This window comes from Spirosoma radiotolerans, assembly GCF_000974425.1.
In the GTDB taxonomy this organism is placed as follows: Bacteria; Bacteroidota; Bacteroidia; order Cytophagales; family Spirosomataceae; genus Spirosoma; species Spirosoma radiotolerans.
This window is the reverse complement of the sequence record NZ_CP010429.1, coordinates 4,618,185-4,675,855: the sequence shown is the minus strand read 5'-3', so window position 1 is coordinate 4,675,855 and position 57,671 is coordinate 4,618,185. Positions and strand designations below refer to the sequence as shown.

The window sequence follows — 57,671 nt, the reverse complement described above, 5'->3', positions numbered from 1 at the left end:
CAGCAGATCGACCCGCCCCCGGCGGCCACGGTTTCAATGGCCAGGGAAGGCAATTGTAAATCAAAGTGGCCGATTTTCGTCGAGAACCGATAATCTAAACCGCCCTGAATTCGGGCCACATCCGTGCTGGTCCCACCCATGTCCAGCGTTAATGTACCCGATAGCCTCTGGCTGTCGGTGTTATTGCCCTCCGACTGCCAGAGGCTATCGGATACCACAGAGGCTCCAATGACACCGCCTGCCGGTCCGCTGAGTAAGCTGTCTTTAGGCTGAAACAAATCGGCTCGTACAAGACCTCCCGAACTAGTCATAATCCGGACTTCCTGGCCGCCAAGCTGGCGTTGCACATTGTCTAAATACGAACGCATAACGGGTGTCAGGTAAGCATCCACGACTGCCGTTTGCGTGCGGGCCACATACTGCGGAGCCGTTGATACGGCAGTCGACAGGGTAATGTAAGAGAATCCCGCTGCGGTTAGTGCCTGATTAAGTTGCTGTTCATGGACTGGATTTCGGTAGGCGTTCAGGAGCGAAATGGCGATGGCATCGGGCTTGCTCTGGCGCAAATGTTCGATCAGGTCGGCAATGGTTTGGTCGGATAAAGGCGTCAACACCTGACCGTTGGCGGCTATGCGCTCCGTCACTTCCCATACCGAATCATACAGCACGTCGGCGGGTGGAATGGCCAGTTGAAAGAGATTGGGCCGTTGCTGCGTCCCGATTTTGAGCACATCGGTAAACCCCTTCGTCACGAGCAGCGCTACCCGTCCTCCTTTTCGTTCGAGTAAAGCGTTCGTCCCTTTCGTCGTACCTAGCCGCATGGTTAAGGGCGGAAAGGGTTGATTAACGGGTGTCTTTGTGAGTAAGCGAGCCGCCAAAACGGGAGCTTCTTCATTTGTGAATAGCTCGACGGTGGCGTGGTATTCCGGCATCTTGTCTGCAGTACACACCACTGTTCCATCCACACCCAGCGATTCAATCGTGTACAGTTCGTCCGTGTCGACAACACGAAGATAATAACCATCAAAAATCGGAGCGGTGAGCCAGGGCGCTACCAGTTTGCCATCAATGAGCTGTCCCCGTAGGCGGCTGCTGCTCAGTACTTTGGCGCGGTGTAGGATTCCGTTGGGGTCTTGGGCGAGGCCATCGGTGAAGGTGCCGCCGGTATCAATCCAGATTTGGTACATGGGTTAGTTAATCAGCCTGATACCGGCCTTTCGGTAAGCCGCTACAACGTCCGGCTTGGCCTCAGTATCGGTAATGAGCACGTCGAATAGGCTTAAAGGCGCAAAATAGAGGTATTTGTCGGTTTCTAATTTCGAGGAGTCACAGAGTAGGTAAACTTTTTCCGTTTGCCGGGCCATAGCTGTGGCTGTGCTGGCCTCTTTCTCGCTGTTGGCACTTAGTCCGTGCTGGAGTGAAATGCCATCGACGCCAATAAATGCCCGGTTGGCCCGGTAACGGGCTATGTGCTCTTCAGCCATGAGTCCATGAACCGCCTGCCGTTCTTTGTCTACCTCACCACCGACCAGATTAACCGTTACGTCGGAAGACATTAACTCGGCCACCACTGGTAGTGAGTTGGTTATTACCGTGATGCGTTTGTTGCGAATGAACGGGCACAGGCGAAATACGGTACTGCCGCAATCCATAAAAAGGATATCGCCTTCCTGAACGTCCTGTGCGGCTAGCTGGCAGATGTAATCTTTACGGTCGGCGTTCACGGCCGTTTTATTGGCGAACCGGAATTGATCGGTAGCGAGGCTCACTTTCATGGCCCCACCGCGTGTCCGGTAAAGCAGGCCGGAAGCCGCCAGTTGAACCAAATCGCGCCGGACGGTCATCTCCGATGTTTGTAAAAGTTCGGCCAACTCCCGCACATCAACGGACCCTCGCTCATCGACCGTTTGTACAATTAGTTGCTTCCTGTTTTGGAAATTCATAGCAAATCAAGTTCTTTTGTTCAAAAATAAACAAAATTGAACAAATTTAAACATATGGCTACTGAACGCGTCCAAATAACCGAAGAGAAGTTACTGTCCGATAACTGGTATATTCTAAAACGATTCACGTTTAATTACCTTGGTAAAAATGGACAGTGGACAACCCAGCAACGGGAAGCCTATGATCGGGGAAACGGCGCTACGATTCTGCTTCACAACCCGCAAACCGACACGGTTATTCTGACCCGCCAATTTCGATTGCCAACTTTCGTAAACGGTAATCCCACGGGTATGCTCATTGAAACCTGCGCGGGACTGCTCGACGATGAAGGCCCCGACGATGCCATCCGGCGGGAAACGGAGGAGGAAACCGGTTATCGGATTGAATCAGTACAGAAAGTGATGGAAGCCTACATGAGTCCCGGTTCGGTAACGGAGAAACTGTTCTTTTACCTGGCGGAGTACACCGCTGACACCGAACGCAATGCCGGGGGCGGCATCGACGAGGAGGAGATTGATATTTTAGAGCTCCCCGTTAGCCAGGCATACGACATGGTAACGCGTGGTGAGATCATGGATGGCAAAACGATCATGCTGTTACAACACCTGCGGCTAAAACAGTTGAGTCAGAATTGAAGGAAGGTTCGTGTAGTGACGTTCAGCAATGTCCGTTATTGTCAGTGGTGTTAGTTTCTTGTCAGTGATGTCAGTTTCTTGTCAGTGGTGTCAGTTTCTTGTTAGCAATGTCCATTATTGTGAGTAATGTCAGTTTCTTAAAACTGACATGAGCGGTTTCTCAAAACCGCGTGTTGCTGATTGGTTAATTAAGGAGGTTTCTCAAAACCTCCCTGTGTCGGTTTTGAGAAACCGACACCACAGTCCATAGCTATTACATGACTTCAAAACACCTCTAGATAATGCATTAATTGCGATTTCTCCCGCTTGCCTTCATAAAATGCAGCGCTAGAATAAGGATAGTCGGCCGGATTGCTGACTAATCCAGCGCGCACTGGGTTGTTGTGGATATAGTCGATTTTTATCTCGCAGACGCTGCGTGAGTGAAGGTACACATCATCGTATCGATCTTCCCAGATCTTAAAGTGTTGGGTACGCTTTTTATATTCGATATACCAAACTTGATCTGGATAATTTGTTTCAATATATTCTCGTAGTTTCAGCGATGTAAACTTCTTGAAGTCTCGAATATAATCCATCAGCCGCGTTTCTTCCGGAAAATAAATGATGAAATGAATATGGTTATTCAGGAGTACATAGGCCAGCAGCTTTGCTTTGTACTTTTTGTTATAGAACAGAAAGCTATCGAACAGAATACCAAAACAGGTCGGATCGGCTAGTAGAGGTAAGTGCCGGTAGCAAGTAGTTGTGATGAAAAAGCAACGTTCCTCAGTTAACAGACTTCGATTGCGCAATCCCATAAAAAAACTCGTCTTTTAGGTATACCCTGTAAGACGAGTTTATGATAATGACGCCACGTTGAAATGGGAATTAGTTGATTTATCAGTGGTTCTGTGATGTCAGTTTCTTAAAACTGACATGAGCGGTTTCTCAAAACCGCGTGCTGCTGGTTGATTAATTAAGGAAGTTTTGAGAAACCTCCCTGTGTCGGGTTTGAGAACCCGACACCACAGCCTATAAACACAACCGACACTCACCAATCCATTACTTCCCGGCTGAAATCAGGTTGGCGAACAGACGATAGGCACCGGGAATACCAGCTGGTAGCTCACGGAAGAATACCAGACCTGTATACATGTAATGCCCCTTGCCATATTTAGCGTAGATCAGGCTGCCTTCTTTGGGGGCTTCGTTCTGGTCGTGGGATGAGAAGATCGGCTCATAGGCTTTGTCCCAGTCGCGGGCGAAATAGATACCACGCTCCTGTATCCAGCCTGCGAAATCCGCTTCGGTAATTTTGTTCGGGTAGTTCAGTAACGGATGCTTTGGATTAATGAACGTCATGGGTGCATCTTCTTCCGTTACGCGTTCATTTACGACCGTAAAGGGGTAGGGGCCTAATGGCGGCAGTTGAGCTTCATTACGCAAAAACGAATTATTGGGTGTCACATATTGAACAACCATCGTTCCGCCATTTTTGACATATTCCATCAATTTCGGCTGGTAGCGGGCCATGGCGCTGTTGGTGTTGTACGCCCGAACGCCCACCACGATGGCATCGTAAGCCGACAGGTTTCCGTTCAGTTCGGTTGGGCCGAGAATGTTTACCCGACAGCCCATCTGTTGTAAGGCTGCCGGCACTTCATCCCCCGCACCAACAATGTAGCCTATATTTTTGGCGGTTACTTTCACGTCCAGCTTAACCAGTTTGGCCTCCGCCTGTGGAAACAGCGTTTGAGTTGGAATATGCTTATAGGCAATCACCCGCAGGCCCGTTGTAAAGGTGCCATCTGCCGTTGTCATCACGGCTTGTAGCTTCCCATTCTGAGCTTTATCGCTCGGGGTCAACCGGAACGATAGCCGTTGTTCATCCCCTTTGTTTTTTAACTCGAAGGGCTGCGATGCCGGGTCGATCCGCCAGCCCGTTGGCACATCGATCCGTAAAGTGCCGGTTACATTCGCACGCCCTGCTTTCAGGACAACCTCGGTTGTTTTTGGCGTGTTGTCGGCAAAGGTGTAAACGCGTTCGGCCAGGTTTGCCGTCACAGCGGGTTGAATAATAAACGGCCGGTAAATTTCGCCATCGACGGGATCGGTCGATTTGTAGACAACCGGACGGCTGAACGTAAAGCGCTGGCCACTAATATCAAACGTATAGCTGGTCGTTAAGGCAGGCGGATTTTCGGGCAGGCCAATAAGCTGCTGATTGTCAACCTGAAATAACCCTTTGTCAATCGGTTTTTCGAGCCAGTAAGGTTGGGAAATTTTCGCGGTTTTCGGAATCATCACGCTCGTTGGGAGCAGCACCACGTCATTGGGCTTGAGGGTCAGGTTGAGCGTGCTGTCTTTTCCGGTCGAGTAGTGGATGTGGACTAACGTAACAGGGGAGTCCGTACGGTTAACGATGTTGGTGGTTAGCTTAATGGTTTCGCCGGGCGTGGCTGCATAATCGGTTGGGTTGGTTTCAAACCATAGGCCGAGGCACTGCCGGATAAGCATTTCGACTTCCTGCCGCTTCGCTTTTACGTAAATATTGGTCGTATCCAGTTTACCAATCGCTCCATACAGTTGGATCAGGGCGGGTACCGATGCAGCTGGTTGGTCGGGCTTAAACTGACTGATGGTCTGGTTCACCTGCGTCTGAACGGCATCGCTGTTGGGTACCCGTTTCCAGGTCATGTCGACGCCTTCCATCGGGTCCTTCTGAACAGGATCACCGCCTTTCAGCAACAGATAATCAATTTTGGCACCCCGGTTAGGGGCTACGCCGAAGCCCTGACTTTTGTGCTGACTGCGACTTTCGGAGGCAATTTCGCCGTATGATCGGCCCAGTAGCGGATTGAATAAGCCGGTCTCAATGCCAATCAGGTTACCGGCTTCTTCGGGTTTTTTATTGCTCAAAAATGCCCCCGGAATAAACATATTCCACATGATGCGTTTGGCCTGCCAGGGTTTCACATAGGCCAGTTGCTCGGGAAATTTAGTAGGATCGTTCGAAATTTTGAAGGCTTCTTCAGCCAGAAATCCCGATGCGCTATGGTGCCCGTGACCCGCGCGGGCATCGGGTGGAAAGCGCGTCATGATTACGTCGGGCTGGTATTTGCGGATCATCCAGACCACATCGGCCAGCACTTTATCCTGCCCCCAGGTGCGGACCGCTTCGGTCGTTTGTTTAGAGAAACCGAAATCATACGCCCGGCTGAAAAACTGATCCGGCCCATCGACGCGCCGGGCCGCCAGCAACTCCTGCGTTCTGATCACACCAATGTTTTCGCCCTGTTCGGGGCCGATAAGATTCTGGCCGCCATCGCCCCGGGTCAGGGATAAATAGCCGGTTCGGACCAGTCGTTCTTTGGCCAGATAAGAAAGTAATAGGGTGTTTTCATCGTCGGGGTGCGCGGCTACGTACAGCACGGAACCCAGCACATTCAGCTTCTTGAGGTTTGACAGAATCTCGCCTGGTGGGGCTGGCTTGATGGGGCCATAGGGAACTTGAGCGAAAGAGGAGTGCGTGAGCAGACTGCCAAGCAGCAGGATGAGTAGTGATTTCTTGAGAGACACAGGCAGGAGACAGATTATGGGGGTATTGGGCAAATTTACGATTAAAGTTCAAGGTAAAAATAAGAAAAGGCTACCTAAAAAAGGTAGCCTTTTGACCCATGTTACCTAACAACTAAACGAATTATTGGAAGATTGGAATTTTCTGAAACTGGTCTGGAAGTGGCTTGGGTACATTTGGATTGGTATTGACTTCGCCCTGTGGGTAAATGAACCGCTCGGGTTTCTTACTGCCGCTATACAGTGGAATGGGCAATTGAACAAGAGGTGTCGCTTTCTCCAGCCGACGAACGTCATTAAACGCTTCATACTGCATCAGGAAGAAAATATATCGTTGCGCGATAATCTCATACAGGAGAGCGGTTTGGACCGTGGCTGCTTTGGTTGGATTGGCCAGGCCAGTCGGGCTAAAATCGGCCAGTACGTAAGGGTCATATTGACGGCCCGTGGCAGATAAGGTTTTTCCGTTGATGTAGCCAGTGGCCAACCCACTTCGGACCGAATTAAGCGCTGCCAGTGCTTTGGCGGTATCGCCCAGTCGGGCCTGGGCTTCGGCGATGATCAATTGATTTTCGTAATACGTAATGATAGGGTGGGGCGCTGTTGATGTAAAAGCGCCATCGGTTGTGTTTGGGTCAAGGCTGCCCGTTGCCGTAATCCCTAGCTTAAAATAATGATTATAGAGCGCTGTTTCGTTGGTCTTGGTGTTGGCCGAACCAATGCGCGACTGCATCAGGGCGGGTAAGTAAGCTCCGTCGAAGCCTGTATCGCCCGCCCGGTTAACCCGGAAGAAATCGTAGTTCTGATTATAATCGACCCCTTGGCTCGTGCCGTGTGGAATTAAGGCATCTCCGGCGGTACTGCTTATACCCGATGCAGCACTGCTGACGGCTTTCGCATACTCGCCGGTATGTAAATAAAGCCGCGCTTTGAGGGTGTTGGCCGCTGCTTTCCACTTGGCAACGCTACCGCCGTAAATAAAGTCCTGGCTGGCAAACGCCAGGCCTGCCGGTGCCGATAAGTTCTGAATGGCGTTGTCCAACGTCGTTTGAATGGCCGTATATACATCGGCCTGTTTATCGAAAACGGGCGTTGGGTATTTAACATCGTCAAAAGCCTGACTGTAGGGAACATCGCCGTATAAATCGGTTGCTTTGGCAATCAGCAGAGCTTCCAGCACCTGACCAACGCCTTTTGTCCACTTATCGCCAACGGCGTCGGCTTTGATTTGAATCAGCCGGGCCTGGCTTGCCGCCGGATAGAGTGGATTCCAGGTAAAGTTCTGCGAGGAAACAATGTAATCGGCATACCCCTGATGCTGGCGGGCCAATCCATTTAACTGGCCTGCCCAGATGGCACCGATCCGTACGTCGGTATCTTCATGAAGCATCGACACACCCAGCAAGGTTCCAGACAGCAGCGTGGCTACATCGACGTCCGTAACAGCATTTGGGTTGCTCTGAATCGTTGGTTCATTAAACAAATCCTTACAACTGCTCAGCAGGGTGATACCCAGCAGCGCCACGGTGATTTTATGGGAAAATGATTTTTTCATGGTTCTAAAGGAGTTTACGGTTTACGGTTTTTTGTTTTCGGTGAGCCGCCCTGGTGATGAGCTGCCGTAAGCTGAAAACCGTAAACGGTAGTTAGTACGTAATTTTCATCGAAAACAGGAGTGACTTCGTATTCGGGTTTGTAAACCAGTCCTGCCCTCTCGAGAGGCCCGCGCCCGTAATGTTCACCTCGGGGTCGGTGCCGGTATACTTGGTCCATAAAAGGAGGTTACGGCCCGTTAAGCTGAAGTCGACATTCGATAGGTGAGTTGCCCGGCGAAACTTCTCGCTCCGCAGGCTGTAGCTCAGCGTTATTTCGCGCAGGCGGGTCGCGCTTCCATCCTCGATAAACTGTTTATAGGAGGCTGAGTTAAAGGCCGTTCCCCGTCCCTGATACCAGGCCTGGTTCAGCGCCACAGGCCCGGCACCAAAGTCTTTGATCTCACCCTGGAAAGAGGTGCCGGCGGCAATGGTTTTGCCATTCACATCTTTGATGCCGCCCGCTGGTGCAACGGCCGTGTGGCCCTGGTCGCCGTGGGTGCCGATGTTATAAAGTGCGCCCCGCGTTCCATTATAAAAATCATTGCCGGCAACACGATCAAACAGAACATATAGAGAAAGGCCCTTGTAGGAGAATGTACTGCCTAGGCCGCCCCGCCATTTGGGGTTTGGGTTACCAATGATTTCGTTATCGGTGCCGCCCTGTGGAAAGCCATTGGCATCGAGTTTGTATTTGCCCGATTCGTCTTTCAGGAAATCGGTCGAGTAGAAAACGCCGAATGGCTGACCCGGAATCAGGGATGCATTTTCCTGATAGCTGTCGGGTAAAATCTGGACGGAAGCACCGGCCAGCGATATTACTTTGTTCCGGTTCAGGGAGAAGTTGGCCGCCAGATTCCATTTGAAATCACCCGCCGTAAACATATCGGCCCCGGCTTCCAGCTCAATTCCTTTGTTGGAGAGCTCGGCCGCATTGATGTTGCGAACGGTATAGCCTGTTTCATAAGGCACATTCAGCGACAGAATGACGTCTTTGGTGCTGTTGGTGTAGGCGGTAGCGGAGAAATTGATCCGGTTGTTGAGGAAGCGTAAATCAACACCAACTTCGGTTTCTGTTTTCCGCTCGGGTCGCAGGAAGTCATTGCCGGCTGTTGTGCTACGTACATACCCCCCGCCATAAAGCGAACTGGCCGACGATAAACCACCCGCAAACGAATCGCCATACAGGGCCGGTGAGAATGTGGTGAAGTTCTGGTAAGGCTGTGGCTGAATACCCACCTGCCCCCAGGTCAGTCGTAATTTGCCGAAGCTAAGAACCGGGCTCGTTTCCAGCCCTTTCAGCTTACTGAACTGCCAGGCCAGTGCCGCCGATGGAAAGAAGAAACTGTTTTTGGTTTTAGAGCCAAATGTCGAGGCACTTTCGCTCCGGCCAGTCAGGGTCAAAAACAGCATATTATACGCTTGCAATTCGGCCTGCCCATAATAGGCGTAGGTGCGGATGAGCGAGTTGTAATTGCTGGCGCTGAGATTTGAGTTCAGCGCATTTGTCAGAATATCAGGAGCTGTCGGCACGATTAGATTCGTAATGGCATCCGTTAAAATAGCTTTCCGACGGCTGTTGTAATTGACCCCCACCAGCAGCGAACCACTGAAATCATTACTGAAGGTTTTACTGGCATTGGCAAATATATCCGTGTTGAACTGCTTTTCGGTAATCCAGTTTTTGGATAGATAACCGCCGAGGTATGTAGACGAGTTACGGGCAAATCGCTCCAAACGGGCATCGGTGAAGTTATCAACGCCCGTGCGTCCTGTAATGCTTAACCAGGATACAGGCGTAATGCCTAACTCTACATTTCCCGTAATGCGGTCAACATCCGTTGTATTTTTGTTATTGTTGATGTTCCATACCGGATTCGAATAAATGGAATTCTGATCTTTACCCAGCGGGTTCCGATACGACACGTGTTCATTGGCGTAAACCTGTCCGCTGGCATCCGTGTACGTGCCAGTGTAGTAGGAATTGTCGAAGTCGGGGGCAGTACGCGTACCGCCCAGCAGAATACCATCCAGGTTATCGCCCTGCTGGTTTCGGGATGAGAATACCTTCGAATAAGCCACGTTGGCAGAAGCCCGGAACCACTCGGTAAATTGGCTGGCTACGTTTACCCTGGCCGTATTTCGCTGATAGTTACTGAAGGCTTTTACAATGCCGTCCTGATTCAAGTTAGAATAACTGATCATAAAGTTGGATCGGTTATTCCCCCCGCTGATGTTGATGCTATTATCGGTGTAATGGCCTGTTTGATACACGTCGTTCACATGGTCAAAAACATCCTTTGAGTTTTTACCACCATGTGGATTGGCGGCCGTACCCGGCGCGATGGCATACCGTTTAGTGCCATCTGGAAAGGTCACATAGCCCTGATAACGCGGATCGGTAGGGTCCGTAATGTAGGTATCCGGCCCGCCTTTCCGGTCAGAAATCAGATCGCCGAAACTAACCTTATTTCCCTGGCTGTAGAGCCCGTTGGTTCCCTGTCCATAAGTGGTTTGCAGGGGGTGCATTTTATTGACTTTATCGAAAGAGACGGTCGACTTAAACGTGATATTGACTTTCCCTTTACTATCTTTTCCTTTTTTTGTCGTAATCACAACGACCCCATTGGCAGCCCGTGTGCCCCATAAGGCCGCTGCCGAAGCGCCTTTCAGGACTTCCATGCTCTCGATATCCTCCGGGTTGATGTCGTTAATACGCGACTGCTGAACAATTGAGTTACCGGCCGCAGAGCCATTGTTGTCGCTGGAGTTACTGACCGGGATACCATCTACAATAAAGAGGGGCTGTGCATTGCCATTGATGGTATTCTGACCCCGGATCTGGATGTAAGCCCCGGCACCCGGATCGCCCCCGTTTCGGGTAATGATTACACCGGACGCTTTTCCGCTCAATCCTGTCAGTAGACTGGTTTCCCCTGATTTGGCTATATTTTTACCCGTTACTGTTGATACGGACGACGCAAATTTGTCGCGCTCTTCTTTCAGGCCAAGCGCCGTAATGATTACCTCATTTAATTGCTTGGTGTCTGTTTTAAGGAGAACATTAAGCGAGGTTTTTCCCCCTATAACTTCTTCAACCGTTTGCATCCCGACCGCCGAGATAACCAGGGTCGTTGCTGAAGCTGGTACATTTAAACTGAATTCTCCTTTCACATCCGTTACTGTACCGATGGTTGTGCCTTTGACAACGACGGTAGCACCCGCAAACCCACCAATTCCTTCATCGGCAGTAACTATGCCGCTTACTTTTCGGCCCTGTGCCAGTGCGCCAGAGCAACTCAAGCCCACCAGAAGCAGGCTCATGAGTAATGATTTCATCATAAGTTTTAAGGAAGTTAAGAAACGCATTACATTTCCCTATAATGATATAGGTTGTCTAAATTTGTAAAATATTATTCTAACTATAATATATAATGCAGAATATTATTTTATATATGCAAATTTTCTAAGAATTATTTATATTTAAGTAAAAGTCTGTGCTAGGCGGTGGGTATTTTTACGCTATTTATAGGAAAGTATTAGTGGATATATGGTGACAAAGCGCTGTTAATCAGTTGGGCGGAGGCAAGGTAGTATGAGTGGTATTTACCGTAATAATCGCTATAAAAACGGGCGTCTTGCTTTATAGCTGCTTTTGCGAAAGCCAGTCTACGAAGCAAGACGCCCGGTTGAAAAGTAAGTAAGTAAAAACGGTGCCGTTAGGGCCGCGTTAACAATCGGTCTATTGGAAATACCTCACCATTACGGATAACTTGTTCGACATTCAACACGTCGCGGATATTGGTGAGCGGGTCGCCGTTTACGATAACCAGATCGGCCAGTTTGCCCGGCTCTACTGAGCCTAAATCATTACTGACGCCAACTGTTTCGGCGGCCCAGAGTGTGGCGGAGCGCAACGCCTGATAAGGAGTAAGACCCGCGTCAACGAAAACCTGCAACTCGGTATGCAGGCTCATGCCGTAGGGCACAAAGGGGCTGTCGGTGCCGGTTGTAACGTGGGCACCCGCGTCGACAAGGGCTTTGACGCCTTTTTCCAGATTCCCGAAATTGCTCAGGTAACCAGGGCTTAACTTCGCGTACTGAGCCGATCCTGCCAGAAGGGCATTGGTGTACTCTTCCGAGTAAAATGCCTTATACTGCCGGTTCTCCAGCAACCCTGGGTCTTTGGTGGTCAGTACCGAAAAGCCGCCCTGCAGTGAAGCCGTTGGCGTAATGTTCATGCCCGACTTGGCCAGCAACTGAATTACGTCTTGGTAACTGCGGTTCATGGCCGTTATTTTGGGCGAGTATCCCCGTCGGCTTGTGCCGCCAATGTGCTCAACGGCATCGACATCGTATCGCATGGCCGGGAAAATCTCGTGGGATGAAACGGGTAGCCCATGCGCGTGTGCAAAAGCCGTAATCCGCTGTTGCATGGCATCCGGCATTCGGACATAGGTCTTGATAAGGTCGTATCCCAGACGGACCGAGCGGTTGAGTTCGCGGTCCAGTTGCTCATCGGAGTTGATGCTGGTAGCAGCTCCGTAGTAAATGCGGGTTCCGTCCGTTAGTCCACCCGTAAAAAACTGGCGTGGGCCGGGCCGGATACCACTCGCCCAGGCTTCTTTGCGTTCAAGCGCGTCATATGGATCGGCACCGGGCTCGCGAATGGAGGTGATACCAAAGGATAACCACAACCGCCCAATCTTCTCGCCAACCATCGAGTGCTGGTGCGTGTGCATCTCAAATAAACCGGGTATAACCGTTTTGGCCGATGCATCGACGAGCGTGCCGGAGCGACCTGCCTGATGTGGCAAAATGGCCTTGATCCGGTGGCCATCGATCAGAATGTCAACATTGGTGCGGTAGGTGTTGGCCTTGCCATCGAAGAGCCGCCCGGCATGAACTACCACGGTTCCGGTTGGCTGGCTGATTTTCCAGGACAGATCCATCGGATGGGTTTCAACGTGTCCATCGATTAGGTAAACTTGCTTGAAAACGTCGGTAGCCAGGAATAGCAGGCTTTTTGAATCATTGGTCCAGGAGGGGGTTTCGGCCTGTTCGGTAGTAAGCTGTCGGGGTGTTCCGCTAATGCTGCCATCGGATTTTACGTCCGTTACATAGAGCAGACCATCGAGAACATACGCCATTTTTGTCCCGTCGGGCGACCAGACAGGCCCATTCTGGCCCCTGGTCGCCAGGCTGTGTGCAGGGGCTGGCGATACGTATCGGTCATTTTTACCGTCGACCGAAATAAGCAATACTTCGCTGACACCTTCCCGGTAACGCGACGAGTAGGGGTGAAGCGCTGAGACGGCAATGGTCTTACCATCGGGCGACCAACTTGCCTGACTGGGTACAAAAATTGACTCGTGGGCGATACGAGTTTTCGGAGCGGTGACATCAGCCGTATAGGTAACGTCGGCTACATAGAGGGTGCTGCGTCCCCAGGCGTTGCGGGGATCACTTTGGTAAAAAGCTATTTTACTGCCATCCGGCGACCATGTCGGGTAGTGAAGGTCGTCGGTCATATCGACCAGAAGGCGGTCCTGCCCGGTTTTTAAATCCCGAATCCAGACGTCCATCGTACCATTTCGATCCGATACATAAGCCAGCTTGGTCCCATCGGGTGACCAGTTTGGCTCCAGTTCCATCGTTGCTCCCTGCGTCAGTCGTTCCGGGGTTTTTGTTCCCCTTGCTAGTAACCACAGATCGCCCAGCGCTGCGAACGCAATTTGTTTCCCATCGGGTGAGATGGCGGCCCCTTTGATGCCCCGAACGGGTTGTGGTTTCTGGCTATCAAAATCGTATACTTTCCGTTTGTAGGTGTTTCGGGGTAGCGCAATCAGGGCTTGAAAGGGAATGGTCTGGCTGGTTTTACTCCCGATTTTACGCCGTTTCAATAGTCCGCTGGCCGTGTACAGGTATTCATCGGCCGAAAGCCAGCTAACTCGAAAGGGAAACACATCGTCACTGATTTCTGTCAGTATCTGCCCTTTATTACCCGCCAGAGACACCGTTGCCAGGCCACTCTGCGTATTGTTGAGGATGTTGTAAAACAGATGTGAGCCATCGGGCTGCCAGGCCACTCCGGCCAGTTTGCCAGCAGCGGGCGTACTAAGTTTCTCGGGAGCGCCCGGTGTCAGGATATACAGGCCGGGAGCATCGGTGCGGTCGGAAATGAATGCAATTTGTTTGCCATCGGGCGAAAATGCCGGGTTGAAGTCATTAGCCGAATCGTGGGTTAATTGCGTTAGTTTTCCATCGGCCAGATTGAGTTGCCAGATGTCGTAATTGCCGCTTCGATCCGACGAGAATACTAACTGCTTCCCATCGGGCGACCAATGCGGTTCGCGGTCATCGTAGATGCCTGTGGTTAGCTGTTTAGGCTTGCCCCCCGTTGCCGATACGCTCCATAGGTGATACCGCCCATCCCAGAACGAATGAAAAGCGATCTGTTTGCCATCGGGCGACCAGCTTGGCTGACGGCAGTCGCCCAATTGATCGGTGATGGGTTTTGCTACGCCACCTGCGGTCGGAACGAGCCAAAGGGTGCCCTGCAAGTCCATGACAATCTGACTTTTATCGGGCGATAAGTCGGCTGCCATATTAGTGCCTTCTGTAATCGATACCCGAATTGAGTCGGCTCCATTAGCCATCATTCGTATTGGTAAGAGAAGGAGTAACCAAGTAGCAATTAATTTTGTATAAGAGTATACCGGACAAATCATATTTAGGTAATAGGAATAATGTTCGTTTGCTATAGCTGTTATAAGTCGTTATGCCAAAACTTTCTTCTGAACTTACGTTGCTGAAGAGCTACTTCCAAACTTTGGTGCCATTTGGCATTATGTAATTAAGAATCTCCTTGAATAACCGAAAAAAACCTCAAAAAAAGTCAACAAACGAGTTTTTTAGGTTGGGTTATGGGCGGTCAAATTCTATCTTTGCGAGCAATCAAAACTCTAACCTTTAGCTATTTCTATGAATTACAGTGTTTATCTGGTCCCCATATTAGGCATTGTTGGCCTGCTGGTGATGTTTACCAAATTCATGTGGGTTTCGAAACAGGACGCTGGCGATGCTCGGATGCAGGAAATTGCAGGCTACATTGCCGACGGGGCCATCGCTTTTCTTAAAGCAGAATGGCGTGTCCTGACCTATTTCGGTATTATTGTAGCCCTTTTATTAGCCTACATGGGTAGCCTGGTACCCAACTCCAGTCCAATCATAGGTATTTCATTTGTCCTTGGGGCCTTTTTATCGGCATTGGCAGGATACATTGGTATGAACATCGCTACCAAAGCAAACGTCCGTACCGCCCATGCCGCCCGTACCAGCCTGACTAAAGCCCTCGAAGTGTCCTTTACCGGTGGTTCGGTGATGGGAATCGGTGTGGCCGGTATTGCAGTACTGGGTTTGGGAAGTCTGTTCATTATTCTCTATAAATTATACGTCGAACCATCGGGTGATGTCAACGGCCTGCCGATGGAGAAGGCTCTTGAAGTGCTGGCGGGTTTCTCGCTCGGTGCCGAGTCGATTGCGTTGTTCGCTCGTGTGGGCGGTGGTATTTATACGAAAGCGGCCGACGTTGGCGCTGACCTTGTGGGTAAAGTAGAAGCCGGTATTCCCGAGGATGATCCGCGTAACCCAGCCACCATTGCCGATAACGTGGGCGATAACGTGGGCGACGTAGCCGGTATGGGTGCCGATTTATTTGGCTCTTATGTAGCTACCATTCTGGCTACCATGGTGTTGGGTCGCGAAATCGTTATTCCTGGTGATCCCATTATCGGTCATGCGCCTATTGTGCTACCGATGGTTATTGCAGGGTTGGGCCTTATTTTTTCCATCATCGCTACCTATTTCGTACGTGTTAAAGATGACAACGGTAACGTTCAGGGAGCACTGAATCTGGGTAACTGGGCTTCAATTGTTATCACACTCATTGCGTCTTACTTTCTGGTCAATGCGATGCTACCGACTGGTACGATGGAGATCCGGGGTGTTGAGTTTACCCGGATGGATGTGTTTTTTGCTATCGTAACGGGTCTGGTTGTGGGGGCGCTGATGAGTATCATCACGGAATACTACACCGCTATGGGTCGTCGTCCAGTATTGTCCATTATTCGTCAGTCGGCAACGGGAGCGGCTACCAACATCATCGGCGGTTTGTCGGTCGGTATGGAATCGACGGTATTGCCAATTCTGGTCCTGGCCGCTGGTATTTATACCTCGTATCACTTTGCTGGCTTGTATGGAGTCGCTATCTCAGCCGCAGGTATGATGGCTACAACGGCTATGCAGTTGGCCATTGATGCTTTTGGGCCTATTGCCGACAACGCTGGTGGTATTGCCGAAATGAGTTACCTGCCCGAAGAAGTGCGCGGCCGTACCGACATTCTCGATGCCGTAGGTAACACGACCGCTGCCAGTGGTAAAGGATTCGCTATTGCCTCGGCTGCGTTGACGGCGCTGGCACTGTTTGCCGCGTTTGTGGGTTTGTCTGGAATTTCAGCGATTGACATTTATAAAGCCGATGTATTGGCTGGCCTGTTTGTGGGTGGCATGATTCCTTATATTTTCTCGTCGCTGGCCATTGCGGCTGTAGGGCGGGCGGCTATGGCCATGGTAGAAGAAGTTCGTCGCCAGTTTCGGGAGATCCCAGGAATTATGGAAGGCACAGGCAAGCCGGAATACGAAAAATGCGTAGCCATTTCCACCCAGGCGTCTATCCGCGAGATGGTCTTGCCGGGAGCCATTGCGCTGACCGTACCCGTTATTGTTGGGTTCATTTTTGGCCCTGAAGTGCTTGGAGGCTTGTTAGCGGGTGTTACCGTATCAGGTGTTTTAATGGGTATTTTCATGAATAACGCCGGTGGTGCCTGGGATAACGCCAAGAAGTCGTTTGAGAAAGGCGTTTTGATCAATGGCGAAATGTTCTACAAAAAGTCTGAACCGCACAAAGCGTCAGTAACAGGCGATACGGTTGGCGATCCATTTAAAGATACCTCTGGTCCGTCGATGAACATTCTGATCAAACTGATGTCTATCGTGTCGCTGGTTATCGCACCTTACATCGCCGTTCCCTCGTCGGAGACGCCGGGTTATAATCGTGAAGGCAAGGAAGCGGCCGGTACCGAAGTTCCTTTAGAAGAATCGACGGCGGCTGATAATGACATCGTTAGTACACCAAACGAGCGCCTGGGAGCTTTCAGCCTTCAGAAACTGACAAGCGGTGTCGAGCTGAATATTCCTGAACTAGGTATCGAAAATAAACTGCTGACGTTTATAAAGGGCGATAAGGCGGTTGATAAAACCACCTGGTTCGACTTCGACCGGCTAACGTTCGAAACGGGTAAAGCTACTCTTAAGTCCGAGTCGCAGGAGCAGTTGAAGAATATTGCCGAAATTTTGAAAGCATACCCAGCAGTAAATGTCAAATTAGGTGGTTATACCGACAATACGGGCAATGCTGCCAGTAACCTGAAGCTTTCTCAGGACCGGGCGAATTCGGTACGCGCTGAACTTGAAAAAATGGGTATTGATAAAGATCGTCTGGAGGCAGAAGGGTATGGGCAGGAGCACCCTGTTGCCTCGAACGATACCAAGGAGGGCCGGGCGCAGAACCGCCGGATTTCCATTCGGGTCACGAAAAAGTAAGTTATCTGATTGGTTATTGAAGTTGTTCAACCAGAAAAGCCAGTCCTTAGTTGGGCTGGCTTTTCTAATATAGGCTAGTACTTGTTAACGTGATTGCTTAACTACCCAATGCATTATAAATCAGTAATTGGTTTGTCGTCACAATCCGGTCGCCGGGAGCGACACCGCTCGCGAGATACGTTTTCTGACCAATCGTTTTGTAGATTTCTACTTCACGTACGATGGGCTGATTGGCTTTGTTGACCATCACGACAAAGTTGCGATTCTTGTCGAAAACAACGGCCCCAGCCGGAATTGCAATGCGCTGATCATGACCAGCATAGGTTACGCTGACATTCGCAAACATTTCGGGTTTGAGCCGGTAGTCTGCATTATTGAGCGTGACGCGTACCCGTAGCGTTTTGCTATCGGGATCGAGTACGTTGAAAATTTTATCGATCTTTCCCCGAAAGATCTTGTCCGGGTAGGAGATCGTCGTAATCGTCGCAGCGTCACCTTCGTGCACATTGGCTAAGTCAGACTCATACACATTAGCCAGCACCCAGACACGCTCCAGGTTCGAAACAGTAAACAGATTCTCTGGATCGTCGGAGCGGAGTTCCATGCCGGGGGAGGCTGTCTTTTCCACAACAAACCCACTCATTGGTGCTTTAACCAGATAAACAGAGCCTGTTCCGCCTACAATCCGACGTCGCTCACCAACGCGGGCCAATTCGCCTTTGGCAGCCTGTAACTGCTCCTGGCTGGCTACTAACTCGCGTTGCGAGCTCAAGCCCGCTTTGGTCATGTCTTCCGTAACCTGTTGATTTTTTTGGGCAACGGCTAACTGACCTTTTGCGGCAACCGTCTGTTGCTCAAGGTCAGCCAAATCGCCAGAGCGAATTACGGCCATAATTTGACCTTTTCGTACATAATCCCCCAAATCGGCTTTTAGGGTTTCGATATGGCCACCAACCAAAGGAAACACCTTCACAACCTGATCCTGATTGAAAGTGACTTTGCCGGTTAAGTTAAGTTCATTCCGGACGTTTTCAAGTTTCGCTGTATCGTAAGTGGCTGTGGCAAGCAGATTATTTTTACGATGCGTACCCTCCGACGAAGATTCCTCTGTTTTGGCCGAACTACCGCCACAATTGCTTAAAAGGGACGTTATCAACAGGGCTGACAGAACATGCAAATAGTGTCTCCAGACCTTATTGGATAGCCTGGAAGGGGATAGAGGTGACACAACTACCAGCAACTGAGCCGGGGGTTGATGCAATAACCGGGTGACAGTGAACCTCATCTGATCGAGCAATTGAGGATACGAAAAAAACGAGTATTTTTTCATGACTATGTTTTCCGTCACAAAGGTCTACCCTGCTAATTAAAGGCCTCTTAAACCAGCATTAAAAGGTTATTAAACCCCTAAACATGCGTAACCCCCACTGTTTTTCAGTGGGGGTTACTTTATAATAACGTTGAGTAAATCGAGTATTTGTACTTAATGGGGAATCTAGGACTAGTAATCGCCTGTTCGACAGGATCGATCGCATCAGACCTAGGTTTTCTTAGCTTACTTTAATCGTTGACTGAGCATTGTCGACACCCGCTTTAGCGTCGTCGGCTAGTTGATCAACCTTATCGTTGTACTGGTCTTTTACCTTGTCTTTGTTAAGAGCAGACTGAGCTTGATCTTTGTATTGGTTGAACTGCTCTTTGGCTTTATCGGTGTACTGGTTCACCTGCGTTTTTGCCTGTTCCAAGCCTTCTTTCACCTGCGATACACCTTTTTCCCACTGGTCTTTCAAGTCACCGGTGTGCTTATTAGCTTCTTCTGTTAGCTTGTCGCGTGTTTCTTTTCCGCTCCGGGGAGCTGTTAAAATTCCGATAACAACACCAGTAATAATACCAGTTAGAAAATCTCTTGTGCTTCTCATTGTTCTATTGTTTTAGGTAAGTGTTTGCTTGATGGCAGCCTAATCTACTACTGCTTTGCTTTGCGTTTTGCCTGGCTAACTAAGTCCTGCGTTTTTTCAGAAGCCGAATCAACGTAATCGTTGTACTGGCTTTTAATGCTTTCCAACCCTTCTTGTAACTGGTCCTGAAGATCTTTGAAAAACGAGTCCGACTCCGACGAAATGCGTTTGCGCGTCTTCTGACCACTCTCAGGAGCAAGCAGAATTCCAACAATAGCGCCAACCGCTAAACCTACTATTATTCCTGGCAATGCTTTCATAGTTTCTAGAACTTTTGTGAATGATTAATTCTATTCTCGATGCCAACCGCATAGAAAATTTTATACCAGTAATGATAATCAACTACTAAGTTATTGACAGTAAGCCATTTGTGTTGCTTCGATGTGGGCTTACCAATCTGAGCAGGTGAGGACTTTTTTCTACAAGGACGTCCACGTTTTACGCAATGCTGCCCCGAGTTTTAGAATCAGTATGAACAAGTTCCCTACAAGTTTAACGGTTATTTGCTGAAATAGCAGTATAAATTTTCTGCAAAAGTGTGTATAAATAAAAATCCCCGCGCTCAACTTGGCGCAGGGATTCCGTACCCACCGTAACTTGTACTTAACCTAAAATGAGATCACCTATTGACTAGGAATGTTTTTGTAATAGACATTATTCGTTAAAACAATATCGTAAGAGGTACTTCTCTTCTCATACCCCGCGTCCCTGAATCAGGCGCAGAATAATTGCAATCACTGCAATCACCAATAGTATATGAATCAAACCACTACTTGCAATGCCAGTTCCCAGAACGCCCAGGAAGCCGAGGAGCCAGATAATGATGAGTATCACAGCTATTGTATAAAGAAGGTTTCCCATTATGTTCGTGAGTAAATCAGAAAAAGCTATCTCGCTGTTGTTATCTAGATTAGAAAAATCTGTGCCAAAGAGTTGGAATGTCAATTTCTAAAGAAGGCATAGTGCCTGGAAATGCCTTATAGGCTTGTAAATGAGCTAATAATAAACATATTTATGTCATATGATTAGTTCTTGTGTAGTTAGACGAAATTCTGTAGGTTGTGGAAAAATTTCCACATGTGTAGAATAACCGTAGAAAAACAGCCCGTTCGCAACGACGTTTACAAACTATACGTTTGAGATAGCAACCGTCAAATTAGGAGCAAAAAAATCGCAATCAGTTAGTTTATTGGCTTTTATTAAGTCAAGTGGTACATATTAGGGCATTAGTATCAATTCCGGCATCATATTTTATATAAATAACTATAAATAAGAAATACAAGAAAACGAATATTACCGTGGTAAGACCGATCGTAGGAGCTAATGCGGGCCATCAATTCAGACCAACCGTAATGAATACAACATTTCTTGCTAAGCGAGTGTTGATTGTAGATGATGAAGCAGATATATGCTTGTTGTTATCAGGTTTGTTGCGTCGACTGGGCTACCAGCCGACATGTGCTCATTTTATAGAAGAGGGCCGTCAGTGGCTGGATTCTCAGCAGTTTGACGCTATTTTTCTTGACTTGAACTTGCCGGATGGCTTAGGCTTTGATTTATTGCCCTTCATAAAAGAAGGCCAGAATGTGGCTAAAATCATTATGATAAGTGCTTTCGATGGACAGGCGGAACGCCGTCGGGCCACTGAACAGGGAGCTGATTATTTTATTGGAAAACCATTCACGCGTCGATCTGTGGAGACGGCTTTGCAAACCATTCAGGTTTGAGTAACTTTGTTTATATAGCCAACGAAGGCTTGTGAATAATGCACTTGGTCGTATACTAGGTGTAGCTCAACTGAACAAGCTACTTCCTCTTCATGGAAAAAATACTGATTATTGACGATAACAATGATATATGCCTGTTATTAGAGCGCTTTCTGACAAAGCAGGGATATAAAACGGCGTCGGTGCAGCGGGGCGATGATGGTCTTGTGTTGTTACGGAAAGAGTCGTTTGAATTAGTTATCTGTGATTTTAAACTTCCCGATGTTGATGGGTTGGAAATGCTGCGCCGGATCAAGGTCATGCACCCAACTACAGCCGTTATTATTATTACCGGATATTCAGATGTGCGGGTAGCCGTGCAGACGGTCAAACACGGAGCTTACGATTATGTAACGAAGCCGCTCTATCCCGACGAAATTTTATATACCATCAAAGGCGCGCTCGAACGGCGCAGCCAATCACTGAGTCAGCCCAAAAGCGTTGCACCTGCCACGGCCCAGCCGACAAAGCCAAGCTCTACAAAAGCAGCATCTGCTAAAACACCGCTTGCCCCTGATGGCAAACGATTCATATTTGGCAAAAGCCGGGCGGCTGAACAACTCCAGAAACATATTGACCTGATTGCCCCAACGGATATGTCGGTCATCATTACCGGCGAAACGGGTACGGGAAAGGAATTTGTGGCCAATGCCATTCACCTCAAAAGCAAGCGGGCCGATAAACCTTTTGTGGCCATCGACTGTGGTGCATTGGGGAAAGAGCTGGCCGGTAGTGAATTGTTTGGCCACGTTAAAGGGTCATTCACGGGGGCCATGGCTGATAAAGCCGGTAGTTTTGAGTTTGCCAATGGCGGTACCATTTTCCTGGATGAAATTGGAAACCTGTCGTATGATAACCAAATCAAACTGCTCCGGGTATTGCAGGAACGTAAAATTCGCAGAATCGGTAGTAACCAGGATATACCCGTCGATGTTCGGATTATTGTGGCTACCAATGAAGATTTGCGGGAAGCCGTCCGGCAAGGTAAGTTTCGGGAAGATATTTACCACCGTATTGCCGAGTTTGAAATGCACCTGTCGCCCCTTCGTGAGCGTAAGGCGGACATCATGATTTTTGCCGAACACTTTTTAGAGTCGGCCAATATCCAACTAGAAAAAGAAATTCTAGGTTTCGAAGAAGAAGCCAAAGAGAAGCTCAAGGAATACTATTGGCATGGTAACCTGCGTGAGTTGCAAAACGTCGTAAAACGTTCGGTGCTTCTTACTCAGGGTGATTATATAGAAGCGGATGTCTTGCCGCAGGAGATCGTTTCACCTCAATACCTGACAGCCGAAGATACCGGTAATTCAGGCATTCAAATCAGCTACGATCCGGCCCGGCCCGGCGTACCTGTGTTCAGCCAGTCGGCAGCCAACCTGAAATCGGTTTCAGAAAACGCCGAACGGGCTGCGATCCTGAAAGTCCTTGAAAAAACAGGCTACAATAAAACAAAAGCGGCCGAAGTGCTCAACATCGACCGCAAAACGCTTTACAATAAGTTGAAAGCGTACGATATTCACTTATAAAAGAGCGAAAGAGTTAAAAGTGAAAGGGCGAATGACCTGGTGCATCCAGTTTTCGCCCTTTCACTTTTAACTCTTTCGCTCTTTTTTAATTCAGGCTGAAACCAACCGAGAGTAAGCCAACTCCATTTTTGGCGCTTCCCAGAAGCGTTTTAGCTGCGCCACTGTTTGCAATCTGCTGTAACCCTTGTTCGTACCGGGCACCAATAAAGGCCTTCCCAAAGTAGATATTAAGGCCACCCGCAACACCGTAATCGACTTTATTGAAATTGTCCCGATTGATGGCGCCAGCGCCTACGCCAAAGTCTCCGTTTGAATTGACATTGGAATTAAGCAGATATGATACATAAGGGCCCGCCTGTAGTTCAACGGCCTGGCCTAATTTAAACGTAGCCAATACGGGTAGTTCGGCATAATTGAGTTTAAACGTATTTTTTCCGTTAAATCCGAGGATGTTATAATCAGCTGATGCTCCTTTTGTCATGTAAAGCAACTCCGGCTGAATAGCAAAAAACTCACCAATGGGTGCCTGAGCGAATACGCCTACATGGAAGCCGATGCGTTCATTTTTATTGGTAGCTCCCTGACTGTCATAAAACAGTGAGCTAGCATTTAAACCTCCTTTAACACCTATTCGTGTGCGTCCCTGCGCTAACGCATCAGATGAGTTGAAGATCATGATTCCGGCTACCAGAGTAGCTGTTGCAAACAAAGTGTTGAATGACTTTTTCATATCGGTTAGTGAATTAACGACAGCTACTACGTGCAGCTGTCATGACACACCAATATGTTAAAATCGTGCCAAGTCCGTTAAAATAGGCTGTATTGGCGCTATAGTGTTGTATTATACTCATTTGCAATAAAGTAAGGTAGTGCTTATTTGACGGTTACTGGCCCGTTGGTGCGGAAGAAGTTCCCCAAATTGTGGAAGACATCATTCAAATTTCTATAAGAATACTATTGGGGAAATAGGATAGAGCTGAATAAAATAATTGAGGGAGGGAAAGGTAGATTTAGGCACTTTCCGCCCTATAGTCCTTAGGCTGGCTTACTTGGTATAAACTACATTTTTGTACGATTAATTAAGATTATTTTCAGCCCGTTTCTTTTATCATCCTCAATAAGTATCTGCATAGCGAAAAGGTAAACTAACTGCTCTAAAATCAAGTGGATGGGCGGCTTATTTAGCTATTGGAAAAAGTTAAAATTAATGTTTTTTAGTATCTTTGAATGGTAAGAATAGCTTTATGGGTAAACGAGTAAAGGCCACTTAGGCTGGTCTGTAGCTGTTAGCTTTTTTTACTATATCAAATAGAAAGTTAGAATTAGCATCATTACTGTAGCCGTAACTACTTTGTCCAACTTTAATGACATGCCTCGTAAACCAGCTCTCATGACCATTCTTATAGCCGATGACGATTCCGATGATCGATTGTTCATGGAACGCGCGCTTCGCCAGAGTGGGTACACCCAGACAATACAGTTTGTTGAAGATGGGGAAGAATTGATGGAGTACTTAAACCAAAGCGGACGATATGCCGATCAGAATGTACCCTGGCCCGATTTGTTGATTTTAGACCTGAACATGCCCCGTAAAAATGGCTTCCAGGCACTTCGCGAGATTAAGGATGACGCCAAGTTGCGTCGACTTCCGGTGGTGGTCATGACTACCTCTTCTGCGGATGAAGATATCTTAAAAACCTATACCCTTGGCGTTAATTCATTCGTTACAAAGCCATTCAACTTTAACCGTCTGGTGGAGATGGTTGGGGCTTTAAAAACCTACTGGATGGACACCGTTAAATTACCTTAAATAGTGCCTCCGTTATACTTTTGTGCAAGATTATTAAGTTACTGAATTGCTTCTTATTTAGTGACTGTGAACGGGTGAAAAAATGTACAATTAATGACAAGCCCAGCAGCTAAATCATTGAGCGTCTACTTAGAAGCCGACTAATTACGAATACCAACTAACTGCACTTTATTTTATGACTCCTGCTGCGGTATTACTTGACGTTGCTGATGAAAAAGAGACAATTCGTGTCTTGTTGATTGAAGACGACGAAGATGATTACTTACTGACAAAAGCACTTGTATCAGCGAAAGAGAATGCGACAATCAAACTCGATTGGGTTGATAGTTATGACCTCGCTTTAGAAACCATTGATACGCACAAGCATGACGTTTACCTGGTTGATTACCGATTAGGGCATCATACAGGTATTGATCTTATTCAAGAGGCTTTCCGGAGAGGTTGCCGAGCGCCTATGATCCTGCTTACAGGGCAGGATGACTTAACCGTCGATCAATCGGCCCTCGAACTTGGAGCTGCCGATTATCTGGTAAAAGGCCGGATTGATGCGCAGCTTCTGGGTCGTAGTATTCGGTATGCGCTCCGGCAAGCCAGTGTGCTGGCTGAAGTCGCTCAGAAGGAAAACAAGTACCGCTCCCTCTTTGAGCGCTCGATAGATGCCATTTTTGTGGCCAACAACGAAATGCGCTTTCAGGACGCCAATTCATCAGTGGAACGCTTGTTGGGCTACAGCCGGGATGAACTCCGCATCCTGAATCCTGCCCGTTTGTTTGCTGACCTCGATCAGCTACGAAAACTTCGTTTTAATGTCCGGGAACATGGCCAGATAAAAGACTTCGAAACAAACCTTATCCACCGAAGTGGTCGCAAACGAATTTGCCTGATTTCCGTTTGGGCCGTCGATGACCCGGCTGGCCGTCCGGAATGGTATCAGGGAATTGTGCGGGATATCACCGAACAGAAAAAGGCACAGCAAGACTTAATTCTGGCCGAAAAGCTGACTATGACGGGTAAAATTGCCCGTAGTATTGCCCATGAAGTCCGTAATCCGCTCACTAATCTTAGCCTGGCTTTGGAACAGCTAAAAGATGAGCTAGATACGGACAATGAGTACATTACAATGTTCACCGACATCATTGGCCGGAATGTAGACCGTATTGGTCAGCTTATTACGGAGATGCTTAACTCATCGAAGCCACGCGATCTGGACCGCAAAAAGCAGGATTTTAACCTGGTTGTTAAGGAAACGCTGCAACTGGTCAGTGATCGTATTAAACTGAAGCGGATGCGCCTTGAAACAAGCTTCGTTACTGACGACTGCAACGCGCTGATTGACCGTGATCAGGTGAAGACAGCGCTGCTGAATATACTGGTCAATGCTGTAGAAGCCATGCAGGAAGGTAAAGGAATATTAGTGGTTAAAACCAACTGCACGGATGACAAACGAGTTTTTGTGGAAGTAACCGACAATGGTGGAGGTATTAATGAAACGGACAGACAACGACTATTTGACCCATTTTTTACAGGAAAATCGGGTGGCATGGGCTTAGGGCTAACAGCCACCCAGAACATCATTAATAGCCATAAAGGATCTATCGAAGTGGAGAGTCAATTAGGGCTAGGCACCACATTTCGACTATACTTTCCTAAATAAAGACGCCTTTAGTCAGGTGATACCCTGATTAGCGAAGAAAGCCAGTTTCCTAACGGAGCTGGCTTTTTTTGTGGACCCCACTGGGTATAAAAATACCCACCTCTCTAACTTTTTTCCCCAAGCTAGTAAACAATCTGTTCACTTTGTCCTGGTTAAATACTTAATCATAAATTATAAATTATTGAGAATCAGAAGCCTAATAGGATTTATAGGAAACGGCCGCACCTGGCGCTGATACTGGCATAATATAAGCTATTATACAAATGAACCTACACGTCAACGCTATGTGGTCTACTTCACACTTTCCGGCGGCTATGCGGTCGCTAAACCCTACGACTCGGGCGAAAGCAATCGAGATTGCCAATAACTTGCTCGAACAGGGCCAGTTTGATAACCATCGAGTAGTGGCTATGAGTATTGACGAAGCTCGTCGCTGGGCGCGCTTAAGCCGCACCGAATCTGGCTGGGCTGGCGCTAACGTAGGAACCTTTGCCTGATTAATTTGAAACCTGAAGATAGTATTCGTCATGATTTGGAAGAAGACCATTTACGACACGTTAACCAGTTGTTCTACTCTTTGTAATGAATTCGCAACAGAGTGCTCAAACTCGGATGACATTGAAAACTGTTATCGCAGTATTTTTTTGAACCTCGACTGCGCTGATATGTGTCGTAATCTGGCTATGCTGTATGTGCGCGGTTCGGAGAACGCTCGTTTACTGGCAACTGCCTGTATCGAGGTATGCGAAAAATGCGCGCAGGAGGTATTACAGTTCAACTCTGAACGGAGCAACCAAGTGTACGCTATGTGTCAGCAAACGATTTGCAGTTGCGTAAACATTATCGACATGGGGAACCAGACGGAAATGGAAGCGAAAAACCCAGTCGTAACGCCAGCATCGCTGTTTTATGGAATAGATTTGCGCGAAACACTATTTAACTAAGCAATAAACGGTCGAGCGGCCTTTTTGAGTAGATTCAGTAGTATTACTCGTTGGCCTATCGTTTATAAGTTGCTTATCGATTAATCTCAACGTTATGGAAACGAAACAACAAACAAATAAGCAGTTGGAAAAAGTTAGCGATCTAATCGAAGACATTCGCATCGCTATGCTGACAACTGTAGATGAACAGGGAAATCTGGTAAGTCGTCCAATGGCTGCCCTCCAGGTAGATGAAGACGGGACAATTTGGTTCTTCACCAAACGGACATCGCCCAAAGTCGACCAGATCGAGAACAACCAGCATAAAGTCAACGTATCGTTTGCCGACGTGAGCGATGCTAGTTATGTATCCGTGTCGGGTACGGCACAGGAGTTGGATGATCGCGCTAAAGTAGATGAGCTATGGAATCCTCAGGCTAAAGCCTGGTTCCCAAAAGGGAAGGATGATCCTGAACTGATCCTGCTGAAAGTACATATCGATATGGCTGAATACTGGAATTCGAGCGATAGCACAATGGTTCGGTTATTCCAGCAAGCTACAGCCGCCATTACCGGGAATCCGCCTAAAATGGGGGAGAATGAAAAGGTTTACAACTAATGAACGAATAAATGCATAGAGAGCGGCCTGAAAGCATAGAAAACTTTCAGGCCGCTTTTTTGTAAAATGAATTTAAGTGAAGGCAGATTCTTAAATCTGGCTCGCGAGGTTTCTTCCGATCTATGTGGCTCGTTCGATCTTGAGGAACCACACAAGTCGGTTATTTATTTATAACCGACTTCACCGCTACATCTTATTACGCCGTTAATTTTTTATGATTGTTACCCAAACAGATACCGGCTGGCAAATTATTAATCAGCAGGCGCACGGTCTGCTGGCTGTGCAGGTCGCCTTACATTGGCGTCCTGACAGCCGCCCCGTCAATTGGATAGAAACCCTGATTGCGCTAACGGAACATGATGATGGACAGGATGCCTGGGAAGGGCGAAATCACTTGACCACGGCCGGGGCTCCTCTGCATTTTCAATTACTGCAATATTCGGTAGAACAATGCCGTAAGCTCATTCAGATTGGTTTGCAAAAAAGCCGCTGGAACGCGCTGCTGATGTCGATGCATACCTCTTTCCTGTATGAACCCAAACGGGGGACGGATAAAGAGTTGGATGAGTTTCTGGATCAGCAGGTTACGAATCAAACTAAATGGCGCAAAGAGATCAAAGCGACGAAAAAAGAAGCCGATTATGCCTATGCGTTTCTTCAGTGGTGTGATGCCCTGTCGCTGGTCTTGTGCATGGATCAGGTGCCGCCCGAAAGTCGTCGTCTGGAAGTAAGCCTGGGGCCAGATGGCATCCCGTATTACATCCATCAACGAACAGATGCATCGCTTTCCATGGAGCCGTGGCCTTTCGACACGCCAGCGTTTGCCGTACATGTTGAGACGTTTTTGCTGGATAAATTGGTTTTTAAAAATGATAAACAGCTGTATACCGCGCTCCAGAATGCGCCGGTTGGAGTTAAAGAGTGGACGTTTCGTGAGAAATAATCAATTCATTAACGACTAACAAAATAGGTCCCTTAAACCTGAATAGCAAGGCTTCTTAAAACCTCATGCAATTCTACCAACCAAAAGGGGTCAGAACATTGCGTTCTGACCCCTTTTGGTTGATAAACCTGACCTTATTTGAGTCGTAACAACAGCGACGACCGGCCAGGAACACTAATTTCATGGCCGCCCTTAATGGGGGAGCCATTTGGATGAATCTCGCCAGTATCGGTGTTGACAACGATTTCCCACTGAGAACTTTTACGGCCAATTTTAGGCAGCATAAAGTCAATAGGTTCCCAATAGGCGTTTAGGATCCAGATCAGCTGTTCGTCACCAATATCCTGCCCGTCTTCGGTTTGTTCCGAAACACGCAAGCCATCGATGAAGAGTGCCAGGCAGTGTGTATGCGGATTTTCCAGATCATCGCTTGTCATCTCGCCACCGTTAGGGAGCAGATAAGCCACCTGCTCCCGGTCAAAGAAACGACGTCGGCTCAGGAGCGGAATGGTACGGCGAAGGTCGGTAAGCTGGCTCGTAAACTCGAATAAGGCTTGTTGCTTGTCGTTCCAATGCCAGTCCATCCAGCTAATTTCGCTATCCTGATTATAGCCATTATTGTTGCCCTGCTGTGTCCGGCCGCACTCGTCGCCCATCACCAGCATCGGGGTTCCCTGGCTGAGCAGCATAGTAGTCAGGAAGTTTCGTTTCTGGCGTTCGCGTAGCTCGTTAATAGCCTCATCATCTGTAGGTCCTTCGGCTCCGCAGTTCCAGCTCATATTGTCGTTGGAACCGTCATTGTTATTTTCGCCATTGGCCTCATTGTGCTTGTCATTATAGCTGACCAGATCATTGAGGGTAAAGCCATCATGGGCCGTAATCAGGTTGATACTGTTGGCTGGTGACCGGCCATCATTGGCGTATAAATCGGGACTTCCCAGCAAGCGTATCGCTGTTTCAGCCGCCTTGCTATCGTCACCTTTCCAGAAGGACCGCAGTGAATCCCGGAATTTACCGTTCCACTCCGACCAGCGCACAGGGAAACCACCAACATTATACGACTGAATATCCCAAGGTTCGGCGATGAGCTTCACCCGGGCCAGAATTGGGTCCTGGGCAACGGTATCCAGGAATGACGAAACGGAGCCGAACTCTTCATCGGTCCGAATCAGAGCAGATGCCAGGTCAAAACGGAATCCATCGACGTGCATATCGGTCACCCAATAACGCAGGCTGTCCATAACCAATTGCAGCACGCGGGGATGACTCAGGTTGAATGTATTGCCCGTACCTGTATAATCCATGTAATAGGCTGGATTATCGCCAACCTGATGGTAGTATACTCGATTGTCGATGCCTTTGAAGGAGAGCGTTGGCCCGAGCTGATTACCCTCCGCTGTATGGTTATAGACGACATCCAGAATGACTTCGATGCCTGCCTGGTGCAGATTTTTTACCATCTGCTTGAACTCAACGACCTGCTGGCCTGCCATGCCGGAAGACGAATAGGTATTTTGAGGAGCAAAGAAGCCAATGCTGTTGTAACCCCAATAGCTCTCGTCCGTAAACTGATGCACAGGAAGTAATTCAACGGCCGTGATCCCTAACCGCTTTAGGTAATCAACACTCTCAGGCGTGCCTATTCCGGCATACGTTCCCCGAACGCGCTCGTCAATAGTAGGGTGTAAGTAGGAGAATCCTTTCACATGCATCTCGTAAATAATCGAGCGATGCAGGGGCGTGTCAGGAGCAGTGTCGTCTTCCCAATCGAAAGCCGTATCGATAATAACGCTCTTGGGCATGCTTGGTCCACTATCCTCTTCACTCATCGACAGGATGGCTTCGTTTTTGTGATGCTCCGACGCTTTCTTCGTATAGTCGTATCCTAACCAGGCGTTGTTGTGGTTAACGGGCGCGTTGATTGCGTGGGCATACGGGTCGAGCAGGAGTTTGTTCGGGTTGAAAAAATGGCCCGTTTCCGGTGAATAAGGCCCATCAACCCGAAACCCGTATAATTGTCCAGGGCGAAGTCCTTCAATATAGATGTGCCAAACTAAATCCGTCCGTTCCTCCAGCGTAATACGAGCCACCTCTTCAGCAGGATCGGATGGGTTATATAAACACAAATAAACGGCAGTGGCGTTTTCACTAAATAAGGCAAAGTTTACACCCTCAGTATCATACGTAGCACCCAAAGGATAGGGTTTGCCAGGTCTTGATTTAATTGATTCGAAAAAAGATTTCGATTTGGACTGTTTACTCATAACGTAAATTTATCTGAAGCATTTATATGCTTTCGCAGCATGTTTGTAACGTAACATTCTGTCCATTGGGATTGTTTTTAGAGGGGTATAACACAAAAAAGCCTACCTCCAACGGAGGTAGGCTTTCCAATCCCACCATTCACTACACTACCAAGGCCAAACGAGCCATCGTCGCATTTGCCGTATCGATGCTCTGTTTTTGTTGAAGCAAGAGTTCACGTGTGCTGGCAACTAAATCAGTTTCCTGCAACACAGCATTATAATTTTCAAGGGCTTCCTGATCGCCCCGGTGGCACTCCTCAACGGTGGCTTTGTCGTCGTCGGAGGCAAATGTCGATTTTATGTTGATCCAGGCGCGGTGTAAATCAGCCGCAATACTTGTTCCGTTATCTGGTTCGCCACCCAGCGCCCGAATCTCACGGTCGAGAGACAGCGCAAACTCTGCCCGTTGGCGCGACTGAGCCAGAAACAGACTCTTCAGTTCATTATCTTTTGCATTTTCGGCTGCTTCCTTGTAGCCTTTTTCTGCGTCGTGGCTAAGGGTCAGAAGCCGATTGAGTTGGTCAAGGATTTCTCCTCGTGTTTGTTTTACGTTCATAACGTTTTGTAATTGTGTAGGGTGAATTTGAACAGGTACTTAATTTATAGTTGAGTAAATCAGAAAGTGCATTTTTACGTCATTTAAAGTCAGCAATTAAGTGTAAACTTACTGACTATTAATGTATTGACTTCGTATCCTGGCTGGTGCGTTAGTAACGCTGAAACGAACCAGAATCTAAATTAGTGAGCAAACGGGGCGCTCATTTTTTTTCCGGATCGTGTCCCCAGTTTTTTAACGAGTAACTCCAGTTTGAGCCAGCTACCTTATCGGGACGTTGCGCCATATGCCGTTTGACATAACTTACTACCTTTTCCATGTGCGCATAGTCACTGTCAGACAAGTCACTGGTTTTCTTGTTGAGAATATTGACAATATGATGTCCTGATTGATGACCAATCGACTCATTGTCTCCGTCTTTTGTTTGCCCAACCGACTTGGACTCGTCCGTCTGAAGCCACTTGTCAAGCTGTGAAGCAGACATATTAACGGCTTCATCAAAATCGGCTCGGGCCGATTTTTTCTGGGTATCGTTGAGTTCTGTAGCGCCCATTTTTACTTTTTGTTCTTGGTAACTTCGCTAGCCGATTTCACAATTTTCTTGTCACCCTGTTTGATCACCAAAGCGGGCTCTTCGGCCGATCCTTTACGTTTCACCGTGGCTCCCTGAACCGTTCGTTCAACATCGTCATTGTGAACTTCGGCAACAGTGCCTTTTGCTTTGCCTTTGCCGTAGTTCCAGGTTACTTCGTCGCCCTTTTTTACCGTTGCCATCGCTTTATTAGTTTAGCCAAACAAGTAGATCAGAGTAGTTATAGACACTATGACTACTCTGATCTACCCCTTAATTATTCACCTATTTTGCCATCTTTGGCATCACGCTGCAGTTTCTTGTTCGCAAAAACGGCTACATCTACCCGGCGGTTTTTGCGACGTCCAGCTTCGGTGCTGTTATCTGCAATGGGCTGGGCTTCACCGTATCCTTTTTCGTCTACTCGGGATGTTTTTACGCCCTGTGCTTCCAAAAATTTAGCGACCGCATCGGCCCGTTGTTTCGAGAGCGTCAGGTTGTGCGCATCTGACCCCGTAGCATCAGCATGGCCTTCCACTACTATATCGGTATCTTCGTATTTATTAAGCGATTTAGCAAAATCGATGAGCTGTTGCTTCGTATCTGACTTCAGGGCGTACGAGTCCACGTCAAACAAAATGTCGGAGCCAAGAGATACTTTGATACCCTCACCAACCCGCTCTACCTGCGCATTAGGCATATCGCGTTTCATTTCTTCCGCCTGCTTGTCCATCCGACGGCCAATGACGGCCCCGGCTGCACCACCAACAGTAGCGCCAAGTATAGCGCCCAACGCGGTATTACCTTTCGACTTACCAATCATGCCGCCAATAACAGCGCCACCACTGGCTCCTACAATGCCGCCCTTCTGTGTTTTATTTAACGACTGGGCAGATGATTTACAACTCGTTAAAATGTTGCCTGATAAGATACCGGCGGCCATAAGCATCGCAAGTGACCTGGTTCCGGCTGATTTCAACTGACTATTCATAGTGTTGTGAATATTTGGTACTGACTGTAATTACCCAAACGCTGTACCAGTTTAATCAGAAGACATCTTATATGACAATAAATGCGTTTATAACCTGTTGATAAACAGATCGTAAGGGAAGAAGGAAGGAAAAGCTCCAATTCAGTATTATTCGTAAAGTGTAGTTATTTTATAGAGTAACCGGGAAGTAAGATGCCTATAGTTGTAGAGCGTGTTCCACATAATCCGATGAAAGCTCACCACGGGTATATAGAAGCTTTTAAGCACTTAAAAGCCAATCGTTTTTAGATTCATGTAAAGTCTATCTTTATTTATTGTATATGTTTGATTGACAGTGAGATAGCTTTATTTATTTTTCGTTTATTGTCGGCTGGAGCCAAACGAAAATTGGGTGTGGAACGTTAAAAAGATACTAGGAGGTGTACTTTTCTTTTCTCATCCATGATCTTGTTAAAATCAACAATTTTTCTCTTCCTGCTTGGGGCTATGTTACTCGTTGCGCCAAGTAGTTGTAAGCAATCCAACTCAACAGAATCGGTCACGCCGGTTCCTGCCCGAACACTGGTTAGTAGTGCACTCCTTGGTGAATACACAACCGCTCAGTTGCGTAGTCGTTTTACGGGAGTCAATGCGCCCCTTCAGTTTTTTATCCGGTATGGCATTAAGGCGTATCGGCTGGAGTATACGACAACCAATACGGATGGAAAAACCATCAAGGCGTCTGGTGCGCTAATCATTCCCTCTGTGCCAACGCCGGTTGCTATGATCAGTATGCAGCACGGCACGATTACTAGAGAGGACGACGCTCCATCGAATTTTTACTCAAGCAGCGAAGCGTATAGTTTTGGGTCTGTGTTTGCCTCTCAGGGGTATATCATTGCAGCCCCGGATTACATTGGATACGGTGCATCGAAGGATTTACCGCACACCTATGAACAGCGCAATGGACTGGCCACCGCATCGCTTGATATGATACGCGCTACCCGTGACTTCCTGACCGATCAACAGATCAACTGGGATAAGCGATTGATGATTGCGGGGTATTCAGAAGGGGGTTATGCAACCATGTCTTTGCAAAAGAAAATCGAAGAAGAAACCGGTACCGAATTCAATCTGGTGGCCTCGAGTTGTGGCGCGGGTGCCTATGACAAACCAGCGTTTATGAAGCAGATCATCAACGAAAAGTCATCAGGTGTTGATTATATTAATCGGCTTTATCTTTGGGTGTTGCAAACCTACGACCGGATTTACGGGCTCAATCGACCCGCGTCTGCTTACTTCAAAGAGCCTTATGCTACGCAAATTGCCGCTCAGGGTAATAACGCGACCATCAACGTTAGTCTGAATCAGGCTTTCACCGACAGCTTCAGGCAGGGCATTAACAACGGCACCGACAAGGCTTTTTTGGCCGCTGTTCAGGATAATGACGTGCATGACTGGAAGCCTCGTACGCCCACCCGACTTTATCACGGAGATGCCGATGAGATCGTCAATTTCCTGAATTCACAAAATGCCTACGATGCCATGACAAAACGGGGTGCTACTAATGTTCAGTTGATTCCCATTAAAGGGGCAACTCATGCCACGGGTGTTCTATCATTTATTTTAGGGACATACGATTTCTTCGGGACGATACAGTAAGAATGGTGTAGGCCGCCTGATTGGGTCGTCTGATGCGGCTGCCAACCGTTGTTCGCCCTCGGTCGTCATCATGAATGAGCAGAACCCGGTTGGCATCCAGAAAGGTTAAATCTTCGGCCTTATGACCAGCCGTGTGCAGGGGCTGGCCTTGGGCATTACGCAGGAGTGTAAAGGGTTTGTTGGCATACAAATCATTTGGCGTGATTGTCCAGAGGTAGGCATCGAACTGGCCATTCTGCTCAAGCGAGGTTAGCATCCAGAACCGGTTCCGATATGGATCATATTCCAAACTTGACAGGGCCAGTGGTTTAGGCAAACTGGCATCCGCTTTCGCGATGTCAAAATTGTTAATGATCTTCCAGTCGTCAGACAGGCGAATCCGCTCTCCGTTGCCAGTTTTTTCGATCCGGTACGACACGCTGATGATTTTTGCGCGGTAAGTAAAACTCTCATACGATTTGCCTTCTTCCCGAATCCCAAACAGCAACTGTTTATCCGTAGCCGCTAAGCCTTCAACCTTGAAGTAAGGGAGCGCACCGGGAAACTCATCAGTTGCCAGGAGTTGAGCAATCCGCTGCCGGTAGGCTATCGAGGTGCGGCTGGTATCATCGGGAGCCAGCACGTGCGGATGCTGTTCATCGCCTTTGCGCCAATATAAAATGGTGTTGTAATTATCCCAATCGTGGCTTCCGGACTTCACCCGGTCAAAAGCGGTCGTTAGAAAAACAAAGCCGTTGGCTTGATTGGGTGTCTGGGCGAAATCTTCGTATTTGCGGGTCGTCGAAAAAGCTGGTTGCGTTAGATAAGTGGGTGTTTTGGTCGAATCGCCCAGCGATGCGGGTGTTTTTTCAAATACGGGACTCATCCCGGTAGGCATATCTTTGTCGTTGGCGAAAAACAGATTTTTGCCATCGTATAAAACAGCTGATGCTTCGCACCAGACGGGTTGACCATTGAGTACTGTACCTGCTGTGAAACAGTTGAGTAACCCTTCTTCGGTAATGCTGGCTGAAGCTGGGGCGTTATTCGTAATAAGTTTAGCCGTTTTACAGCCGTAGGCAAGTAAAAAAGCTGTTGTGGCAAGGACAGACAGTCGAAAATTCATTCGGTAAAAATAAAAACACCCTACAAACTAAGTGAATTACTGTCGCAAAATAAATCCGACACTGTGCACATTTTCAATCCGAAGGCTTGCGCTCTGGGCAAGCCGTTTGCGAAGCCGGGAAATAAAAACGTCGAGACTGCGGCCCATAAAATAGTCATCGTCGCCCCAAACGGCCCGTAATAGTTCATCGCGCCGGACGAGCGTGTTGGGCCGGTCGAGGAGGTAAGCCATCACATCGGCTTCGCGTTGAGTGAGTATCTGCGTTTGCCCATGAACCGAAAGCGTTAAATTTTTTCTGTCGAGAAACGTATTTGTGAGCAGGCTGGCTTCTTTAATCGTTCGGCGCAGGAAAATATTGATTTTCAGGAGGAGCTCCTCAACGCTGAAAGGCTTGGTCAGGTAGTCATCGGCACCAAGCCGTAACCCTTGCAGCCGGTCGCTTTTATCTGCCAGCGCACTCAGAAACAGGATCGGGATTTGCGTATTTACAGACCGAATCTGGCGCGCCAGTGTAAAGCCATCTGTTTGGGGCAGCATGACATCCAGCAGGCATAAATCAAATGATTGCGTTTGAAAAGCAACCCAGGCTTCGGGCCCGGTTGTACAATGTGTTACCGCAAAAGGCACATTTTCAAGGGTGTCGCGGACAACAAAGCCGAGATTGATGTCATCTTCGACAAACAGGATATGAGCGGTGTTCAAAGCGAAAGAGATAAAGAATGAATAAACGAAAGAGTGAATACCCAAGAAAAGTGAGTGCAGATAGTCGCTTCGTTACACTACTTTCGCTCCGCTTGGGCACTCACTCTTACGCTCATTCACTCTTACGCTCTTTAAATAAGGGCAGGCGATGGCAAACGTACTTCCCTGATCTGGCTGGCTCGTCAGGGTTAACCGCCAGCCGTGCGCCCGCATGACCTGATGAACGTAATAAAGCCCCAGGCCAAATCCTTTGACGTTGTGGGTGTGGCCGGAGGTGACGCGGAAGAACTGATGAAAAACGGCTTTCTGATGTTCCGGGGCAATGCCAATACCATTGTCTTTAACGGACCAAATCAACTGGCCGCGTTCGAGCCGGGTTTCCAGGAGAACGCAGGGAGTAGTAGTGCAATATTTTAAGGCATTGTCGATCAGGTTATTGAGCGACGTTTCGAGATGATACCGGTCGGCCTGAAGGCGGGCATCTGGTGCCATGAGGCCAAGCGTTACGTAGGGCGCAAATCTGTCCGCAACAGTCGTCATAAGTTCGTGTAGATCAATAACTTCCCGATCAAGCACAAAGCCGTTGCGTTCCGAACGGGCCAATTGCAGGACGCTGTTAATCTGCTTCTGCAACCGCCGACTTTCTTCACCCATGACCCTGGCGTATTGCTTCAGACGGTCGGGTTGTTGAAGAATGGCGTCGGATTGAAGCACGTCGGCCGCCACGCGAATGGTGGAAACGGGCGTTTGAAGTTCGTGGGTAATGTTGTTGATGAAGTCACGCTGTACTTCCGTTAGCCGCCGTTGTTTCAGCACAACGCTCAGCGTATAGCCAAAGAACATAACCACCACCAATACCGCCACTGTGGACCATAGCCAGCCACTCAATTGCCCCGCTACAAAACCCGTTTGGTTCGGAAATCGAATACCGAAGTAGTAAGTGTAGCGCGGAAACTTCGGTAGATTTTTGCCCTGAATACCTGTTGTCAAGGGCGTTGAACTGCTGGTGCTCACATAGGCACCATAGACCATGCGGTCGGTTTCGCAATTATAGATACCATATTCATAATCTGTAATAAGATGGTGTTGTTGAAGCGATCGCTGGATGAAGGCTTCCAGGGTGACCGGATCAATTGGTGCATCGGTGTTGACAATGAAGTAATCAGGCGAAAGCTGTGTGACCGCGTACCGATTGATCGTAAAGTGATTTAGTTGGGCTACGTCATCGGCTACGTCCTGCAAGGCAATGAAGGCTGATTGCCGGAACTGCCGTTCCCGTAGGGCGTAGGCATTTCGCACCCATATCGCCTGCACCGCCAGGATGCCGATGATGGATAAAACCGAAAGTACGATCAATAGACGCAGGCGAGACATAGGTAAAGAGCGGAAGAGTTAATGAGTGAAAGAGCGAATGAACAAATGGAGAAACGGCCGCTCTTTCACTCAAAGATAGCGTCTGAGCTATTGTACCCAACTAATTAACAACTCATTAACAAACGTTAGCAACCGCTTAACAAAGGGACTGCGAAGGGCGGGGTAGGTTTGCATTGTCGCTCAGGTGAGCGGTGTTACAAATCTTATAAACCGTTTTTTTATGAAACGCATCCTATTCTTCGCTTCGCTGATTTTACTGACGGCTTCCATTGCCATGACTGTTCCAGCGGCCCTGTTCAACTGGCGTAGTGCCACCCACGATTTTGGGCGTATTGCCCAAGGCAAGCCCGTTACGGCTGAATACACATTTACCAATACAGGCGAATTACCGCTGGTTATCAATTCAGCAAAAGGCTCCTGCGGTTGTACGGGCGTCGACTACCCAAAAGGTGCGGTGTTACCCGGCCAGACGGGAAAGATCAAGGCGACGTTCAATGCGGCTGCACTAGGCGCATTCAACAAAACCGTTCTGGTTGAATCAAACGCCGAGGGTGGTTCGCAAACGTTGTATCTCAAAGGTGAAGTGGTGAAGGAAGCCGCGTCAGCCCAATAAAACGCAGGTCCACTAAATCAGAACGCCCGATTACAACTGTAATCGGGCGTTCTGATTTAGTGGACCTGTCGTGAGACTTTATGCATTACCGTTGTGGTGCATCAGCGCTCTGCCTGATGCCGTACTTCATCTCGCCCCGATCTTTCTCCACGGCGCTGCGGCCTTCCTTCATCCAGATCGGCATGGGCGCATCTTTAAGGTAGTAATCGAAATATTGATACAAGCGAATACTCAGGTCTTTGGCATTATGCCGCTGGGTCAGATTATGCCCTTCGCCATTGTAGACCAGCATCCAAACGGGCTTGTTCAACCGGCGCAGGGCAGAAAACAGCTCGATACCCTGATACCAGGGGACGGCTCCATCGGCGTCATTGTGCGTCATCATGAGGGGCGTTTCGATGCGATTGGCAAAGAAAAGGGGCGAGTTTTCGATGTAGTTCATGGGTTTGTCCCACAGCGTACCACCAATTCGGCTCTGGGTTTTTTCGTACTGGAAGGCCCGGCTCATCCCTGTTTCCCAGCGGATACCACCGTAGGCCGACGTCATGTTGGCAACGGGTGCACCGGCTTCGGCAGCCCGGAACAGGTTGGTTCGCGTGATGATGTACGCGGTTTGGTAACCACCCCAGCTTTGTCCCTGAATACCAAGTCGATCCCGGTCAACGAAGCCCTTATCGAGGAGGCTCAACACGCCCGGTACAATACAGTCGTAGGCGTTCGGGCCGGGCTGACCCGTGGTGTAAACGATATCCGGTACGAAGACCAGATAGCCATTTGAAACGCAGTAAGGGATGTTGATCGTCGAGCGGCTTGGCGATGGAGCCCGGTAGTCGTTTAAGGTCTCAGCATTGCGCTCATAGAAGTACGTGAGCATCGGGTACTTCTTCTTGGGGTCGAAACCTTCCGGTTTAAAGAGCAGTCCTTCCAGCTTAACCCCATTGGTACCTGTCCATTTCACAATCTCGGCACTACCCCAACGAATGCTGTCCTGCTGTGGATTCGTGTGGGTGAGTTGAATCGGATTGGCCAAGGTTGTATCCGTCTGGAACAGGTTGATTGGTTCCTGATAGTTGCCTTTGTAGAAGGTAACGACCGGTGCATTCTTCGCCTTGTTCAGCCCAAAATAGCGGTGATTACTACGGGTCAGAACCGCTGGCTCGGCGGTTGCCAGTCCATTTTTACTTTTCAGGATTCCCGTTGCTTTATCGCTTTCCCAAATGCCAGTCAGAAACAGTTCGCTTTTTGGGTCGATGGCTTTCTCGATAGAGCCTGATCGGCGGCCAGGTGCATCGTCGTCATCGTTGTCCAGTTCTGCACGACGCAACCGAATCTTGTTTTTACGGCCCCAGCCGGAGGTTAGGTTTGTCGGTTTCTCCCGGCCAGTGGGGTCAATTTGCCAGATGTCATACCGGTCGTAGAGCCAGAGATACCGATCACCGGTTGTCCAGCCAGCCGCACCATAGGAGCCGGGCAGGTTAGGCGTATCGTGTTCTTCGTCGAAAAATTTACTTGGCAGGCCACGGGTCAGGTCAATGCGTTTTCCTTCGGGAATGGACCAAGCCCGCCAGAGCGAATCGCGTTCATCGAACCAATAAGCGTATTTTCCTTCGGGCGATAATTTCGGTTGTGATGCCATGATGTCGTTGGCAATACGCTTCTTTTCACCCGTCTGGGCGTCGACCAGATAAAGATCCGTATGACCAGGATCCCAGGACGATTGAACCTGATAGGGGAGGTCGCTCAGGCCAAGTAAGTAACGGGCGTTCGTCTTAGGATCGAACGAAACGGTTGGTACTTCACGGCTGGCCAGGGGCGTTAGCTTACCGGCCTGCGGATCGTAAACGGTCAGGAACCCGCGTTCTTTCTCTTCTTTCAGCCGGCGTTGCTGCATGGGTTGCAGGCGGCTGTCCGTCCAGGTCCAGATGTCCATTTTTACTTTCTCATCCTCGGGCGTCAGGCTGTCTTTCGTCGGTTTAGGCGCAATGGGTGAAGTGGAGAAATAGAGTCGTTTGCCATCATCCGAAAACTTCGGCTCCCGATACTCGTTGACCGACCAGCCTTTTGGCAATGGTTTTGTCAGCGTATCGGCTATCACCTTGAAAGGGGTTTCTGCAGCCGTATTTTTGCTTGATTTTCCTTTTGCCGCTACCGCTGGCGATAGGTTTTTGTAGTAGAGCGTGAATACCTTTACATCGCTTCCGGCGCTATCGGCAGAGGCCATCCAGGTAAGTTGCTGACCAACTTTATCGACCGCCAGCCCTTTGTATATTTTCCGCCTGGAGCTGGTATCGATCAGCGTCGTTTGTCCGTTGGTGGTGTTGAACAGAAAAACACCGGGAATGCTGGTTTCGCCTGTTTTGAGCGAGTCATTCGCTGATTCTTTACTGTAAAAAATCGCTTTTCCATTATCAGACATGGCTACGTTGGAGACGTAGCGAACGGTTTTGCGAGTGCCATCGGCCATATTCAGGAGTGTCAGATCGTCGCCTTTTGGCTTTTTGGCCGTTCCTTTCCGGGTTGCCACGGCGGTTGTCGAGACGGGTGGCAGGGGCGTAAGGGTATCTTTCAACGAGGCCGCCCGGGGAGCAGGCCGTTCTTTGTCGTCTTTACGTTCCTGCACGACCGCCAGCCACGAACCTGAATCTTTGCCAAATACGAATGATTTTGCATTGGGCAGTTTGGTTGGTTTTCCAGTGGTTAGGTTCAATACCAGCAAACTATCTTTGGGTAGTTCGTCGGCCTTTTTCTTCTTCAATTTGGCTTTGCGGGTATCGGCATAAGGGGCTTTCATCCGCATCACCAGAAATTTGCTGTCGGGCGTGAACTGGGCCATGTAGCCACGCGGGAAAACATACTGCTTCCGGTTTGTGCTGGTACCAGCTGCTGTCACCTCTAAGCGGCCATCACCTTCCTGGGGATCAATCTGATAGGCAATCCAGTGGCCGTCGTTCGAGATTTTTTCAGACCTGACACTTTGCCAGCGGTCATAATCGGCGGCAGTAAGCGGCCTTTTCTGACTCTGTGCGAATAGTGACGTTGAGAGTAAAAGACAGAGTAAAAGTTGATTCAAGTGTTTCATCAAAGGAGGAGAGTTAAAAACTAATGTAAACTACAAAAAAGCCATCGCTAGTGAAACTCCGTCTGTTAATCAGCCTATTACTTATAAGATACTTTCAATTTTTTATACGAATAGTTAGCTGCGTCCTTTTTTTGTACGTACGCAACCCAATACCCACCTTAAGTAGGTATTGGGTTGCGTATATGGCTGGATCAGCGCAACCGCGCGTGGTGATTACTCCTTACTCAATTCGGCCAGCCCGACACCCGAATCGGCTGCACCGTAGTATACCCAGATTTTTCCGGCTTTAACGCTGTCTTCCGGCCACTGTATCCAGCCGTTGGAAAAGACGACATTGGGAAAGAATCCTTCGCGTTCCCAGGAAAGCTCGGGTGTAAGGAGCGGAGCTACTGATCGATCCAGTACGATTGATGGATCGTTTTTGTCGAGCAAGGCCAACGCCAGGGCATAAGCGTGAGTCTGATCGGCGCCGTGGTAGCAAACCAGCCAGCCCTCGTCGGTTAAGATTGGTTCGGGACCAGCGCCAATCTTACCACCTTCCCAGGCGAAGTTGAAATCAGATGCGCCCCGTCCACCGAACAGAAAGCGGTGGTTTCCCCAATGGAGACCATCTGCTGACTCCGCCAGCCAAATGGATGGTTTACCAATTTCTGACACCATCGGCCGGTGCAGCAACATATACTTTCCGTTGATTTTTTGCGGAAACAGGGCCACGTCTTTATTGGGTGGTGGTAAAATCATTCCTATGCGCTCAACGGTTTTGAAGTCGGTGGTAACGGCTAAACCTACGCCTGGTCCGTGTTCTGATACGGCCGTATAGGTAATCCAGTATTTGTCTTCCAGAAATGTAATCCGGGCATCTTCAATCCCGTAGGATTCATCCATGCGGGCCGGAAACAGAAACGGCTTATCGTCAATTGTAAAGTGAATACCATCGCGGCTGCGGGCTAGCCGCAAGTGACTTAATGAGGTAAGGTAAACCTTTCCCTGAATGGCTACAACGCGTGGGTCATAGGGTTCGGTTGGTTCTGGAAAACGCTTGATGGTGAGCGTTGGAACGCCATCCTGTTCTTCGATCAGGGGAATCAGGATGGTCCCTTGCTCGGCTTTTGGGGCCTCGGCCACCCGCAGCAACAGGAGCACTTCATCCCCGAAAATACAGGCCGCTGGATTAAAAGCACCCAATACCTTAAAACCCTCGATTGTTGGATTTACGTCGCTTGTTTGTATAATTGGCTGGTCAATTAGTCGCTGGAGTTGGTATTGTCTCATTTATACGGGTTTATGAATGGCTGATACCACACTATAATCCAGTAACTCACAAACGGAATGCACTGTTATGGCGTAAATCTGAATAAGTTTTTAGAATCGCCAAACCTTCCGGGAAATAGACGCGTTAACAGGGATGAACTAACTTTTATACTCTTTAAACCATGATTAACCAGCTAGCGTTTGATCAGGACGAAGACGTTCTGATGCTTAACCCAGATCCAGAAACAGCCGCCTTCGACGATGATGAAGATGACTTCGACGATGAGGGAGCTGACTTCGATGAGCTTGGCTCCGGTGCCGCCAGTGGATATGGTGGAGATGATCTGGACGACATCGAGGATGACTTCAATGAGGATGATCTGGACGAAGATCTGGATGATGATTCTATTGAAGACGACCTGGACGATGATAGCATGGAGTAAGCTATCCCTACCCCAAGATCAACAGTCCGGTTAGCCGGCGTCGGAAAACTTTTCACTACATTTCTTTACTCAACGAAGACTATGGCAGACGTAGAATCAACTCCAGACCCTCAGGAAGAAGCGCTTGTTTCAACAGAAAGTGCGGATACTGAAGGGACCGCTCCTGACTCGGATACGCAATCGTCGGCGGCCAGCGAAGCTGGAGACCGAACCGCCGAAGATGGCTCCCGTGCACCAAACGATCCGGCCGAAGGAGCGTAATTAATCAGCTAATGATGAATGACACATGATGGCTTCACGCCATTATTTGTCGTTCATCATTATGTTAAGAAGAGTTTGACACTTCATTTCAGTTTCCTGCCATTCGCGCTCTGGAACCGAATCTTCCGTTAAGCCTGCGCCAGCATATAGGGTGGCTACGTTGCCTTCCAGCTTCATGCAGCGTATATGAACGAAAAGGTCGCTTTCAGGGCCTTCTTTATTCGCGTTGATATTGACAGGGCCTACAAAACCACTATACAATTCCCGTTGGTGGGTCTCGTGCTGTTCAATGAAGCGAAAGGCTACGTCACGGGGCATTCCACACACGGCAGACGTTGGGTGCAGCAACCGCAACATAACCGTGCCAAGCTGCGGATAACGAACGGCCTGGGTATCAACCGTAAAGCAGGTACTCAAGTGCATTAGGTTTCCGGCGATGAGCGTTTTTGGCCCTTCTTCCAGGTATTCCCGTAACCTGATTTTTTTGAAGCATTCAATGATGTACCGGCTCACTAAAGCCTGCTCTTCAATTTCTTTTTGCGACCACATGGCTTCGGGTGGCCGCTTGGGTGTTCCATCCGGCTCAAATGCCGACTGGGTTCCCGCCAGCGACGCTGTTCTGAAGATACCATTGGCATCCACACTGACCAGGCGTTCGGGCGTGGCACTAATCCAGATTTGACCCTTCTCTGGAATCGAAACAGCCGATACAAAAGCGGTTGGGTAGGCCGCACATAGTTTGTCGAAGAGGGCTACAGCATTGGGCGCATCCGAAAATACAACCCGCTTTGTTCGTGACAAAACCACTTTTCTAAAGTCGCCCCGTTGCATGGCCTCAACAGCCAGCGCCACATTACGCACATACTCCGCTTGTGCTTCCAGGTCGTGCAGGGGCGTCGCCGTCGTTTTTATGGGTTTACCTGCTGATTGACCGGCAAGGTGAGCCGACAGGGTTTGCCAAAACGTGTTGGCCGTTGCGGTATCGGCTGTCGCGTTGGTATGGACCTTCGACTGTGTTTTACTGGATTCAGAAAACGCAGCCTGAATGTCGGCTCTCAGGAAAAGTGTTTGGTCGCTATTGCCCGTACTGATACCATCCGATGTGTTGGTGGGGGCCGTACCAGCCAGGTTGTCGAAAGGGCTTACTAAAAATCCGGCGGGTAATTCGTCCAAATCAGCCGAAACGCGCGGCAGTATTTCATCGAACGAAACAATCAGGTGTTTATCCAATTGATTCGGCAACCGCCATAGAGCAGCCGGAAATCCAAGCGAATGAGCCGTTTCCCAAAGGTTAGTGGCCTTGGGCCGACGGTCGGTAGTCGAGAGCGTATTAATAGAATAATCGGGTTGCATAGCCAACAGCTAGGCGGATTAGGCTCAGCTAGAGGGATAACAGTTAATGCAACGATTTTGTGCGTGACATCGTAAAAGAGTCAACGGATATCCTCTAATTAGTCCGTTTAAGCGGTTATGACTTCAAATAATTATAATTCAAATGGCTAGACGCCAGTCTACTGTACAACGAATTTCTGGTTGCTGACCCTGGCCGATTTAACGGGGCCTATCACTGACTTACTTATCCATTAACGAAATTCTTGTAACGGTAAAAAAGAAAATTGTCGATATCTGCTACGGTTTTCTTTCTTTGCCCTTGTTCAACCGAGTCCGCTATGAATCTTTGTGCTGGTTTATCCCTTTCTCTGCAGAAAGTATTTCTTCTGCTCTTTGTGGTTATTTCACCACTCACGTTTAGTGTTGCCCAGAAAGCGCCCATCCAAATACTCGACAAGCCTATTGTTTTTGATGAAGAGCGTAAACAGCTTTCGCTTGATTACCTGGCTCGACGACATGGGATTAAGCAGACGGAGCCTTACATAAAGCCCAAGATGATTGTGCTGCACTGGACCGCCATTCCGACGCTTGATTCGACGTTTAATGTGTTTAATCCTAGCAGGCTGCCTGGCCGGGCTGATCTTCAGGCGGCTAGTAAACTAAATACGGCGGTTCCGTTTCTGGTTGATCGCGATGGGACTATTTATCGGCTTTTGTCCGATACCACCTTTGCCCGTCATTGTATTGGGCTGAATTATTGCGCGATTGGTATCGAAAATGTAGGAAGCGATGACCTGACAAACGCGCAGATAGAGGCCAATGTGCAACTAGTCCGCTACTTGAAACAAAAGTATAATATAGAATACCTGATTGGCCATTACGAATACAAAGATTTCAGAGGCACGCCACTCTGGAAAGAAACCGACCCGAATTACCTGACTGAAAAAACAGACCCGGGTAGAACCTTCATGCGAAACGTGCGAGAGCGGGTGAAGGATCTGAAGCTGAAAGGAAGCCCACTACAGGCAGAGTGATGAAAGGAAGCCTATTGCAGCCAGAGTCAGGAGAGAGCCTAATTGACGAGTAAGAACGCATGGTAGATTAGCGCATTCGCAAACAGGCTTACTTAAGCGAATTCTCAGCAGGCAAATCGCCCTTGCCATACGCCTGCCAGGTCTCCTGCAAATAGCGAACATAGCGGCTTAAAAAATTAATTTTTACTTCCTGTTCCCGAAGCCGTCGATCTTTTTCTTCGGCCTCCGTTTGCGTAGAATTAGTCAGATGGTAGTTCTGTAGATTGTCGGGCGTGGTACCTAAGGCATTGGCTAGTTGTACTAACCGTTTGGTGCAGGCGAGGCTGTTCCGTTCGAGCCGGTTGTAGGTAGGCTGACTCATGCAAAGCCTATCAGCCATGTACTCCTGAGATAGCCCTTTCTCTTTGCGGAATTGCCTAATGTTGGCGGATAAAGTCATCATGAAACGGGTGGCCGACACGATTAATTCATGTTGTGAAGCCGCAACAAATAAACGCTAATTTTTAGAAACTATATATTTTGTCAATTTTAGAATACAAAAATACCATTTTTGTTAAGCCTTTGACTTTTAATTAGTTATCCTAGAGGTGAGTAATTATTTACTATATAATTGTATAGGTTAGCGCCATTGATTGAATAGAAAATGAATAAAGTTGAATAAAAAGTGAATAACAACGAGCCGATTTAGTCTGCACTTTTGGGCCAACAACTGCTTTGAGCATGGCTTTATTCGACACGCTATCTAACACGACCGACGATAATGCAGTCGCTACCCTTTACGCGCTCCTGAAAGGACTACGAGCTAACGTAACGAGGGCAACCGTTTGGGAATCATTGGAGCAACATCCAGACTTTCCTAGCCTACTGAGCCTAAGCGATGTGCTCACGGGCTGGCAGGTTGCCAACACAGGCTTGCAGTTAAATACCGTTGAGCAACTGCGTGAATTACCCTTGCCTTTTGTAGCCCACTTACGAAAAAATAACGGGTGGTATGTATTAGTAACCTCCCTTCAGGGCGATACCATTACCTATACTGATAATGAACAGGGACGCAGGATAGAAGCATTAACAGACTTTGAAAAGAACTGGTCGGGTGTGGTATTGCTGGCGGAGGGCCGCGCAGGCGAAACTGCCGACCAATGGGGCGAAACTGGTTATGCCACGAAGCGTAAATACGAACTATTGGAAAATCTGCGAGGTCCGTTTGTGCTGCTAGCCTGTTGCTCATTGCTGTGTTTGTGCTCCTGAGTGTACGGAAGAATCTTACAACGCCAGATTGGTTTCTACTGCTAACCAAATCAATGGGTGTACTGCTCAGTAGCTTACTGGTAGCCAAACAGCTAGGCAACAAAAATGCCCTCACCGACCGCCTTTGCCGGATTAACAGCAAAACCAACTGCGACGATGTACTGAACTCACCAGCAGCCAAGCTCTGGGGCTGGCTCCCTTGGGCCGATGTTGGCTTGCTATATTTTTCTGGAGGTTTCCTGGCAGTATGGCTTAGTTCCCTAAGCCCGTCGGTGCTCCAACTGCTACATTGGGTTGCGCTATTGGTCTTGCCGTATACTGTGTTTTCAGTTTATTATCAGGGTTTTGTATTACGGCAATGGTGCCCTTTGTGTTTGGGTGTGCAACTAGTGTTGTTACTAGAGGGCATGCTGGCTATAACTCAACTCACCATGTGGCCGGGCCTGTGGCAACCCTATGGATTCGTACTGACTGCCTTCCTGATACCCGCTACAGTATGGGTCATAGTAAAACCCTTGTTGGCGGGCTTACCTAAAAGCAGGCAGGAACACAGCGAATTGATGCGCTTGAAACGAGACCCCGACCTGTTCCAGGCCTTACTACGTCAACAACCACAAATGCCGCCCATTGCTGCCGAGCTATACCCCATTGTGCTGGGTAATCCTGATGCCGAACATACGATTACGATGGTGACGAACCCTTATTGCGGGCCGTGTGCAAAGGTGCATAAGGAATTAGAACAACTGCTTGTGCGCAACTATACTGTAAAAGCCAATCTCATGTTTACCTGCGATGGTACTGGTGGGCTAACCACTCAAGTGGCTGTACACCTAATGGCACTTACTCAACAAGACAACGTAACTCAGGCGTTGGCAGATTGGTACGAACAACCCCAAAAGAATTTCGATGCCTGGGCTAAAAAGTACCCTGTCATGGCTAATTCAATGGACTGGGCAACTGTAGCTAATCGACATCGTGACTGGTGTTTGGCCGCTAATATAACAGTTACTCCAACGCTCTTTGTGAATGGCTATAAATTGCCAACCCAGTACCGATTGGTTGGTTTAAAGTGGCTGATCAATACACTCGAACCAGCATCTACTCAACAGCAACTAAACGTATGAAAACGGCCCTGTTTATCATGTTTCCGGTGCCGAGCCATTACAACATCTGTTTTGGTTTTGCCGATAGTTTACGCCGACAGGGCTATCGGGTTGTGTTTATGGGTACGCCAAACTTACAAACGCATATTGAAAGCCAGGCGTTCGAGTTTGTAGAGTTGCACTATATGCAGGAAATCGTTGTGGCTAACTGGCGTGTGGCAGTGGGGTTGTTTATTGTGAGTGCGTTGGAGAAAAAAGTCAAGAAGGCTAGGTATCACGATTTTCTAACATCCGTAGCTGCGGTTCAACATGTTTGTAAATCCATACAACCAGATGAACTCTATATTGATGAGCACCTAAATTTCTATTACTTACTACTCAAATCTACCTATCCGAAGTGTACACTTGTCAATACAAAATTGCCTACGCATCGGGTGCCGGGCATACCGCCATTAACCTGTTCGCTACCCTTTAAAGATACTATCTGGTATCGGCTCTATGCCTGGTGGTTGTGGAAACTGTGTATGGTAAAGCACTACTATGGGAGTTGGCGAAAGAAAATTGCCTTGTTGGGCGTTGATGAGCAGCTTTTTCTACGGCGAGTGACGAGTAAAATGGGTATCCAACTGGATGCCTACATCAATCCGTATAACCTGCTGCACGATGGTTTACTAGGTGCGCCTATAATTCATCTGGTGCCGCGAGAAATGGAATATAGCTGGTACAAAATGGGGCCGAATGAGCGTTTTCTTTATCAGCCCTACCAACGTAAATCAGAGCGAGATCATTCGCAATTCTGGGAGCAGTTTAAGCCCCTCTTAGCCAGACGAGGAAGGGGAGAAATCCAATTAGTATATGCATCGTTGGGTACACTGAGCGAAGAAAATGCAAAGCCAGCTACTCGTTTTTTAAATAGACTGATGGCCGCTTTTAGCGATTTGCCAACTGTGCACCTGATCGTAGCAGATAAACGACTATTTGCAAATAAACCCGAAAACATACCTGCCAATGTGTATCTAATGGATTGGGTTCCGCAAACAGACTTACTGCCGTACTGTGATTTGATGATTACACATGGTGGTACAAACTCTATTTTAGAATGTGTTGAGGCAGGTGTGAAAATACTCGCGTACCCCCTAAACTTAACCGCCGATCACCCTGGCAATACGGCCCGAATGGTGTCGAACGGCTGGGGCATACAGGGAAGCCTGCGCTGGGAAACTGAGGCAACAATCCGGCAAAAAATCCGGCAACTGCTGTCGGATTCATCCTTAGTTGAAAAGAGGAAGCAAGTGAAAGTACCGCCAATCGATGATTGGCAACCGAAGATGGATTTGGCCAAATCGAAATAAATCAAGTTTTAAACTTAAACAATTTTTTCAATCATGAAGAAGATCTTAATGCAGTTTGCTGGAAATCTGCTTTCAAAAGAGCAAATGAAGACCGTGAAAGGGGGGACAGACTCTTATGGAGGTATTTATAGTAGTGGTAGTGGTGGCAGTAGAGCTTTTTCATGCACTGCATCAAACGGAGCATCATACTCAGGCTATGGAGATGCAAGTGACGTTAAAACGTTTACATTAATTTACTGTGGCCCTTGCGTTACCAATTGTAGATACTATTGATAGTCAATAGTCAACTATATTGCGTATAAGCCTAACTTATACGCAATATAGTTAAGTGAAATTGTTTTGAAAGTTCTATGTAATTATAAATAGTATTATGAAATACCGACTACTTATTTTTTTTGTGTTCATCAGTGGACTTGGCAAAGCTCAATCCTATAACAGAGAAACAAATAACAATAAAACTTATAATGATTCAACAGCCAAGGTGGAAATTTATACAATTTATGAATTGCTTAAACATGGAGAGAAGTTTGATAATATGGCTATAAAATTTTCTCAAGACCCCGGTTCCTATAAAGAAGGAGGGGCATTAAGGCCATCAACAATGGAGGGATATGTTGGAGAATACAGAAACATTGTTTTAAACTTATCTATAGATGAAATATCAATTCCTTTTAAAACAGAGTATGGCTATCATATAGTACAATTAATTTCAAAGAAAGATGATGTTTATGGGACAAGACACATTTTGCTTCGAATAGATTGATATGACATTTACGGAGCGAAGTCATATTAGTGTTGTGCTTCTTGCTAAACTAAACCTTACTAGTCACCTACTATTGGGCGGCTAGTAACTCAAATTAAATAAAGATAGTTACAGTAAGTAATTTAGTACTAATTATAGCCTTCTTTAGCTATAGAAATCAACAACCTATTGTCGAGGGTAAAAGTGCTAATTCCTTGACGCGAAAGGCTCTATTCCTAGATTCAGTTGTAGTGCTTTTAACTACTGGGAATAGTAATAATGAGCTAGAATTTGAAGACTATTTTGGGGATAAATTAACGCTACAAAAAGGAGCTAATAGGTTGGTCTTATCCGCTGAACTTGGATGCAGACCATCCCGGCAATACCGCCCGGATGGTAGCGAATGGGTGGGGTTTTTATGGAAATTTACGAAACGAAACTCCAGTAAAAATTAAACAAAAAATAGTCAGGCTATTAGCAAATCGCCCTTTGACCAGAAAGCGTAAACGAGTAGTAATACCGCCGATCAACGATTGGCATCTGAAAACGGATTTGGCCGAATCATAATATATCAATCATTTCATTTAAACACATTTTTCAATTATGAAAAAAATATTAATGCAGTTTGCAGGTAACCAGCTCTCCAAAGAGCAAATGAGAGTTGTCAAGGGTGGGGATATATATGAACCAGAATCTCTACAGAATTGGCTTGATAACAATGGACGCGACGGATATACTCCTTCCACTAATGGATGGTGTTGTACTGATTCAAATGATAATGCGTACCGCTTTTCTGGTGATGAGTCAATGATTAATTTTCAAAATGATAATCATTGGCAAGCGAGCTGCAACAAAGGTCAGTATTGCCTATGAATTGCAAGCTTTTCCCTAAAGAATAAATTAAACTAGTTATTGCGGTATTTTTTTGTAGTACTCTTATTGAACTTCTTGGACTAGAGAGGTATAATGAGAGTACTATAGATTTTGTGTACTTATTTTTGCCTTTAAACAAAAGTATATTATGAATTTTCTGAAAGTTTTTGCTTTAATAGGAGGCCTTATTTTTTGTAATGCTGTAAATGCACAATGGAGATTGTTACAAAAAAGCCAAGATATACTTATTGAGCCAGATACCACAAACAAAATTGAACTAATTGTATCAAGGGGATCTTTTAGTAAATATTTGATAGTTAGTTATTTTAATGGTGAAAAGAAACTAGTTCTTAAAAAAGAAATTTGGGGCTATGTTGATGATAAAAAGGAAATATGGCGTTCTTACAAAAAAGAGTTTTATCGTGTCATTAAATACAATGGAGGTTGGGTTGAATACGCTGTTGACCGTTCTATACAGAGTTCGCGGTTAAGAAGTTATGGTGTATATAGCTTGCTACTCTATAGCCGTACCTTGGATAGTTCAATTCATACAAATTGGTCAGAAGCTATGTCAGATATACCTTCGACATATATATTAAGACAATGAGGTGGAATTGTTAAATTAAAGACTAAAAAACAGTAAACAAAGCCACCACTTTAATGAAATTTCCCTATTATACTCAACTCGATCAAATGGACTGCGGCCCTACTTGCTTGCGAATGGTGGCTAAGCACTATGGTCGTTCATATACGGTGCAAACCTTACGGGAGAAATCGCAGATTGGGAAGGAGGGCGTTTCATTACTGGGTATTTCGGAAGCGGCTGAGGGAATTGGTTTTCGAACGATGGGCATAAAGATTCCCTTCGAGAAGTTAGCTACCGAGGCACCATTGCCCTGTATTGTTCATTGGGATCAGAACCACTTTGTGGTGGTTTACGACATAAAAGGAGCAAATGGAGGCTGGATGAGTCGCATTAAAGGAGGACGAAAACCACCTAAAGTTCATAAATTTGACAATGACGTACAGCCTAAACTAGTCTCTTTTGATTTTAGTGATAAAGAAAGCGAAATTGTCTTTCCGCCTACTAGATGGATCGCATCGCCACCAACTAAAGAAACCAATTCACGGCCTACCACACGCCAGGGTACTGTTTATATAGCCGACCCCGCCAAAGGGTTAGTAACCTATACAGCAAAGGAGTTTTGTGAGCATTGGTTGTCGTCCCAGACCGACGGCAGGAATGAGGGGGTTATGCTGTTGCTGGAGCCTACGCCCGCATTTTTTGAGCAGGAGGATGAAACTGCTACGGCCTATAGTTTCGAGCGGGTGTTCAGTTATTTGTGGCAGTATAAACGGTTGCTGGTGCAACTCGCGCTGGGACTGGCCGTTGGGAGTGGGCTGCAATTGCTGTTCCCGTTTCTGACCCAGTCGGTGGTGGATGTGGGCGTCAATACGCAGAATTTGCCATTTGTATATCTGGTGCTGGGGGCGCAACTCATGCTGATGGCCGGGCGGCTGTCGGTCGAGTTTATTCGAAGCTGGACTCTGCTGCACATCAGCACCCGTGTTAACCTCAGCATCCTGTCCGATTTTTTGATCAAACTTATGAAGTTGCCCGTGTCGTTCTTCGACAGTAAGCAGTTTGGCGACATCATGCAGCGCATCGGCGACCATCATCGTATCGAAAGTTTCCTGACTGGACAAACCTTATCGGTGCTTTTTTCGATGGTTAATCTGCTTGTTTTTGGGGTGGTACTGGCCATGTATAATTTGAGCATATTTGGCATTTTTATGGCGTCGAGTGTGCTTTATATTGGCTGGGTGATGCTCTTTTTGCGGCAACGTCGGAAATTGGATTATAAACGCTTCGATGTGTCGGCAAAAAACCAGAGTAGTCTGGTGCAACTCATTCAGGGTATGCAGGAGATCAAGCTGGCTGGAGCCGAGCGGCCCATGCGCTGGGCGTGGGAGCGCTTGCAGGCCCGGCTATTTCGTCTGCAAATGAAGGGTATGGCGCTAAGCCAGTATCAGCAGGCAGGGGCTTTTGCCATCAACGAGGGTAAAAATATTTTCATCACTTTTCTTGCAGCACAATCGGTTATCAACGGGCAATTGTCGTTGGGGGCAATGCTGGCAATGCAACAGATCATTGGTCAACTAAATAGCCCTATCGAGCAACTGATTGGGTTTGTACAGAGTTTACAGGATGCCAAAATTAGTCTCGAACGACTCAACGAAATTCACACCTTACAGGATGAAGAGCCTATTGATCGCCCCGTAGCTACAACGCTACCCGAAGCAAGTGGTCTGTACCTGAACAACCTATCATTTCAGTATCCCGGTGCTGGCAATGAACCTGTTTTGCATGGTATAGACTTAGCTATCCCTTATGGCAAAACTACCGCCATTGTGGGCATGAGCGGCAGCGGCAAAACTACCTTACTTAAATTACTTTTGCGGTTTTACGAGCCAACAAAGGGTGAAATAAGAGTGAGGGAAGCTGCTTTGCGAAACATTGGTCATGCGTTTTGGCGAAGCCAGTGCGGAGTTGTCATGCAGGACGGCTTCCTGTTTTCAGATACCATTGCCCGCAACATTGCCGTGGGTGCCGAGCGAATTGATGCCCTGAAACTAGACCATGCCGTACAGGTAGCCAACCTACGCACGTTTGTCGACTCGTTGCCCTCAGGATTACATACCAAAATCGGGGCCGAAGGTAGCGGCATTAGTCAGGGACAGCGGCAACGAATTTTAATTGCGCGGGCGGTTTATAAAGATCCACAGTACATTTTTTTCGATGAGGCAACGAATGCATTAGACGCCAATAACGAAGCCACGATTGTGCAGAATCTGAATGAGTTTTTCCAGGGTAGTGGGCCAAATAATAGACAAAGCCAACCCCAGCGTACTGTCGTAATCGTGGCACACCGACTCAGCACCGTTCGTCATGCCGACCAGATCGTTGTGCTGGAAAAAGGCCTTATCACAGAAGTGGGCACTCATGACGAGCTTGTAGCCAAACGGGGTGACTACTGGCGACTGGTGAAGAATCAACTGGAGCTGAGCGTTTAGTTTTCCGTCTGCATGACAAAATCCTGTAAATTATTTTAATCAAATGAATCCCCGTTCTGACTACTTTACCGAACTCCGTTCTGAGGAGGTGCAGGAGCTTATGGCGCGTTCGCCAACCTGGTTGCTCCGCTGGGGTATTCTGGTTGTGCTGCTGGTTGTTGCCTTAATTTTCGCTGGTGCCTGGCTAGTGCATTATCCTGATCTGATACACGCGTCGTTCAAACTGACATCGACTAACGCACCCAAAGCAGTTTTGACTCGTACAGATGGGAAGCTGGTTCGGTTACTGGTGCAGGATGGGCAGCTTGTTCGGTCGGGCGATCAACTAGCTTATCTCGAAAGTACGGCCAACCATGCCGATGTAGTACGACTTTCAGGAGAACTAAGTAAAGCCTGGGGGCTGGCCAGTCGCGGGCATCTGGAGGCTTTAAACCTATTGACGCTCTCGTCTTATAGCCAACTTGGCGAACTGCAAAATGCCTATCAAACCTTCGAACAGGCCCATATTCAGTTGAGGGCATATCTGGCCAATGGGTTTTACAGCCAGAAAAAGAGGTTACTCCAACAGGAAATCGTTGATCTAACGCTATTGGCCGACAATTTACGAACCCAGCATCAAATTCAGGCGCGCGACATGGCGCTGGCCCAGCAAGATTACGATATTCAGGCGCAGTTGGCTCGTGATAAAGTCATTGCACCGCTTGAATTAACCCGCGAAGAAAGTAAAAATATTGCTCGTAAACTGCCGTATCAGCAAACGGCTTCGGCTCTGATCAGTAACCTAACAGCTCAACGGGCCAAGCAGAAAGAAATTCTGGAGTTAGACAAGCAGGTGGCCGAAGAACGCGATAAATTCTTACAGGCACTAAACACGCTGCAAAGTGCTGCTGATAGCTGGAAACTTAAATACATAATGACTGCTCCTGTAAATGGACGCGTTTCCTTTCAGGGAATGTTGCAGGAAAATCAGTCCGTTGCTGTAAATCAGGAGATATTCTACGTGGCTCCACGTAGCACCGATTACTACGGCGAAGTCCGTATTCCACAGCAAAATTCGGGAAAGGTGGCCGTTGGGCAGTCGGTACTGATAAAATTTGCAGGCTACCCCTATCAGGAGTTTGGAGCGGTACGGGGTTGCATAGCCAGGATTGCCGATGTCTCGCTCAAAGATAGCGTGTTCCTGACCAAGGTACTCCTGCCAACCGGGCTGCAAACGACCTACGGAAAACAACTAGCCTATAAAACCGGAATGGCTGCATCAGCTGAAATCATTACCAACGACAGTCGTCTGCTCGAAAAGCTGTTCTACCAGATTCGAAAAGTGGGGAATGGGCAATAAGTGAGGAAATAAGCGAAAAGCTATTCGGCAGTCCGATTGTTTCTGCGAACTTCGCGACCGTAACTTCTGCTCTCGACTTTATGATCCGTATCTTTCAACAAGACGCAACGTCCGTCCGAAAAATCCGAGATATTGATTCCTTCTCCAATACTGAACGGACGCTCTGGGTAGACCTTCAAAACCCGACACCCGTCGAAATTAAGCGAGTAGAAGAGAAATTCGATGTTGATTTCCTGAGTCAGCAGGAGCAGCTCGAAATTGAAAGCAGTTCTCGTTATATCGAAGAGGACGATTTTTTGATTGCGAACTCCAACTTCCTGGTGCCCGATGCTGAGCATCGTTATGTGACCGTACCGGTGAGTTTTCTGCTGAAAGACGATACGTTATTTACGTACCGGAATGCTGATTTGAAAGCATTTGCCGATACAGTGAAGCGCATCAAGTCGCGTCGGGCGCTGTTCAATGATGGCGCACAGATTCTGATTTCTATTTTTGAATCCCGTATCGATTCGGATGCCGACCTGATTGAAATGGTATCGGGCGAAATAAAAGCGATCAATCGCATGCTCGACCTCGACGCAAACCTCGACCGCGAGATGCTGCTCAATATCAACGATTACCAGGAGTTGACCATGTCGATCCGGGAGAATGTGGTTGATAAACAGCGGGTTATATCATCTATGATCCGCTCGGATGGTTGGTTTAATGAAGTTGAGCAACAACGGCTCCGAACGCTGATAAAAGACATCAACTCCCTAATTGACCATACCAACTTTATTTTTGAGCGACTGGAGTTTTTGCAGAACACCTATCTCGGTTTGATCGACCTGGAGCAAAACCGGGTCGTTAAGATTTTTACAGTTGTATCGCTGGTCTTTCTGCCGCCAACGTTGCTGGCCAGCATCTGGGGCATGAACTTCGATGAAATGCCCGAAGTCCATTGGAAATACGGTTACGTGTTTGCGTTGGCCATGATGGTCTTGTCGTCGGCCCTGACGGTCTGGATATTCCGACGTAAAAACTGGCTATAGCTAAGCCGCGAACATCAGTAAAGGTAACGTAACCGACTTCTGGCAATGTTACTTTTGCAATTATTTACGTCTGATGCCAACCAAATATTTAATCCTACACGTATGGAACAGGCACAGAATAGAATGGAGCGCACGTATGACCAGGTGCTGTCATTTGCCACAATTTATGGTGGTCGTATACTACTGGCAATTTTAACCCTTGTTGTCGGCCTTTGGCTCATTGGCTGGATCGTAAAAGTACTGTCCTCCATGCTGACCAAACGGCACGTTGATCGGGACGTACAGCCGTTTCTGCTGTCGTTGGTCAATGGAGTGTTACGCGTGTTGCTATTGCTCAGTATCGCCAGCACGCTGGGCGTCCAGACCACCTCATTTGTTGCCATTGTGGGTGCCGCTGGGCTGGCGGTTGGTCTGGCCCTTCAGGGGAGCCTGGCAAACTTTGCCGGTGGCGTACTGATTTTAACATTTAAGCCATTTCGCGTTGGTGATCTAGTTGTCGCGCAAGGATTTACGGGGAATGTTGAAGCGGTCCGAATTTTCGATACTACGCTGGTGACACTCGATAATAAAACGATTATTTTGCCCAATGGTCCACTGTCTACATCCGCGATTACTAATATCAGCACCCGAGGGGTTATCCGGGTCGATCAAGTTTATGGCGTAGGCAGTCAGAATGATATCGATGCGACCAGAGCCTCCATTGTGAAGGTGGTTGCGGCTTGCCCGTTTGCGTTGAAAGACCGCGAACACGATGTTCTGATTGCTAAATTGACGCCTAATTCGCGGGAGTACGACGTACGCGTCTGGACAAAAAGCGAAAATTATTGGGATACCTATTATTACATGCTCGAAAACATTGCCCGGCAGTTTGGGAAAGATGGCATCGAAGCCCCCAAACCGAAAATGTTCATTACCAATGAAGATTAAGAGCGCTTGAAAATGGACAGCCGATAGTAAACCTGACTTGTGGTTACTAGTAACTGCCAATACAAGGACGACAACACATTCGATGATACCCGCTTGAACAAATCAGACGGGTATTGTTTTTAGAACAGGAC

Annotated in this window: 49 protein-coding genes (1 of these 49 only partly in view); 25 read left to right on the top strand and 24 right to left on the bottom strand. The window is 47.8% G+C overall.

Annotation, left to right across the window (positions count from 1 at the left end; translation table 11 throughout):
- Both SD10_RS19000 and SD10_RS18995 read right to left on the bottom strand, forming a co-directional pair.
- Positions 1–1,187: the beginning of a hydantoinase B/oxoprolinase family protein gene (locus SD10_RS19000; RefSeq protein ID WP_046575894.1), read on the bottom strand. 2,665 nt of this gene lie to the left of the window's left edge; only the first 1,187 of its 3,852 coding nucleotides appear in the window; its start codon is at positions 1,185–1,187; the stop codon falls past the left edge of the window.
- A 3-nt stretch (positions 1,188–1,190) separates the two neighbouring features.
- Positions 1,191–1,943 (bottom strand): DeoR/GlpR family DNA-binding transcription regulator, encoded by a 753-nt coding sequence (locus SD10_RS18995; RefSeq protein ID WP_046575893.1) that lies wholly within the window; start codon positions 1,941–1,943, stop codon positions 1,191–1,193.
- 54 nt (positions 1,944–1,997) lie between these two features.
- Between SD10_RS18995 and nudK the strand changes: the two genes are divergently transcribed.
- Complete coding sequence (nudK, locus tag SD10_RS18990; protein WP_046575891.1) at positions 1,998–2,579, top strand: GDP-mannose pyrophosphatase NudK; 582 nt, start codon at positions 1,998–2,000, stop codon at positions 2,577–2,579.
- Between the two features lie 263 nt (positions 2,580–2,842).
- Here nudK and SD10_RS18985 read toward each other — a convergent pair whose 3' ends face one another.
- The 5 genes from SD10_RS18985 to SD10_RS18965 all read right to left on the bottom strand — a co-directional run bounded on the left by SD10_RS18985 (position 2,843) and on the right by SD10_RS18965 (position 14,391).
- Positions 2,843–3,379 (bottom strand): REP-associated tyrosine transposase, encoded by a 537-nt coding sequence (locus tag SD10_RS18985; RefSeq protein ID WP_052731224.1) that lies wholly within the window; start codon positions 3,377–3,379, stop codon positions 2,843–2,845.
- 244 nt (positions 3,380–3,623) lie between these two features.
- Positions 3,624–6,140 carry a PIG-L family deacetylase gene (locus tag SD10_RS18980; protein ID WP_046575890.1) on the bottom strand — a complete coding sequence of 839 codons (2,517 nt, stop codon included), beginning with the start codon at positions 6,138–6,140 and terminating at the stop codon, positions 3,624–3,626.
- Positions 6,141–6,261: 121 nt separating this feature from the next.
- Positions 6,262–7,692: a SusD/RagB family nutrient-binding outer membrane lipoprotein gene (locus SD10_RS18975; RefSeq protein WP_046575889.1), complete on the bottom strand. Its 1,431-nt coding sequence runs from the start codon at positions 7,690–7,692 to the stop codon at positions 6,262–6,264.
- A 91-nt stretch (positions 7,693–7,783) separates the two neighbouring features.
- Positions 7,784–11,071, bottom strand: coding sequence for a SusC/RagA family TonB-linked outer membrane protein (locus SD10_RS18970; RefSeq protein ID WP_227699021.1), 3,288 nt, complete (start codon positions 11,069–11,071; stop codon positions 7,784–7,786).
- A gap of 377 nt (positions 11,072–11,448) precedes the next feature.
- The gene (locus SD10_RS18965; RefSeq protein ID WP_227699020.1) at positions 11,449–14,391 is read right to left on the bottom strand and encodes a DPP IV N-terminal domain-containing protein; all 2,943 of its coding nucleotides are present in this window, start codon (positions 14,389–14,391) and stop codon (positions 11,449–11,451) included.
- Between the two features lie 322 nt (positions 14,392–14,713).
- Between SD10_RS18965 and SD10_RS18960 the strand changes: the two genes are divergently transcribed.
- Positions 14,714–17,392 (top strand): sodium-translocating pyrophosphatase, encoded by a 2,679-nt coding sequence (locus SD10_RS18960; protein WP_046575885.1) that lies wholly within the window; start codon positions 14,714–14,716, stop codon positions 17,390–17,392.
- A 97-nt stretch (positions 17,393–17,489) separates the two neighbouring features.
- Here the strand turns inward: SD10_RS18960 and SD10_RS18955 are convergent, their stop codons facing one another.
- The 4 genes from SD10_RS18955 to SD10_RS29480 all read right to left on the bottom strand — a co-directional run bounded on the left by SD10_RS18955 (position 17,490) and on the right by SD10_RS29480 (position 20,211).
- Positions 17,490–18,722, bottom strand: coding sequence for an efflux RND transporter periplasmic adaptor subunit (locus SD10_RS18955; RefSeq protein WP_082111636.1), 1,233 nt, complete (start codon positions 18,720–18,722; stop codon positions 17,490–17,492).
- A gap of 220 nt (positions 18,723–18,942) precedes the next feature.
- Positions 18,943–19,311 (bottom strand): YtxH domain-containing protein, encoded by a 369-nt coding sequence (locus SD10_RS18950; protein ID WP_046575883.1) that lies wholly within the window; start codon positions 19,309–19,311, stop codon positions 18,943–18,945.
- Positions 19,312–19,358: 47 nt separating this feature from the next.
- A complete protein-coding gene (locus SD10_RS18945) occupies positions 19,359–19,610 on the bottom strand; it encodes a YtxH domain-containing protein (protein ID WP_046575881.1) in 252 nt (83 codons plus the stop codon).
- A gap of 433 nt (positions 19,611–20,043) precedes the next feature.
- On the bottom strand, positions 20,044–20,211 hold the full coding sequence (locus SD10_RS29480; protein ID WP_148562557.1) for a lmo0937 family membrane protein: 168 nt from the start codon (positions 20,209–20,211) through the stop codon (positions 20,044–20,046).
- A gap of 491 nt (positions 20,212–20,702) precedes the next feature.
- On the opposite strand from SD10_RS29480, the gene SD10_RS18940 reads away from it, so the two are divergent.
- Both SD10_RS18940 and SD10_RS18935 read left to right on the top strand, forming a co-directional pair.
- Positions 20,703–21,077, top strand: coding sequence for a response regulator (locus SD10_RS18940; protein WP_046575879.1), 375 nt, complete (start codon positions 20,703–20,705; stop codon positions 21,075–21,077).
- A 92-nt stretch (positions 21,078–21,169) separates the two neighbouring features.
- Positions 21,170–22,642, top strand: coding sequence for a sigma-54-dependent transcriptional regulator (locus SD10_RS18935; protein ID WP_046575877.1), 1,473 nt, complete (start codon positions 21,170–21,172; stop codon positions 22,640–22,642).
- Positions 22,643–22,727: 85 nt separating this feature from the next.
- Here SD10_RS18935 and SD10_RS18930 read toward each other — a convergent pair whose 3' ends face one another.
- A complete protein-coding gene (locus SD10_RS18930; protein WP_046575876.1) occupies positions 22,728–23,372 on the bottom strand; it encodes a porin family protein in 645 nt (214 codons plus the stop codon).
- 660 nt (positions 23,373–24,032) lie between these two features.
- Here SD10_RS18930 and SD10_RS18925 point away from each other — a divergent pair.
- The 6 genes from SD10_RS18925 (at position 24,033) to SD10_RS18900 (ending at position 28,591) form a co-directional block, all read left to right on the top strand.
- Positions 24,033–24,452: a response regulator gene (locus tag SD10_RS18925; protein WP_046575874.1), complete on the top strand. Its 420-nt coding sequence runs from the start codon at positions 24,033–24,035 to the stop codon at positions 24,450–24,452.
- Between the two features lie 175 nt (positions 24,453–24,627).
- Positions 24,628–26,106: a hybrid sensor histidine kinase/response regulator gene (locus SD10_RS18920; protein WP_046575872.1), complete on the top strand. Its 1,479-nt coding sequence runs from the start codon at positions 24,628–24,630 to the stop codon at positions 26,104–26,106.
- A gap of 263 nt (positions 26,107–26,369) precedes the next feature.
- Positions 26,370–26,603, top strand: a complete 234-nt coding sequence (locus tag SD10_RS18915) for a DUF2188 domain-containing protein (RefSeq protein ID WP_227699019.1) — start codon at positions 26,370–26,372, stop codon at positions 26,601–26,603.
- Between the two features lie 168 nt (positions 26,604–26,771).
- A complete protein-coding gene (locus tag SD10_RS18910; RefSeq protein WP_227699018.1) occupies positions 26,772–27,050 on the top strand; it encodes a hypothetical protein in 279 nt (92 codons plus the stop codon).
- 94 nt (positions 27,051–27,144) lie between these two features.
- Entirely contained in the window at positions 27,145–27,648 is a 504-nt protein-coding gene (locus SD10_RS18905; protein WP_046575866.1) for a pyridoxamine 5'-phosphate oxidase family protein, read from the top strand.
- Positions 27,649–27,862: 214 nt separating this feature from the next.
- Positions 27,863–28,591, top strand: coding sequence for a DUF3891 family protein (locus SD10_RS18900; RefSeq protein WP_046575864.1), 729 nt, complete (start codon positions 27,863–27,865; stop codon positions 28,589–28,591).
- Positions 28,592–28,725: 134 nt separating this feature from the next.
- Here the strand turns inward: SD10_RS18900 and glgX are convergent, their stop codons facing one another.
- The 5 genes from glgX to SD10_RS18875 form a co-directional block, all read right to left on the bottom strand.
- Positions 28,726–30,855, bottom strand: a complete 2,130-nt coding sequence (glgX, locus tag SD10_RS18895) for a glycogen debranching protein GlgX (protein ID WP_046575862.1) — start codon at positions 30,853–30,855, stop codon at positions 28,726–28,728.
- Between the two features lie 142 nt (positions 30,856–30,997).
- Positions 30,998–31,453 carry a ferritin-like domain-containing protein gene (locus tag SD10_RS18890; protein ID WP_046575860.1) on the bottom strand — a complete coding sequence of 152 codons (456 nt, stop codon included), beginning with the start codon at positions 31,451–31,453 and terminating at the stop codon, positions 30,998–31,000.
- 202 nt (positions 31,454–31,655) lie between these two features.
- A complete protein-coding gene (locus SD10_RS18885) occupies positions 31,656–32,006 on the bottom strand; it encodes a DUF3140 domain-containing protein (RefSeq protein WP_046575859.1) in 351 nt (116 codons plus the stop codon).
- A 2-nt stretch (positions 32,007–32,008) separates the two neighbouring features.
- Positions 32,009–32,227 carry a hypervirulence associated TUDOR domain-containing protein gene (locus SD10_RS18880; protein ID WP_046575858.1) on the bottom strand — a complete coding sequence of 73 codons (219 nt, stop codon included), beginning with the start codon at positions 32,225–32,227 and terminating at the stop codon, positions 32,009–32,011.
- A 74-nt stretch (positions 32,228–32,301) separates the two neighbouring features.
- Positions 32,302–33,015, bottom strand: a complete 714-nt coding sequence (locus SD10_RS18875; protein ID WP_046575856.1) for an OmpA family protein — start codon at positions 33,013–33,015, stop codon at positions 32,302–32,304.
- A gap of 441 nt (positions 33,016–33,456) precedes the next feature.
- Between SD10_RS18875 and SD10_RS18870 the strand changes: the two genes are divergently transcribed.
- Entirely contained in the window at positions 33,457–34,656 is a 1,200-nt protein-coding gene (locus SD10_RS18870) for a lipase family protein (RefSeq protein WP_046575854.1), read from the top strand.
- Here the strand turns inward: SD10_RS18870 and SD10_RS18865 are convergent.
- The 3 genes from SD10_RS18865 to SD10_RS18855 all read right to left on the bottom strand — a co-directional run bounded on the left by SD10_RS18865 (position 34,616) and on the right by SD10_RS18855 (position 37,837).
- Positions 34,616–35,761, bottom strand: a complete 1,146-nt coding sequence (locus tag SD10_RS18865; RefSeq protein WP_046575852.1) for a hypothetical protein — start codon at positions 35,759–35,761, stop codon at positions 34,616–34,618. The two genes, SD10_RS18870 and SD10_RS18865, sit on opposite strands and share 41 nt — an antisense overlap.
- Positions 35,762–35,797: 36 nt before the next feature.
- Entirely contained in the window at positions 35,798–36,463 is a 666-nt protein-coding gene (locus SD10_RS18860) for a response regulator transcription factor (protein ID WP_046575851.1), read from the bottom strand.
- A gap of 72 nt (positions 36,464–36,535) precedes the next feature.
- On the bottom strand, positions 36,536–37,837 hold the full coding sequence (locus SD10_RS18855; protein WP_046575850.1) for a sensor histidine kinase: 1,302 nt from the start codon (positions 37,835–37,837) through the stop codon (positions 36,536–36,538).
- A gap of 220 nt (positions 37,838–38,057) precedes the next feature.
- Between SD10_RS18855 and SD10_RS18850 the strand changes: the two genes are divergently transcribed.
- A complete protein-coding gene (locus tag SD10_RS18850) occupies positions 38,058–38,450 on the top strand; it encodes a DUF1573 domain-containing protein (RefSeq protein WP_052731223.1) in 393 nt (130 codons plus the stop codon).
- Positions 38,451–38,535: 85 nt separating this feature from the next.
- On the opposite strand, the gene SD10_RS18845 is transcribed toward SD10_RS18850, so the two are convergent.
- A complete protein-coding gene (locus tag SD10_RS18845) occupies positions 38,536–41,529 on the bottom strand; it encodes a S9 family peptidase (RefSeq protein ID WP_046575848.1) in 2,994 nt (997 codons plus the stop codon).
- A 213-nt stretch (positions 41,530–41,742) separates the two neighbouring features.
- Positions 41,743–42,801: a glycoside hydrolase family 130 protein gene (locus SD10_RS18840; protein WP_046575847.1), complete on the bottom strand. Its 1,059-nt coding sequence runs from the start codon at positions 42,799–42,801 to the stop codon at positions 41,743–41,745.
- A gap of 161 nt (positions 42,802–42,962) precedes the next feature.
- Between SD10_RS18840 and SD10_RS18835 the strand changes: the two genes are divergently transcribed.
- On the top strand, positions 42,963–43,223 hold the full coding sequence (locus SD10_RS18835; RefSeq protein WP_046575846.1) for a hypothetical protein: 261 nt from the start codon (positions 42,963–42,965) through the stop codon (positions 43,221–43,223).
- A gap of 81 nt (positions 43,224–43,304) precedes the next feature.
- Positions 43,305–43,484, top strand: a complete 180-nt coding sequence (locus SD10_RS18830; protein WP_046575845.1) for a hypothetical protein — start codon at positions 43,305–43,307, stop codon at positions 43,482–43,484.
- Between the two features lie 42 nt (positions 43,485–43,526).
- On the opposite strand, the gene SD10_RS18825 is transcribed toward SD10_RS18830, so the two are convergent.
- Complete coding sequence (locus SD10_RS18825) at positions 43,527–44,837, bottom strand: isochorismate synthase (protein WP_046575844.1); 1,311 nt, start codon at positions 44,835–44,837, stop codon at positions 43,527–43,529.
- 317 nt (positions 44,838–45,154) lie between these two features.
- On the opposite strand from SD10_RS18825, the gene SD10_RS18820 reads away from it, so the two are divergent.
- A complete protein-coding gene (locus SD10_RS18820; RefSeq protein ID WP_046575843.1) occupies positions 45,155–45,850 on the top strand; it encodes a peptidoglycan recognition protein family protein in 696 nt (231 codons plus the stop codon).
- Positions 45,851–45,938: 88 nt separating this feature from the next.
- Here the strand turns inward: SD10_RS18820 and SD10_RS18815 are convergent, their stop codons facing one another.
- Positions 45,939–46,292 carry a helix-turn-helix domain-containing protein gene (locus SD10_RS18815; protein WP_046575842.1) on the bottom strand — a complete coding sequence of 118 codons (354 nt, stop codon included), beginning with the start codon at positions 46,290–46,292 and terminating at the stop codon, positions 45,939–45,941.
- A 278-nt stretch (positions 46,293–46,570) separates the two neighbouring features.
- Between SD10_RS18815 and SD10_RS30110 the strand changes: the two genes are divergently transcribed.
- The 10 genes from SD10_RS30110 (at position 46,571) to SD10_RS18765 (ending at position 57,540) form a co-directional block, all read left to right on the top strand.
- A complete protein-coding gene (locus tag SD10_RS30110) occupies positions 46,571–47,098 on the top strand; it encodes a cysteine peptidase family C39 domain-containing protein (protein ID WP_046575841.1) in 528 nt (175 codons plus the stop codon).
- A 53-nt stretch (positions 47,099–47,151) separates the two neighbouring features.
- Complete coding sequence (locus SD10_RS29475; RefSeq protein WP_046575840.1) at positions 47,152–48,222, top strand: vitamin K epoxide reductase family protein; 1,071 nt, start codon at positions 47,152–47,154, stop codon at positions 48,220–48,222.
- Positions 48,219–49,553 (top strand): nucleotide disphospho-sugar-binding domain-containing protein, encoded by a 1,335-nt coding sequence (locus SD10_RS18800; protein ID WP_046575839.1) that lies wholly within the window; start codon positions 48,219–48,221, stop codon positions 49,551–49,553. The genes SD10_RS29475 and SD10_RS18800 overlap by 4 nt, the downstream gene beginning before the upstream one ends.
- Before the next feature lie 370 nt (positions 49,554–49,923).
- Complete coding sequence (locus tag SD10_RS18795; RefSeq protein ID WP_046575838.1) at positions 49,924–50,316, top strand: peptidylprolyl isomerase; 393 nt, start codon at positions 49,924–49,926, stop codon at positions 50,314–50,316.
- Positions 50,317–50,898: 582 nt separating this feature from the next.
- Positions 50,899–51,168: a hypothetical protein gene (locus tag SD10_RS18790; protein WP_046575837.1), complete on the top strand. Its 270-nt coding sequence runs from the start codon at positions 50,899–50,901 to the stop codon at positions 51,166–51,168.
- Positions 51,169–51,316: 148 nt separating this feature from the next.
- Positions 51,317–51,775 (top strand): hypothetical protein, encoded by a 459-nt coding sequence (locus SD10_RS18785; protein WP_046575836.1) that lies wholly within the window; start codon positions 51,317–51,319, stop codon positions 51,773–51,775.
- 53 nt (positions 51,776–51,828) lie between these two features.
- Complete coding sequence (locus SD10_RS18780) at positions 51,829–54,243, top strand: peptidase domain-containing ABC transporter (protein ID WP_046575834.1); 2,415 nt, start codon at positions 51,829–51,831, stop codon at positions 54,241–54,243.
- Positions 54,244–54,286: 43 nt separating this feature from the next.
- The gene (locus SD10_RS18775) at positions 54,287–55,582 is read left to right on the top strand and encodes an HlyD family efflux transporter periplasmic adaptor subunit (RefSeq protein ID WP_046575833.1); all 1,296 of its coding nucleotides are present in this window, start codon (positions 54,287–54,289) and stop codon (positions 55,580–55,582) included.
- A gap of 80 nt (positions 55,583–55,662) precedes the next feature.
- The gene (gene corA, locus SD10_RS18770) at positions 55,663–56,613 is read left to right on the top strand and encodes a magnesium/cobalt transporter CorA (RefSeq protein ID WP_046575832.1); all 951 of its coding nucleotides are present in this window, start codon (positions 55,663–55,665) and stop codon (positions 56,611–56,613) included.
- Between the two features lie 102 nt (positions 56,614–56,715).
- Positions 56,716–57,540, top strand: coding sequence for a mechanosensitive ion channel family protein (locus SD10_RS18765; protein ID WP_052731222.1), 825 nt, complete (start codon positions 56,716–56,718; stop codon positions 57,538–57,540).
- The last annotated feature ends 131 nt before the right edge of the window (positions 57,541–57,671 follow it).

Bases quoted from the DNA above. Each gene is read 5' to 3' on its own strand.
- SD10_RS18995 (WP_046575893.1), bottom strand. From the start codon at position 1,943: ATGAATTTCCAAAACAGGAAGCAACTAATTGTACAAACGGTCGATGAG.
- nudK (WP_046575891.1), top strand. From the start codon at position 1,998: ATGGCTACTGAACGCGTCCAAATAACCGAAGAGAAGTTACTGTCCGAT.
- SD10_RS18985 (WP_052731224.1), bottom strand. From the start codon at position 3,379: ATGGGATTGCGCAATCGAAGTCTGTTAACTGAGGAACGTTGCTTTTTC.
- SD10_RS18975 (WP_046575889.1), bottom strand. From the start codon at position 7,692: ATGAAAAAATCATTTTCCCATAAAATCACCGTGGCGCTGCTGGGTATC.
- SD10_RS18970 (WP_227699021.1), bottom strand. From the start codon at position 11,071: ATGATGAAATCATTACTCATGAGCCTGCTTCTGGTGGGCTTGAGTTGC.
- SD10_RS18965 (WP_227699020.1), bottom strand. From the start codon at position 14,391: ATGATGGCTAATGGAGCCGACTCAATTCGGGTATCGATTACAGAAGGC.
- SD10_RS18960 (WP_046575885.1), top strand. From the start codon at position 14,714: ATGAATTACAGTGTTTATCTGGTCCCCATATTAGGCATTGTTGGCCTG.
- SD10_RS18955 (WP_082111636.1), bottom strand. From the start codon at position 18,722: ATGAAAAAATACTCGTTTTTTTCGTATCCTCAATTGCTCGATCAGATG.
- SD10_RS18950 (WP_046575883.1), bottom strand. From the start codon at position 19,311: ATGAGAAGCACAAGAGATTTTCTAACTGGTATTATTACTGGTGTTGTT.
- SD10_RS18945 (WP_046575881.1), bottom strand. From the start codon at position 19,610: ATGAAAGCATTGCCAGGAATAATAGTAGGTTTAGCGGTTGGCGCTATT.
- SD10_RS29480 (WP_148562557.1), bottom strand. From the start codon at position 20,211: ATGGGAAACCTTCTTTATACAATAGCTGTGATACTCATCATTATCTGG.
- SD10_RS18940 (WP_046575879.1), top strand. From the start codon at position 20,703: ATGAATACAACATTTCTTGCTAAGCGAGTGTTGATTGTAGATGATGAA.
- SD10_RS18935 (WP_046575877.1), top strand. From the start codon at position 21,170: ATGGAAAAAATACTGATTATTGACGATAACAATGATATATGCCTGTTA.
- SD10_RS18930 (WP_046575876.1), bottom strand. From the start codon at position 23,372: ATGAAAAAGTCATTCAACACTTTGTTTGCAACAGCTACTCTGGTAGCC.
- SD10_RS18925 (WP_046575874.1), top strand. From the start codon at position 24,033: ATGACCATTCTTATAGCCGATGACGATTCCGATGATCGATTGTTCATG.
- SD10_RS18920 (WP_046575872.1), top strand. From the start codon at position 24,628: ATGACTCCTGCTGCGGTATTACTTGACGTTGCTGATGAAAAAGAGACA.
- SD10_RS18915 (WP_227699019.1), top strand. From the start codon at position 26,370: ATGAACCTACACGTCAACGCTATGTGGTCTACTTCACACTTTCCGGCG.
- SD10_RS18910 (WP_227699018.1), top strand. From the start codon at position 26,772: ATGTGTCGTAATCTGGCTATGCTGTATGTGCGCGGTTCGGAGAACGCT.
- SD10_RS18905 (WP_046575866.1), top strand. From the start codon at position 27,145: ATGGAAACGAAACAACAAACAAATAAGCAGTTGGAAAAAGTTAGCGAT.
- SD10_RS18900 (WP_046575864.1), top strand. From the start codon at position 27,863: ATGATTGTTACCCAAACAGATACCGGCTGGCAAATTATTAATCAGCAG.
- glgX (WP_046575862.1), bottom strand. From the start codon at position 30,855: ATGAGTAAACAGTCCAAATCGAAATCTTTTTTCGAATCAATTAAATCA.
- SD10_RS18890 (WP_046575860.1), bottom strand. From the start codon at position 31,453: ATGAACGTAAAACAAACACGAGGAGAAATCCTTGACCAACTCAATCGG.
- SD10_RS18885 (WP_046575859.1), bottom strand. From the start codon at position 32,006: ATGGGCGCTACAGAACTCAACGATACCCAGAAAAAATCGGCCCGAGCC.
- SD10_RS18880 (WP_046575858.1), bottom strand. From the start codon at position 32,227: ATGGCAACGGTAAAAAAGGGCGACGAAGTAACCTGGAACTACGGCAAA.
- SD10_RS18875 (WP_046575856.1), bottom strand. From the start codon at position 33,015: ATGAATAGTCAGTTGAAATCAGCCGGAACCAGGTCACTTGCGATGCTT.
- SD10_RS18870 (WP_046575854.1), top strand. From the start codon at position 33,457: ATGATCTTGTTAAAATCAACAATTTTTCTCTTCCTGCTTGGGGCTATG.
- SD10_RS18865 (WP_046575852.1), bottom strand. From the start codon at position 35,761: ATGAATTTTCGACTGTCTGTCCTTGCCACAACAGCTTTTTTACTTGCC.
- SD10_RS18855 (WP_046575850.1), bottom strand. From the start codon at position 37,837: ATGTCTCGCCTGCGTCTATTGATCGTACTTTCGGTTTTATCCATCATC.
- SD10_RS18850 (WP_052731223.1), top strand. From the start codon at position 38,058: ATGAAACGCATCCTATTCTTCGCTTCGCTGATTTTACTGACGGCTTCC.
- SD10_RS18845 (WP_046575848.1), bottom strand. From the start codon at position 41,529: ATGAAACACTTGAATCAACTTTTACTCTGTCTTTTACTCTCAACGTCA.
- SD10_RS18840 (WP_046575847.1), bottom strand. From the start codon at position 42,801: ATGAGACAATACCAACTCCAGCGACTAATTGACCAGCCAATTATACAA.
- SD10_RS18835 (WP_046575846.1), top strand. From the start codon at position 42,963: ATGATTAACCAGCTAGCGTTTGATCAGGACGAAGACGTTCTGATGCTT.
- SD10_RS18830 (WP_046575845.1), top strand. From the start codon at position 43,305: ATGGCAGACGTAGAATCAACTCCAGACCCTCAGGAAGAAGCGCTTGTT.
- SD10_RS18825 (WP_046575844.1), bottom strand. From the start codon at position 44,837: ATGCAACCCGATTATTCTATTAATACGCTCTCGACTACCGACCGTCGG.
- SD10_RS18820 (WP_046575843.1), top strand. From the start codon at position 45,155: ATGAATCTTTGTGCTGGTTTATCCCTTTCTCTGCAGAAAGTATTTCTT.
- SD10_RS18815 (WP_046575842.1), bottom strand. From the start codon at position 46,292: ATGATGACTTTATCCGCCAACATTAGGCAATTCCGCAAAGAGAAAGGG.
- SD10_RS30110 (WP_046575841.1), top strand. From the start codon at position 46,571: ATGGCTTTATTCGACACGCTATCTAACACGACCGACGATAATGCAGTC.
- SD10_RS29475 (WP_046575840.1), top strand. From the start codon at position 47,152: ATGGGTGTACTGCTCAGTAGCTTACTGGTAGCCAAACAGCTAGGCAAC.
- SD10_RS18800 (WP_046575839.1), top strand. From the start codon at position 48,219: ATGAAAACGGCCCTGTTTATCATGTTTCCGGTGCCGAGCCATTACAAC.
- SD10_RS18795 (WP_046575838.1), top strand. From the start codon at position 49,924: ATGAAATACCGACTACTTATTTTTTTTGTGTTCATCAGTGGACTTGGC.
- SD10_RS18790 (WP_046575837.1), top strand. From the start codon at position 50,899: ATGAAAAAAATATTAATGCAGTTTGCAGGTAACCAGCTCTCCAAAGAG.
- SD10_RS18785 (WP_046575836.1), top strand. From the start codon at position 51,317: ATGAATTTTCTGAAAGTTTTTGCTTTAATAGGAGGCCTTATTTTTTGT.
- SD10_RS18780 (WP_046575834.1), top strand. From the start codon at position 51,829: ATGAAATTTCCCTATTATACTCAACTCGATCAAATGGACTGCGGCCCT.
- SD10_RS18775 (WP_046575833.1), top strand. From the start codon at position 54,287: ATGAATCCCCGTTCTGACTACTTTACCGAACTCCGTTCTGAGGAGGTG.
- corA (WP_046575832.1), top strand. From the start codon at position 55,663: ATGATCCGTATCTTTCAACAAGACGCAACGTCCGTCCGAAAAATCCGA.
- SD10_RS18765 (WP_052731222.1), top strand. From the start codon at position 56,716: ATGGAACAGGCACAGAATAGAATGGAGCGCACGTATGACCAGGTGCTG.